Origin of the sequence: Streptantibioticus ferralitis, assembly GCF_029223525.1 — a bacterium.
Classification (GTDB): Bacteria; Actinomycetota; Actinomycetes; order Streptomycetales; family Streptomycetaceae; genus Streptantibioticus_A; species Streptantibioticus_A ferralitis.
The window spans coordinates 1-56109 of sequence record NZ_JARHTQ010000022.1; the positions used below are offsets into that span (position 1 = coordinate 1).

The following is a 56109-nucleotide window of genomic DNA, read 5'->3' on the forward strand; positions in this document are numbered from 1 at the left end:
CATAGTGTTTCGGTGGTCATAGCGTTAGGGAAACGCCCGGTTACATTCCGAACCCGGAAGCTAAGCCTTTCAGCGCCGATGGTACTGCAGGGGGGACCCTGTGGGAGAGTAGGACACCGCCGAACAAATTGTGAACAGCCGTTCTCCCGGGCCCTGTTGAGGGCCCCGGGAGAACGGCTTTTTTGCGTTGTCCCGTTCCGCCACCCGGTGCGATGATCCCCGAATGGGATATGGCATCCGGACAGCGGGACCTGATGAGTGGCAGCGGATCAGAGAGCTTCGCCTTGAGGCGCTGAGCGACCCGATCGCGCACCTCGCCTTCGGCTCGACCTACCAGCGAGAGGCGGCGCTGACCGACGAGGAGTGGCAGCTCCGCGCCCAGCGCGGCACCGGATTCGTGGCCGAGGACACCAACGGCGTCTGGGTCGGTTCAGCGACCGTGCTGATGGAGACCGGCACTGAGTATCCGATCCCGCAGGCCCATGTCGTCGGGATGTACGTACGGCCTGAGGTGCGGGGCGGCGGTACTGCTGAGCGGTTGCTGCGGGCGGCCGTTGAGTGGTCGTGGCGGCAACAGGAAGTCGAGCGGGTGCGGTTGTGGGTGACCGATGCGAATCCGCGGGCGTTCGCCTTCTACACCCGGCTCGGGTTCGGCAAGACCGGTGTGTCGGCGCCGCATCCGCCGGATCGCTCCCTCACCGGGTACGAGATGGAGCTTGCGCGTCCGCGCTGACCGTTGCGCTAACGTCCCTCGGCCAGCCGGGAGGTGGCCGACCGCCAGATGGACTCGGCCTCCTGCCGCGGCCAGCGGTGCCTTGCCTGCTCCTCGGAGCGCAGCACGGCGAGCACCGGGATACCGGCTGCGGGGCCTTCGGCCATCAGCGCGGGCAGCTCGGGGATCGGTGCCAGCGTTGCGATGTCGTCGAAGACACAGGTCATTGGTGGGTCGAGCCGACCGGGGGATGACCTTGCGGCCATGCGCCGGCCGTGCTCGACCACGCTTGAAACGAGTGCGGTGAGCAGGGGCATCGCACCCGGGTGGGCGCGCGGGTCCTCGCGCGGCTCACCCACTACATACAGCGTTCCCCGCTCGTTCACAAACGATTCCAGATCCAGCCCATCGGCCCGCCCCGGGTTGCAAGCGTCCCTGATGTGAATGGAGTTGAGGCCGGACAGGGCCTGCTGGATGAGGGCCTGTGCGGTGTCGCGGCGTTCGGGGTGGGCGTGCAGGGTGGCTTCCAGTTCGCCGCTCCAGCCGGACGCCGCGTCACGGGCGGTGCGCAGGATGCGTACCGGATCGGCTGCGCCGGACCCGGATGCCCAGCGGTGCAGCTGCCGGAACGGCTGGCCGTCAATGGCGGCCGCGTGCAACCAGCAGCGCAGCAGGGTCACCGCGGCGTCGTTGGTGGTCACATCGTGGGTACGCAGTGGTGCGAGCAGCGCACGGGCGCGGGAGGCGGCGGTGGCGGGGTCCTGGCAGCCATTGTGCGGAGCCCAGCGCAACCGGCCCGGGGCGTCGACCAGGTGTTCCGGGTCGAAGAGATGGACCGGCCCGAGTTTGCCGCGGGTGCCGACGGTCTGCTGCCACGTCTGCTCGTCGGGGCAGGTGATGAGTACCGGGCCCTCGGCGTCGAGGACGGTGGGCTGGATGATCCGTTTGCCCTTGTCGCTGCCGCGCGGGCTGGCGAACAGCACGTGAGTGCCGACGAGTTGACCGTCGGGGAGCCGGTCGGGGGGTGGCGCGGCGGCTGTCGCTGCTGTTGGCGCCTCAGCCGGTACCGGCAGCGGCACTTCCGGTTCGCTGCCGGCCCGTTCGGCCACCTGTGCCGTTTCGGCCGCCGGTCCGGGTTCGTCCGGCATGGCTTCTACCGCGGTCCGCGGCACCGGCTCTCCGCGTTTCTGCCGGGGCAGCGGGGTGGGCCGACCGGCCGGGTGCGCGGTCTTCGCCTGCCGCGCTGCCGCGCGTACGGCGCGGTAGCGGGTCACCGTACCGATGCCGAACCCCGCCAGCACGAGCAAAACCAGTACTTCGCCGATGAAGACGCCCCAGAACAGCCCGGGGCGGGGCAGGTCGTCGGCCGGGACCTGCTGCCATGCGGCAGTCAGGTCGGCCGGGTGGCTGATCAGCTCGCGCATGGCCACCGGCGTCCGCGTGAAGTGCAGGTTGTGCGGCCAGTGCCCGTGGGTGACGAGCCCGGCGAGTCCGGTGCCGGTCCACACCAGCACCGTCACGCCCAGCAGGAGGCCGATGACGGCGACCAGAAGGCCGTCCGGGATGCCGCGTTCGCGGCGCTGTTCCGTCATGCCTTCACCCGTTCATGCCCTTACTCGTCACGCCACCGCGTCGTCGGCGAGTTGTTTCTCCAAGGCCACCTCTGCCTCTGTGCGCTCCATGGTGTTGGAGGCCTCGGTCATCGCCCGGTCGGTGTAGACCAGTGGGCGTTCGGCTTCGGTGATGAGGTGTTTGACGACCTGGACGTTCCCGTTGACGTCCCATACCGCGATGCCGGGCGTCAGGGTCGGGATGATCTCGACGGCCCAGCGTGGCAGGCCCAGGACGCGTCCCGTCGCGCGGGCCTCGTCCGCCTTCTGGGCGTAGACCGTGCGCGTGGACGCCATCTTGAGGATCGCCGCGGCCTCCTTGGCCGCCGCCCCGTCGACCACGTCGGACAGATGGTGGACGACGGCGACGAACGACAGGCCGAGTCGGCGGCCGAACTTCAGCAGCCGCTGGAAGAGTTGGGCGACGAACGGGCTGTTGATGATGTGCCAGGCCTCTTCCACCAGGAAGATGCGCTTGACCCGGTCAGGCCTGATCCAGGTGTGTTCCAGCCAGACGCCGACGATCGCCATCAGGATGGGCATGGCGATCGAGTTGCGGTCGATGTGCGACAGGTCGAAGACGATCAGCGGGGCGTCAAGGTCGATGCCGGCCGTGGTCGGACCGTCGAACATGCCGCGCAGGTCGCCGTCGACCAGGCGGTCGAGTACCAGCGCCACGTCCAGGCCCCAGGCCCGTACATCGTCTATGTCGACGTTCATCGACTCCGCCGACACCTCGGCCGGGTGGCGCAGTCGCTCCACGATGTCGGTCAGGATGGGCTGGCGTTCGGTGACGGACCCCACCGCGTGGGCGTGCGCGACCTTGAGCGCGAAGCCCGATCGTTCGTCCAGGCCGCGGCCCATCGCGACCTCGATGATCGTACGCAGCAGCGCCAACTGGCCCGTCGTGGTGATCGACGGGTCCAGCGGGTTGAGCTTGATGCCGCCGTCCAGGGCGGACATGGGGTCGAGCCGGATGGGGGTTATCCCCAACTGCTGGGCGATGAGGTTCCATTCGCCGACCCCGTCTTCGCCCTGCGCGTCCAGGACCACGACCTGGCGGTCACGGAACCGCAGTTGCCGTAGGACGTAGGTCTTCTCCAGGGCCGACTTGCCGTTGCCGGACTCGCCGAGGACGAGCCAGTGCGGGGCGGGGAGTTGCTGCCCGTAGAGCTGGAACGGGTCGTAGATGTAGCCCTTGCCGGAGTACACCTCGCGGCCGATGATCACGCCGGAGTCGCCGAGGCCGGGAGCCGCGGTCGGCAGGTAGACGGCCTGTGCCTGGCCGGTCGAGGTCCGGACCGGCAGGCGGGTGGTCTCCACCTTGCCGAAGAGGAGACTGGTGAAGGCGTCGGTGAGGGCGGAGATCGGATCCAGCATGGCCATGGCGCGCTCTCCTTACCGACTACCAGCGGGGCGGCTGGTGCTGTGCATGATGGCCATCCCCTCAGCGGCGGATTCCGGTCGCGAACGGCAGGGTGTTGACGAACGCCCGGTGGTGCTCGCGGTCGCACCATTCCAGTTTCAGATAGCTCTTGCCCGCGGAGGCGCGAATGGTGCGTTTGTCACGCGCCAGTGCCTCGGGCGAGCGGGCCGAGACGGTGATGTAGCCGACCAGGTTCACTCCGGCGGCGCCGGAGGCGAGGTCCTCGCCGCGCTGGTCGACGCGGGTGTGGTGGGCGACGTCGCGCGGGTCGACGACCCGGTTCATCTTGGCGGCCCGGCTGGCCTCGGCGTCGTCGTTGGTCTTCTCGGTCAGCATCCGCTCGATCGCCACATCGGTCGGCTCCAGGTCCATGGTCACCGCGACCGTACGGATCACGTCCGGAGTGTGGACGAGCAGCGGGGCCAGGAAGTTGACGCCGACCGGGGTCAGCGGCCACTCCTTGACCCAGGCGGTGGCGTGGCACCAGGGCGCCCTGGTGGCCGACTCACGGGTCTTGGCCTGCAGGTAGGTGGGCTGGGTGGCGTCGAGTTCGGCGGGCCAGGCGTTGCGGCGGGTCATCGCCTGGATGTGGTCGATGGGGTGGTCCGGGTCGTACATCGAGTGCAGCAGCGAGGCGAGGCGGGCCTGGCCGAGCGGCTGACGGACCCGGATGTCGGCCTCCGTGAGGCGCGCACAGATGTCGTTGAGCTCTCGGGCCATGACGATGGCCAGGCCTTCGTCACGGCTGTGGCCGGTGGCCTTGGCCATGGCGTGCGCCTCGGCGGCCAGATCGCGGGTGTAGTGCATACAGGCGACGAGGTAGGCGCGGTGCTGCTCTGACGAGGTGGAGACCATCGACTGGAGCTGGTCGTACGAGGTCTGGAGCCAGGCCGGGGCGTTGTTGTCACCGCGCTGGGCAACGTCCTTGGCGTGGGCGTCGGGGTCGGCGGGCAGGGTGCGGGCCAGCATCTGCAGCCGGGTCACGAAGCCGTCTCCGTTGGCGACATGCTTCAGCAGTGTGCCGAAGCGTTCCACCAGCGCCTCCTGGTCCTCGCTGTCGCGTAGGCCGACGCCGGGGCCCTCGATCTCGATGGCGGCGGTGACGGTGCGCCGGTCGAGGTGGAGCAGGACGGCGATCTCGTCCGGCCCGAAGGGCGCGGCCAGCCAGCTGATCTGGCCGATGCCGGGTGGCGGGCCGATCTCCACTTCCCGCCCGTCGAGGCTGATGCCCGCCTCGGAGGCGGCCGACCGGTAGACGGCGCTGCTGCGCAGGGTGCGGCGGTAGGTGCGGTTGATCTCGAACCAGCGGTAGAAGGTGCGGCCCCGGTACGGCATGAAGACCGCGGCGAAGGCCAGTACGGGGAAGCCGACCAACCCGGCGATGCGCAGCGGCAGGATGGTGATCGCCAGCCCCCACACCATGCCGATGAACGCGCCGATGACCAGCAGCGCGATCTCGCCGGTCTGACGGTTCTTGCCGACGATGGCGTTCGGGCGCGCCTTGCCGATGAGATAGGTGCGGCGCTGGGCGATCGGCTGGGTTGTCACGGCCTGCCCCCTCCGTTCTTACGGTCTGACGTGCGTGGTGCGGGTGGCGAGGGGGCGCGGCCGGACGCCTGGGCCGGAGGGGTGGCCGGGGCGTTGCTGCCGCCGCGGGTGCCGTGGGCGGCGATGCCGCCGGAGACGGCACCGGCGGGCTGCGTACCGCCGCCGCTCGCGGCTTGCTCCTGGGAGCCGTCGCGGGTGCTGTGGGTCTTGATGCCCTGCTTCACCAGGGCGGCGGGTGAGGAGATCAGGGCGGCCGCCGGGTTTCCGGCGGCCTTGTGGTCGCCGCGCAGCTTGACCACGTCGTCGCCGAATCCCGGTACGAAGCGGTAGATCATCGCGCTGGCGAAGATGGCCAGGAAGATGATGGCCAGGCCGGAGACCACGGCGGAGAACGACGTGGGGCCGCCGGAACCGGACAGCGCACCGGCGAGGCCGAGGACGATCACAATGACCGGCTTCACCAGGATCACCGCGATCATGACCCCGGCCCAACGCCGCACGTGGTGCCACATGTTCTTGTCGACCAGGCCCGCGTAGACGGCGGTGCCGAGGAGCGCGCCGACGTAGAGGAGGGCGGCGCGGATGACGAGTTCCATCCACAGGACGCCGGCGGCGAGCACCGAAACGAGTGAGACGACGATCAGCATGATCGGGCCGCCGCCGATGCTGTTGCCCTTCTTGAGCGCGTCGGAGAACGCGCCGAAGAACACATCCGTGTGGGCGCCGGTTCCGGATCCGATCACCTGGGTGACGGCGTCGACGGCCGAGACGACGGTGTAGAGGACGAGCGGGGTGAAGGCGGATGCCAGCACGGTGAGCCAGAGGAACCCGACGGCTTCGGTCAGCGCCTCGGTGAGCGGCACGCCGCGCACCGCCCGCTTGGCGACGGCGAGCAGCCACAGCACGAGGGTGAGGATCGTGGAGGCGGCGAAGACGACGGCGTACTGGCGCAGGAAGGTGGGGTTGGTGAAGTCCACCTGGGAGGTGGAGTTGATCTGGTGACTCAGCTTCCCGATGATCCATGAGGCGGCGTCGGCGCAGCCCTTGGCCAGGGAGGAGAGGGGGTCGAGGGTGGAGGTGAGACCGTCGGAGGGCTGGGTGGAGCCGCCGCCAGTACCGCCCTGGCAGTACTGGCGTGCCACACCGGAGATTGCCGAGCAAGGATCGCTGGACGGGCTGGTGCTGGGGCTCGAGCTTGGAGTTGGTTTGGGGGACGGGGCGGCTGCGGCGCGGCTGGCCACGAGCACCAGGGCGGTTTGAACCGCCATCAGAGCGCTGATGAGTCCACGGGCCCGTGGACGGTTAACGGGCATACGTGAACCCTCCGTACCCTTGGACGGCGCCAGCGATCTCGTTGGCGGTGGAGACCGGATTGTCACCGCTGATCGGTGTCGGGCCCTTTGTCTGGTCGGTCGCCAGGACCTTCCAGTCGGAGCCGTCCCACTTCAGCTTGAAGGTGACGGTGAACCAACTCTGGGTGACGGGTTTTGTGGACGCCTCTCCTGCCAGTCCGAAGATGCCGGTGCACCAGACGGAGGCGTCGGCGGTGTCGCCGGTGAAGTTCGTGAGCTTGACGCCGATCGGGATCGTGCGGTTGACGAACGTCTCACCGCTTGGGGCGGCACCGTCCTGGTTCAAGCCGATCGAGTGTAGGAAAGCCGCTGAGTATGCCGCCTCGTAACCCCCCTGCAGCTTGTCGAGTGTCGAGGGATCGGCGACGGCGCTGACGATCTCATGGCGTCTAGCCGCCTTGAACATCCCGTCACCGCCCAGCGCGACAGCGTAGTTCGCTGCCGCCGACTGTGCCCCTTCCTCCGTCTTCGGGAATCCGCTTGCGATGCCCGCCGTCTTTCCGGCCACCGGGCGGTCGCCGGTCGGTGTGGTGGGCGCCGCCTGGCCGCCCTTGGCACCGTCGTTGCCGGAGCCGCCGCCCGATCCCCGCGTGGCGAAGGCGAGCGCCGCGATGAGGAGCACGACCACGCCGACGACGGTCACCAGTGTCCGCGAGGAGCGGACGGGGCGGCGACCGGCCGCCGGACCGGTGGACTCGCCTTCGGGTAGCCGGGTCCTGGTCGTGGTGGCGGCGAGGTCGTCAGGGTCATGGTGGCTCGGGTGAGTGGGCATCAGCACGCAGCCTAGATGGGGGAGTGGGGGCCGGGGACGGGCCCTTTGGGGGCGTACGTAGGCGTTGGGGGCGCGGGTGCGGCTAGACCGCCATCCCGTACACGATCGTGAACAGGGTGCCGAGCGAGCCGATGATGAACACGCCGGTCAGCCCGGCGATGATCAGACCCTTACCCTGCTCGGCACTGAACGTATCGCGCAGCGCGGTAGCGCCGATCCGTTGTTTGGCCGCGCCCCAGATCGCGATGGCCAGACAGAGCAGGATGGCTACCGCCATCACCACCTCGACCATCACCCGTGCCTCGTTCCCGAGGTTGCCGAAGGGACCCCAGTTTGGCGCGATACCGCCAATGATGGTGTTGATGTCGCCTTTGCCGGCTGCCAGGAACATGGATAACTCACCGCCCCGCATGATCAGTTGGGATCCTTGCGGAGGCGCAGGGATCCAGACTCTATATTGGCTGACAATGCCGCCGCTGGATGTCGACTGAGCGACTTTCTCGGTGGATTCCCCGTGTGATTCGCGACTTGACGGTCACACTGGGGCCCAGGCCGGTGTCTGAACGGGGCCCCGGGGCGACTGTGAACCCTACGGTAGTCATTACTGTGTGTATCACGGTCGGTAGCGCAGAGCAACGAACCGGCAGTGGGGTGAGGGAGGGACGCCGTCTTGGGCGGGACTGTGCGGAAGGCCTGGCTCATCGTCATCATCGTGGCCGGGGTGTGCTTTTCGTTCCTCGCGCTGCTGGTCATCGGTACCTACTCGGCGGCCGCCTCGCTGTTCGGAGGGGGTGGCGCGGTCGGTCTCGCGCCGGGTGCGGTGCCCGCTGCCTACCAGTCGCTGGTGGAGCGGTACGGCACCATGTGTCCCGCCATCAGCCCCCCTTTGCTGGCGGCACAGTTGTATCAGGAGAGCGGCTGGGATCCGAACGCCCGCAGCGGTGTCGGGGCGGAGGGTATCGCCCAGTTCATGCCCGACACCTGGGCGGCGCACGGGATCGACGCCAAGGGTGACGGCAAGCCCAACGTGTGGGATCCGGCCGACGCGATCCCGTCCGCCGCCGCGTACGACTGCCAACTGGCCCAGGACGTCAAGAGCGTGCCGGGCGACAACACCGACAACATGCTGGCCGCCTACAACGCGGGCGCGTACGCGGTCATCCAGGCCCAGGGTGTGCCGCCGTACAGCGAGACGCAGGGCTATGTGAAGTCGATCCGCACCCTCGCGCAGAGCTTCTCGGCGCCGGTCGGCCGGGTTCCGCCCACGCAGCAGGCAGCCGGTGCAATCGAGTTCGCGCAGTCGAGGCTCGGCACGCCGTATCTGTGGGGCGGTACCGGAACGGCCGCGGACAACGGGCGGTTCGACTGTTCGGGGTTGACGCAGGCCGCGTACCAGTCGGTGGGCATCGAGCTGCCGCGGGTGGCCAACGACCAGTGGAACGCAGGGCCGCATCCCGGCCGTAATGAACTGCTTCCGGGCGACCTGGTGTTCTTCGCCACCGATCTGAAGGATCCGCGCAGCATCCATCACGTGGGGATCTACGTCGGCGGCGGCTATATGATCGACGCCCCGCACACGGGCGCGAGCATCCGGTTCGACCCGATCGACATTCCGGACTACATCGGTGCGACACGGGTGACGCAGGCCGGGGCGCAGGCGCTACCGACACCGTCGCCGTCGCACTGACGGGCAGCAGTGACCGACGGTCAAGCCGTGGCCGTTGGTATGCCCGTCGGAGTCTCCCTTGTATAACTTCCTGGTGATCTTCCGGTAAGGGCGGAACGCTTCCCACCGTGTTGCCCGTTCAATGGAACGACGAACGAACAGTGCCGACAGCGGGGGTTGGTGCGCGACCGACGATCGGCTACTAGGCAAAGGGGTGGCTCACTATGAACGAGCTCGCGTTCGACGGCCAGAACCCCGACGTCGGTCTGCTCTACAACATCAACGACCTGGCCCGCAACTCACCCGGTTGGCTGGACCACACCGTCGAGTTCCTCGGAGAGTACGGGCTGATCGCGGCGATGGCGCTGCTGGCGCTGTGGAGTTGGTGGCGCGTCGCCCGGCGGCAGGGGGATGACGCCCCGTCAGCGGTCGCGGGCGTGCTGTGGTCCGGGCTCGCCGCCGCGATCGCGGTGCTGCTGAACATCCCGGTCCGTGGCCTGGTGCAGCGCTCCCGGCCGTACGTCGACCATCCGCGCCTCGATCTGCTGATCCACGGCGGTTCCGACTTCTCGTTCGTCAGTGATCGTTCGGCGCTGACGATGGCGGTCGGTGTCGGCCTGTTCATGGTCAACCGCAGGGCGGGGCTGACCGGTATCGCCCTCGCGATGCTCGAAGGGTTCACCCGGGTCTTCGTGGGCGTGCACTATCCGACCGATGTGATCGGCGGCTTCGCGCTGGGCACCGCGACCGCCCTGCTGCTCGCCCCGCTGGCCATGCTGCTGCTCGGGCCGCTGATGACGGCGCTCGGCCGGACCCGGGCGGGCGCCCTGGTGCGCTCCGCCAAGCCGGTGCGCAAGCCGGCGGTACGGGGTGAGCCGTACCCGGAGCCGACCACGTGCGACAAGGACCTCGCCGCCTGACACCGCGGCGGCGAGGCCCGCTGGGCCCTAGATCGCCTGCGGGAAGTCGAAGAGGCGGTTCGGGTCGTACTGCCGCTTGACCGTGGCCAGGCGATCGGCGGCCGAGCCGTAGTAGGCGCGGCGCCAGTCGGTCAACGTCGGGTCGATGTAGTTCTGGTAGGCCGCGCCGGAGGCGTACGGGCGCATCGCCTGGTGCATGCCGTCCAGCCAGCCGGTGCCGCTGAGCGGCCCCGAGGCGATGTACTGCGCGAGGAACCGCGAACCGCGGTGGACGAACGCGGTCGCCCCCGGCGCCACCCGGTTCACCGCACCGCCGAGCGCGGTCAGCGCGGCACTGCCCGCGCCGCCGCCGGACGTCGACCGCAACCGCTCCACCTGCGCCACCAGGGCGGCGGCGCCCGCGGCGGACAGCGAACGGTCGTAGAAGTCGGAGCGCGCGGTGTAGGTCTCGCGGTCCAGCTGACCGGTCGGCGTGCGCCCCGGGGTGCGCCCCGGCAGATGGCACTGGGTGGGCGTACGGTCGGTGCACCCCGCGTAGGAGTTCATCGCGTCCAGGTATGCGTGGCGGCGCAGCGAGACGCTCTTCGCCTGGCCGCCGATCCGGGAGGCCAGCCGGTCCACCGCGTTCTGCAGGTCGGAGTACGAGCCGAGGGAGAAGGCGGCGAGTGAGAGCGTGGGCGAGCCACCGGCCGCGCAGTCCAGATGCAGCGACGACCAGATCTCGTCCGGCAGGTCAGGACCCCACTCCTGCCAGGCGCTGATCGCCGCGGCCGCCTTCGACCAGGGCCAGGTCAGGTAGGCGGTGACGCAGGCGGGCGCCGGGTGGGTGCGGAAGCGCAGTTCGGTGACCACGCCGAAGTTGCCGTTGCCCGCGCCGCGCAGCGCCCAGAACAGGTCCGGGTTGTTGCGCGCGTCCGCCGTGATGGTCCTGCCGTCGGCTGTGACGAGGGTCGCGCCCGTGAGGCTGTCGCAGGTCAGCCCATACGCCCGGGCGGTGACCCCGTGCCCGCCGCCGAGGGTGAGCCCGGAGACACCGACCGTCGGACAGGAACCGGCGGGTATGGTCACGCCGCGCCCGCCGAGGGTGTTGTAGACGTCGATCAGTTTGGCGCCCGCGCCGATCGTCGCGTCACCGCCGGAGACGGAGATCGACGACAGCTTGGAGACGTCGATCACCAGTCGGCCGTTGCCGGAGGACCAACCGGCGTATGAATGGCCTCCGTTGCGGATGGACACCGGGACGTGGGTGCGGCGCGCGAAGGACAGGCAGTGCGCTATGTCGGCGGTGTTCGCTATGTAGGCGAGGGCGGCCGGGCGCTGTCCGTCGAACCGGGTGTTGTACAGCTTGCGGCCGGTGTCGTAGTCCGCGTCGCCCGGCCGTATCAACTTGCCGTGCAGCCCGCGGGCGAGCGCCGACCAGTCGGCGGCCGCCGGGCTCGTGCCGCTCGAGTTGCGGGCGCTGGCCGAGGTGGCATGCGCCGCCCCGGTGCTGGCGCAGGAGGGCAGTGCGACGGCCGCCAGGCCGAGGCCAGCGCTACCGCGCAGCAGTGATCGCCGGTCGGCCATCCGCAGCATCCTTTGACTAGGGGTTTTACGGATGGGGACTTCAACCGGCGGGCCAACGGTTCCGCCCTCGGGCGCAACCGTGCGCCCGCAGTGGGGATAACTGATGGAAGAGGGACAATTGCCCCGAAACATCAGTCCAGATGAACTCGCGCCATCACGACGCGCCGGAGTGCAGGGCGGCGTCCCGTCGTGCGCTGTCGCGGGCTCGCCGCGCGGGACCGGTCCAGCCGCAGCTGCAGCGGCCCATCGCGAACGCGCCGCGCTCGATGGTGGTTGTTCGATGGGGGTGGGCAGGGGACTCGATGTGCTGGTCCTCATGCTGGTTGAGCACACAACAACGCTACCTGGTTGCGCTGAGGCTCGGAACCCGGCGTTCGAGAGCGGGGCGAAATGGTCCTTACGTGCCATGCGCCGCCTGCGCGCCGGTCCCTAGTCTGGACTTCTGGAACCCCGGCGTTCTTGGACGAGGAGGTGGTGCACATGGTGTCGTCGCGCGGATCCCAGGCGACGGATCATCAAGACCGCGTGGCCCTCGCCGAGATCGAGTTGTGCGGCGAGTTGATGATCGCGGCATCGGCGGTCGGCGAGGAACGGTTGAGTACGGCGCGGATAGACGAGGTGCTCGAGGTGGACCGGGCCGGCGGTGGTGCGGTTCGGGTGCCGCTGCGCGGCTAGCGCCTGCGCTGCCCTCGATGTGCGGTGATCTCCACGTTCCGGGTTGAGCCCCGAACCCCCTAGGACCTCAGCAGCCGTGCGATCGCGGCGGTCGCCTCGGCCACCTTGGCGTCCGCTTCCGGGCCGCCCTGAATCGCGGCGTCGGCCACGCAGTGCCGTAGATGCTCCTCCAGCAGCTGCAGTGCGAAGGACTGCAGCGCCTTCGTGCCGGCGGAGACCTGGGTGAGGATGTCGATGCAGTAGACGTCCTCTTCGACCATCCGCTGCAGCCCGCGGACCTGGCCTTCGATCCGGCGCAGCCGCTTGAGGTGCTGGTCCTTCTGCTTGGCGTAGCCGTGCGGCCCCTGGGGGGCGGACGGAGTCCCGGGAGTGGCGGCTTCCGCCGCAGGGCTCGCCGCGTCGTCAACCGTCATGCCCTTGTCCTCCGGTCCTGGCGCGTGCCCGTTATACCCCCTGCGGGTATATGGTACCGAATCGGTCCCGGTTGGGACCCACCTGTATGGAGCACTCTGCCCTATGGGCGACACTGGAGGACGCCGCTTAGCAGTGGCCGGATGATGCACCTAGCATCGACGAGACCGAACCGAGAGCACCCAGAGGACTCCCAGTGCGCCTTCGTCTGACCCCCAGGGAGACGAGCTTCTATGACATGTTCGCCGCGTCAGCGGACAACATCGTCACAGGTTCGAAGCTTCTAATGGAACTGCTCGGGGCGGACACCCCCGCACGCGCCGAGATCGCCGACCGGATGCGGGCCGCGGAACACGCTGGCGACGACGCGACGCACGCGATCTTCCATCAGCTGAACTCGTCCTTCATCACGCCGTTCGACCGTGAGGACATCTACAGCCTCGCGGGCTCGCTCGACGACATCATGGACTACATGGAAGAGGCCGTTGACCTGGTCGTTCTCTACCAGATCGAGGAGCTTCCGAAGGGCGTCGAGCAGCAGATCGAGGTACTCGCGCGGGCTGCGGAGCTGACCGCCGAGGCGATGCCCAACCTGCGGACGATGCAGAACCTGACCGAGTACTGGATCGAGGTCAACCGTCTGGAGAACCAGGCGGACCAGATCCACCGCAAGCTGCTCGCGCACCTGTTCAACGGCAAGTACGAGGCCATGGACGTGCTCAAGCTCAAGCAGATCGTCGATGTGCTGGAAGAGGCCGCCGACGCGTTCGAGCACGTGGCGAACACGGTGGAGACCATCGCGGTCAAGGAGTCCTGACCCCGGTGGACACCTTCGCACTCGTCGTCGTTATCGGCGTCGCGCTCTTCTTCACCTACACCAACGGCTTCCACGACTCCGCGAACGCGATCGCGACCTCCATCTCCACCCGGGCGCTGACGCCCAAGGCGGCGCTGGCGATGGCCGCGGTGATGAACCTGGCGGGCGCCTTCCTGGGCAGCGGGGTCGCCCAGACGGTCAGCAAGGGCCTGATCGAGGCGCCGAGCGGCCGACATGGGATGGCGATCCTGTTCGCCGCACTGCTCGGGGCAATTGTCTGGAATCTCGCAACCTGGTACTTCGGGCTGCCGTCGTCTTCCAGCCACGCCCTGTTCGGCGGTCTGGTCGGCGCCGCGCTCGCGGGGGCCAGCACCGTGCACTGGTCGGGCGTGATCGACAAGATCATCATCCCGATGGTGCTGTCACCGGTCGTCGGCCTGATCGTCGGTTATCTGGTGATGCTGCTGATCCTCTGGCTCTTCCGCCGCGCCAATCCGCACAAGGCCAAGCGCGGCTTCCGCGTCGCGCAGACCGTCTCGGCGGCGGGCATGGCGCTCGGCCACGGTCTGCAGGACGCGCAGAAGACCATGGGTGTCGTGGTGATGGCGCTCACCATCTCCGGTACCCAGAGCGGCGGCGGCATCCCGATCTGGGTGAAGATCGTCACAGCGCTGATGCTCTCGCTGGGCACGTACGCCGGCGGCTGGCGGATCATGCGGACCCTCGGCCGCAAGATCATCGAGCTGGATCCGCCGCAGGGCTTCGCGTCCGAGACCACGTCGGCGGTGATCCTCTACATCACGTCGTACATCTTCAAGGCGCCGATCTCGACCACGCATGTGATCACCTCGTCGATCATGGGCGTGGGCGCGACGAAGCGGGTGAAGGCGGTCCGCTGGGGCGTCGCCAAGAACATCATCCTCGGCTGGTTCATCACCATGCCGGCCGCTGCGGGCGTCGCCGCCCTCGCATATCTGGTCGTGAAGCTGGTCTTTGCCTGAGCGCGGTTGGCTTTTCCCTTGGGGGCCGTGCCCCGAACCCCCTTCGGGGGCTGGGGCGGAGCCCCGGGAAGACCAGCACCCCAACCGCGCGAAAAAGGGCCCGCCCCCGAAGAGGGGGCGGGCCCTGTGCCTTGCGGTGGCACCGCCATGCAGCACCGCAAGGCAGTTCCGGGGCTCAGCCGGAGCGCCATCGGCCTAGCCGAAGCGACCGGAGATGTAGTCCTCGGTGGCCTGGACGGACGGGTTGGAGAAGATCCGCTGCGTCTCGTCGATCTCGATGAGCTTGCCGGGCTGGCCGACGCCCGCCAGGTTGAAGAAGGCGGTACGGTCCGAAACCCGGGCCGCCTGCTGCATGTTGTGCGTCACGATGACGATCGTGAACTGCTCCTTCAGCTCGCCGATCAGGTCCTCGATGGCCAGCGTCGAGATCGGGTCGAGAGCCGAGCAGGGCTCGTCCATCAGCAGCACCTGCGGTTCCACGGCGATCGCCCGAGCGATGCACAGCCGCTGCTGCTGACCGCCGGACAGGCCGGCGCCCGGCTTGTTCAGCCGGTCCTTGACCTCGTTCCAGAGGTTGGCGCCCTTCAGCGACTTCTCGACGATGCCGTCGATTTCCGACTTCCTGCGTGCCGAGCCGTTCAGGCGCAGGCCCGCCGCCACGTTGTCGTAGATCGACATGGTCGGGAACGGGTTGGGGCGCTGGAAGACCATGCCCACGGTGCGCCGCACCGCGACCGGGTCGACCCCGGCGCCGTACAGGTTCTCGTCGTCCAGCATCACCTTGCCCTCGACGCGGCCGCCGGGGGTGACCTCGTGCATGCGGTTCAAGGTGCGCAGGAAGGTGGACTTGCCGCAGCCGGACGGGCCGATGAAGGCGGTCACGGAACGCGGCTCCACGGTCATCGAGATGTCCTCGATGGCGCGGTGGTTGCCGTAGTAGGCGGAAAGGCCGCTGACGTCGATGCGCTTGGCCATGTGAATCACTTCTCTTCTGGGTAAGGCTCAGCGGCCGGTCTTCGGGGCCTTCCAGCGGGCGATGCCCCTGGCGACCAGGTTCAGGATCATGACGAAGGCGATCAGCACCAGGGCGGCAGCCCAGGCCCGGTCGAACGAGGCGTCGTTGCCGTTGGTGTACTGCTCGTACACGTAGTACGGCAGCGAGGACTGGGCGCCGTTGAACGGGTCGTTGTTGATCAACTGGTTGCCGAAGACCAACAGCAGCACCGGTGCGGTCTCGCCCGCGATGCGGGCCACGGCCAGCATGACACCGGTCAGGATGCCGCCGATCGACGTGGGCAGTACGACCTTGACTATCGTGCGCCACTTCGGCACACCCAGTGCCAGCGACGCCTCGCGCAGCTCGTTCGGCACGAGCTTGAGCATTTCCTCCGTCGAGCGGACGACCACCGGCATCATCAGGATCGACAGCGCGAGCGCACCGGCGAAGCCCGAGTATCCGAAGCCCAGGATGATGATCCAGAAGGCGAGGATGAACAGGCCCGCCACGATCGACGGGACACCCGTCATCACGTCCACGAAGAAGGTGACGACCTTCGCCAGCTTGCCGCGCCCGTACTCCACCAGGTAGATCGCGGTCAGCAGCCCGACCGGCACCGCTATCAGCGAGGCCAGGGCGACCTGCTCCAGGGTGCCGATGATCGCGTGGTAGACGCCGCCGCCCGGCTGGGTGGTGATGACACCGCCCATCGAGTGGCCCAGGAAGTTGCCGTCGAGTACCTTCACGCCCTTGCTGATGGTGGTCTGCAGCAGCGAGTACAGCGGTACCACGGCGACCACGAAGCACGCCCAGACCAAGCTGGTGGCGACCCGGTCCTTGGCCTGGCGACGGCCCTCGACACGGGCGGTGATCAGGTACGTCAGGGCGACGAACAGCACGAGGGCGATCAGGCACCACTGCAGCTTGCTGGCCAGTCCGGCGACCGCGCCGATACCGGAGCCGAGGGCGATCGCCGCGACGGCGATTCCGGCCGGGGCCCAGCGCGGCATGCGGCGGTGGGAGAGCAGCGAGTTCAGCGGCGCGGCGGGGGGCGCGTCCTGGGTCATGGCGTGGCTCATGCGTTGGCCCCCGAGTACTCCTTGCGGCGGGCGATGATCAGCCGGGCCGCGCCGTTGACGAGCAGGGTGATCACGAACAGGACCAGACCGGAGGCGATCAGCGCGTCACGGCCGAAGTTGTCCGCCTCGGCGAACTTGGCGGCGATGTTCTGCGCGAACGTTCCGCCGACCGGGTCCAGCAGCCGGGCGCTGAGCACCGGCGAGGCGGACAGCACGGTGGCCACCGCCATGGTCTCGCCGAGCGCGCGGCCGAGGCCCAGCATCGAGGCGGAGATGATGCCGGAGCGGGCGAACGGCAGTACCGACATCCGCACGACCTCCCAGCGGGTCGCGCCCAGCGCGAGCGCCGCCTCCTCGTGCGCCTTCGGCACCTGCCGGAAGACCTCGCGGCTGACGTTGGTGATGATCGGCACGATCATGATCGCCAGCAGGATCCCGACGGTGAACAGCGAACGGGCCGCGCTGCTCGGGTCGGACTTGTGGAAGATGCCGGTCCAGCTCAGGTACTCGTTCAGCCACAGGTTGAGGCCCTGCAGATGCGGTACGAGGTAAAGACCGCCCCACAGGCCGTAGACGATGCTGGGGACGGCGGCGAGCAGGTCGACCAGGTACGCCAGCGGCGTGGCCAGCTTGCGCGGCGCGTAGTGCGAGATGAACAACGCGATGCCGACCGAGACCGGTACGGCGATGATCATCGCGATCAGCGAGCTGACCACCGTGCCGTAGGCGAGCACGGCGATGCCGAAGGACGGCGGCTGGAGGTTGGCGTTCCACTCGAACGTGGTGAAGAAGTCGGAGTGGTCCAGCGAGATCGCGTGGATCGCCCGCACGGTGAGGAAGACCGCGATGGCGGCCATGATCACCAGCAGCAGGATGCCGGATCCGCGCGACATGCCAAGAAAGACCCGGTCACCCAGCCGGGTGACTGCGGGCTGCCGGGAGTTCGGGGGGTGTTCCCCGGGTGAATTCACTATGTCCATGGGGTTTGGCTCCGGTCTGGCGGGGCTTGTGGCCCCTGGCGGCGGTGCACCGGATGGGGCCGGCCCCGCGCGTCGGGCGCGGGACCGGCCATGCGGTCTCGGTGGGTCAGGACAGGGACGAGATCGTGCTGCGGACCTTGGTGGCGATCTCGGTGGGCAGCGGGGCGTAGCCCTGGCCGCTCAGGCCCTTCTGGCCGTCGTCGCTCGCGACGTAGTTCAGGAACGCCTTGGTGGCGTCCAGCGTCTCGGGCTTGTTGCCCTTGTCGCAGGCGATCTCGTACGTGACCAGGGTGAGCGGGTAGGCACCGTCGGCCTTGGTCGCGTAGTTGAGCTTCAGCGCCATGTCGTTGCCGGTACCGACGACCTTGGCGTCCGCGATCATCTTGGAGGCGGCGTCAGAGCTGGCCGCGACCGGGGCGGAGGCGCCGGTGTCGATCTTGACCGTCGGGATGTTGCTGGCGGTCGCGTAGGACAGCTCGAAGTAGCCGATCGCGCCCGCGGTCTGCTTCACCTGCGCGGCGACACCCGAGGACTGCGGAGCGGACTGGCCGTTCTTGGCCTGCCAGGCCTTGCCACCGCTGTACGACCAGTCGCTGGCCGCCGCGCCCTTGAGGTACTTGGTGAAGTTGTCCGTGGTGCCGGACTCGTCCGAGCGGTGGAACGCCTGGATCGAGGAGGACGGCAGCTTGGCGCTCGGGTTGAGCTTCTTGATCGCCGGGTCGTCCCACTTGGCGATCTTCGAGTCGAAGATCTTCGCCAGCGTCGGGGCGTCCAGGACCAGGTTGTCCACGCCGGGCAGGTTGTAGCCCACCGCGATCGGACCGCCGACCATCGGCAGGTCTATGCCCTGGCCGCCGTTCTTGCAGACCGACTTGGACTTGGTGACCTCGTCCGGCTTCAGCGCCGAGTCGGAGCCGGCGAAGGCGGTGCTGCCCTGCAGGAACTCGGTGACGCCCGCGCCGGAACCGGTGGGCTTGTAGTTGATCTGCGAACCGGAGCAGGCCTGCATGTAGTTCTTGACCCAGACGTCCATGGCGTTCTTCTGGGCGGTGGAACCAGAGGCGAGCAGGTTGGCCTTGCTGCCGCACTTGATGGAAGCGGCGGCGTTGGACGAGCCGCCCGACGGGCTGCTGGAGCCGCTGTTGTTGTCCGAGCCGCAGGCCGTCAGGACCAACGCGCTGGAGACCGCGATCGCGCCGACGGCCAGGGAGCGCAGTCCGGTCTTGCGAGTGAGCTTCACCTTCGAGTGTTCCTTCCTGGAGCACGGTGACGGAGGTTCACCGGTACGGCTGAAAGTAAGCAGATCAGATGAAGCAGCTGACGGGTGTTAGTGAACACACGGTGAACCTCGCCCATCGGGGTGGCATACGACCCCGGGGCCTGGTACGCCCCGATTACGTGATGTTGCCCAGCGTACGAATCAGCGCGTCGATCAGCGGTCGGTCCCGTTCGTGCGTCAGACGGTTCCGTGCCGCGGCGGGCGGCAGCCAGACCAGCCGGTCCACCTCGCGGTTCTCTATGAAGGTGCCGCCGATCACCTCGGCGGCCCAGTAACGGACCTCCTTGGGCCGTCCGTTCACCAGGTAGTGCGAAGCGGGCAGCTGGGGACCGAGCAGGCAGTCCATCCCGGTCTCCTCCTTCACTTCGCGCAGCGCGGCCTGGGCGACGGCCTCACCGCTCTTCAGCTTCCCCTTCGGATGCGACCAGTCGTCGTAGCGCGGCCGGTGGATCAGTGCGATCTCAACCCGGTTGAGGGGTTCGCGGTGCCCCAGGGCGCAGGCGGGCGATCGACGCCACAGCACCGCGCCGGCGGCACGGATCGGCGTCTGCGTGGCGGGCTGTCCCATTGACTTCCTTCACGGCTGCTTGCGACTGATGACGAACGCGGGGTCCTACACGGTGCGGGGTCCTACGACGCCGGGGCCGTGGCCGGGGCGATGCCCAGCCAGATCCGGCTGAACGCGTAGCGGGCCGCCTCGACCTCGGCGCGCTGGTCGGCGTGCAGCACACCGAGCGCGTACCCGGTGGCCGGGGTGATCCGCGGCGTACGGGCAGCCGACGCGGCGGCCGCGGCGGCATCGGCGGCATCCCGGTGCCGGTCGAGCGTCCGCCCGGCACCGTACAGCCGGGCCGGATCAGGGACGCCGGCGGGCGGCTCGGCCAGCGGTTCCAGTGCGTACCGGCACACCCGCAGCAGCCCGCGGACCTGGTGCCAGGGCACGTCCTGCAGCTCGTCGGCGGGCGCGTCGGCCAGCGTCGCCCGCAGGGCATGGGCGTTGTACGGGTAGCCGGCGAGCGCCAGCGGCAGCGCGTCGACCGCGTCGGCCAGCCGCCGGTAGGCGTGCTCGGCGAGCGGCAACAGCAGTTGGCCGGCGGGCGCCGCCGCGGCGCCGGTGAGCGGCGGATCGGAGGCGAGCAGCGCGACGGCGTCGGCGACCGCGTGGAACCGCGCGGAACCGAACGCCTGCAGGGTGGCCGAGTGGGCCCGGGTCCGGGCCAGCGTCAGCTGTCGTTCCAGCAGCGCCCCGGCGCGCGCCGCCCCGGCGGCCAGCGGTCCGCGGCCCGACGGATCGGCGGCCGGTTCCGGCGACGAGGTCGCGGGCGAGGGCAGCACACGGCCGCGCCGGGCGCCGACCCGTCCGGAGGCACGGGGACCCGGCCCCTCGCCGTGGTCGGCGGCCGCGCCGCCGCGCCGCCGCGGCCCGTCTCCCGCCGCTACCGGCTCGCCCTCCCCGCCGACCGCGCCGTCGCCGGGCAGTGTTCCGCCATCGTGGTCGGAGACCGCCGCACCGGAGGCGAGCCGGTGCAACGCGGTGCGCAGTCGGGTCAGATCGGCGCCGTAGCGCTGTTCACGGGCCAACGTGGCGCACAGCCAGCGCAGTTCCGTGCGCAGCGACTCCGCCCATACGGGGTCGACCAGCGGCTCGTAGGTCAGCAGGACCGCGCTGATCCGGCGCGAGGCGCGGCGCAGCGACCGCGCCCCGGCCGCCTCGTCCTCGGTGCGCAGTCGCAGCGCTCGGAGGAACTCGGCCGCGTGCTCGCCGAGGTATCCGGCAAGTACCTCGCCCGCCGTGCGATCGGCGGCCGGGGCGACGAGAGCCGGAGCGCTGTCAGGATGTCGCTGGGCCACGCCGGCGCCTCCGCGCGTCGATGAGCATTTCCTGTACGTTCCGCAGCGGACGGCCCTCGGCGTCCGTGCTGTGCCGGGTCCAGTTGCCGTCCGGACCGAGGTGCCAGGACGCGGTGTCGTCCGAAACCCCGGTTTCCAGCAGGCGGTTGAGGGCCGCTCGGTGTGCCGGGTCGGAGACCTTGACCAGCGCCTCGATCCTGCGGTCGAGGTTACGGTGCATCATGTCCGCACTGCCAAGCCACACTTCGGGCTCGCCGCCGTTGCCGAAGACGAACACCCTTGAGTGTTCCAGGAATCGGCCCAGGATGCTGCGTACCCGGATGTTCTCCGACAGGCCCGGCACTCCGGGGCGGATGGCGCAGATGCCGCGCACCCAGATGTCGATCGGTACGCCCGCCATCGACGCGCGGTACAGCGCGTCGACCACGGCCTCGTCGACCATGGAGTTGACCTTGATCCGGACGAACGCGGGGCGTCCGGCACGTTGGTGCTCGATCTCCTTCTCGATGCGCGAGATCAGCCCGTCGCGCAGCGAGCGCGGCGCCACCAGCAGACGGCGGAAGGAGTTGCGGCGCGAGTAGCCGGACAGCCGGTTGAACAGGTCGGACAGATCCGCGCCGACCTGTGGGTCAGCGGTCAGCAACCCCAGGTCCTCGTACAGCCGGGCCGTCTTGGGGTGGTAGTTCCCGGTGCCGACATGGCTGTAGCGGCGCAGCACGTCGCCTTCCTGACGGACCACCAGCGACAGCTTGCAGTGCGTCTTCAGCCCCACCAGGCCGTAGACGACATGGCAGCCCGCCTCCTCCAGCTTGCGAGCCCACTTGATGTTGGCCTGCTCGTCGAAGCGGGCCTTGATCTCCACCAGCACCAGCACCTGCTTGCCCGACTCGGCGGCGTCTATCAGCGCGTCGACGATCGGCGAGGTCTCCGAGGTGCGGTACAGCGTCTGCTTGATCGCCAGCACGTCCGGGTCGGCGGCGGCCTGCTCCAGGAACGACTGCACGGAGGTGGAGAACGAGTCGTACGGGTGGTGCAGCAGGACGTCGCGCTCGCGCAGCGCCGAGAAGATGTCCGGCGGCGAGGAGGACTCGACCTCGGACAGGTCGCGGTGGGTGCCCGCGACGAACTTCGGGTACTTCAGCTCCGGCCGGTCCAGCGACGCGATGCCGAACAGGCCGGTCAGGTCCAGCGGCCCGGGCAGCGGGTACACCTCGGCGTCGGAGATCTTCAACTCCCGTACCAGCAGGTCGAGTACGTACGGGTCGATGGACTCCTCGACCTCGAGCCGCACCGGTGGACCGAAGCGACGTCGCATCAGTTCCTTCTCCAGCGCCTGGAGCAGGTTCTCCGCGTCGTCCTCCTCGACCTCCAGGTCCTCGTTGCGGGTCACCCGGAACATGTGGTGCGCGAGCACCTCCATACCCGGGAAGAGCTCTTCCAGATGGGCCGCGATCACGTCCTCCAGCGGGACGTACCGCTGCGGCCCGGCCTCCAGGAAGCGCGGCAGCAGCGGTGGCACCTTCACCCGGGCGAAGTGCTGGTGCCCGCTGACCGGGTTCCGCACCACCACGGCCAGGTTCAGCGAGAGTCCCGAGATGTACGGGAAGGGGTGTGCGGGATCCACTGCCAGCGGGGTGAGCACCGGGAAGATCTGCTGACGGAACAGGGTGAACAGCCGCGCCTGCTCCTTCTCGGTCAGCTCGTGCCAGCGGATGACATGGATGCCGTGTGCGGACAGTTCGGGCGCGATGTCGGTCTGGAAGCAGGCGGCGTGCCGGGCCATGAGCTCACGCGACCGGCTCCAGATCTGCTCCAGCACCTCGCGGGGCTGCAGCCCGGACGCGGACCGGGTGGCCACGCCGGTGGCGATCCGCCGCTTGAGACCGGCGACGCGCACCATGAAGAACTCATCGAGGTTCCCGGCGAAGATCGCCAGGAAGTTCGCGCGCTCCAGCAGGGGCGTCGCGGGGTCTTCCGCGAGCTCCAGGACGCGCTCGTTGAACGCCAGCCAGCTGCGCTCGCGGTCCAGGAAACGACCGGGCGGAAGATCTGCTTCCGCCGCGGCCTCCGCGGTGCTTGTGCCGCCGGTGGTGTCCGTGGCGGTGATACGGGAAGCGCTCACCTGGCTGAGATCGGGTACGTCGTCCGGGTCGCCGTCCAGATCGGGTACACCGAGGGTTCGACGGGCCCCGATCGAGCCCAGTGAGGGCGTGTCCGCCGAGTGGGACGGGTTACGAGCAGGCATCAGGGGGCCGGCCTCCTCCACTTCCGGTAGGTGCTCCCTATTCTCCCGCGTCGGGAGTGAAACCGGCAGGTCGGAGGTGCCGCGGACAGGACCTCGCGTCCGGTGGGGGTGTCCGTCGCGGTGATCGCGAGGGATCGGCACAGCGGGCTGCATTCACTGATGCTCGCAAGGGAGTTTGAATCGTTGGTAACGATTACGTGGCGGGCGGGGAAGCGCAATGCATCCCGCGAGGGGGCCTTTCAGGCCCTCGCGGCCGTTCGCGGTCCACCGCCGGGTGCGCCGCGGCGGGGCCCGTACCGCCGCTGGGGGGCTATTCTGCGCCGCGATGGCGGGTCACCACCATGGCACACATCAATGGTTATGAGACCGTCTCAATCCATGGTCGCCGTGGGGGATCCTCGGTGGGTTGCGGCCGGTTCGACACCGCCGGACTCCGCCGCCGGACGTCTCGCCGCTGCGGCGGGAAGATTCTTTGCCGTTCCGGCGAACACCGTTCTCCGCCGCGACGGTGAGTGACCACGGCGGCGGAGTCCGGCGGTGCCGAGCTGAGCGCAACCCCGAAGCCCCGGGTCGGGCGCAGCCCCGAATAACCGGGTCGGGCGCAGCCCCGAATACCCGGGCCGAGCGCAGCCCCGAAACCCCGGCCGGGGGCGACCCCGGAAATCAATCCGGGCCCGCCGCCGGGGCGGGGCGGGGAGGTCTGTCGGACCGGCGGTCAGGTCTCCGTGCGGTACATCAGGTCCACCTCGTGGACCGTGAAGCCCAGCCGTTCGTAGACCGTGACGGCCGGAACGTTGTCGGCGTCGACGTACAGCATCGCGGTCGGCATCTTCCGCTCGTACGCCAGATGGCGCAGTCCGGCCGCGGTGAGTGCCTTGCCGAGGCCGGTGCCCTGCTCGCCGGGCGCCACGCCGAGCACATAGACCTCGCCGAGCTCCTCGGCGGCGTGCACCTTCGTCCAGTGGAAGCCCACGACCTGCTCGCCGCGTACCGCCAGGAAGAACCCGGCAGGGTCGAACCACGTCTCGGCCTTGCGGTCGTCCAGGTCACGCTGAGTGAGCGAACCCTGCTCGGGGTGATGGGCGAAGGCGGCGGCGTTCACCGCCAGCCACGCGGCGTCGTCCTCCCCGGGCCGGAACGTACGCAGCGTGACACCGGGCGGCAGTACGGGCTCCGGCAGCGGCGTCTCACCGGGCAGCGGGCGGCGCATCTGCCGCAGCTCGCGGAACAGGGCCAGTCCGAGCTGCGCGGCGAGGTGCCGGGCGGCGGCGTGACCGCCGTGCGCCCAGACCCGCAGCCGCTTGCCGGACAGTTCGAGCAGTGCGTGCCCGAGCGCCCGGCCGTGGCCGCGCCCGCGCGCACCGGGTTCGATGACCAGCTCGGCGGCGGGCGCCTCGACGGGGTCGCTCTCCTCCAACTGCGCGTACCCGGTGAGCTGTTCACCCACGTACAGCAGCAGATGCCGGATGCCCGGCCGCTGTCCGCCGCGCAGGTTCAGCCGTCCCTGCTCGGACACGGCGGGCTGGCCGTCTTCGGCGGCCGCCCGCTCGATGAGCTCCAGCACGTCGTGGGCCGTCTGTGGCGGCAACGCGTCCAGGGTCTCGATCCGGCGCGGGGCGAGAGGGGGCTTTGCGGGGTCCGTCATGGTTCAGAGTTTATGGCGGGTCGATCGCCCGCCGGGACTCTCCTGGTGGGCATCGATCGAGTGGCGAGTCCGCGAAACGCCGGTCAGCCGTTGTCCGACCGCCGCAGGTGCCGCATGAGCCGTTCCAGGTCCGCCCACCCCGAGGCCGAAGTGCCGTCGCCCAGTTCGTAGTAGAAGCCCGGGGCCGACGCCGTCCCCAGGGTGTGCGGTGGATTGCCGAAGGGCGGGCGGCGGGCGTGGTCCGCGCCGATCTCCTCGACGTCCGCGGGGCCGACGGCGAAGGCGAGCGGAACGGGAAGGGACTCCAGCCGGGCCGGGACGGTGAGGTCGCGGCGTGCCGAACGGCGTTGCACCAGCAGGGACCGGAGCCCGTACCGCGCGCCCAAGTCGACGGCGACCGACCGGAGTTGGTCGGCCGACGGCAGGCTCCCGTCGGCGAGGCCGAGGGCGAGGCTGATGTCCTCCTCGACACCGTCAGGGGTACGCGCGATCCGCATCGTGGCGATGGCCGGACGGTCGGGTGCGCCGACGATGACCAGCCAGGTGCCGTCGGGCGCGCGGTCCCGGGCCAGATCGGTGACCTCCTGCCGTGACCAGCGCGAGCTCGCGGGCTCCGCGGTGCCCCAGCCCGACGGAGGCGCTCCGGCCAGCGTCTGCCAGACGGTTTCCAGCGCGCCGCCGAGCACCAGCTGTTCCTCGGCGGGGTGGCAGGTGCGGAAGGAGAGCAGGAGCTGACTGTCCTCGGCGGTGGCGGTCCGGATGAAGGCCTCCGCCGGCCGGGCGCCCTCGACCGGCCGGAACGCGCCCTCGTGCCAGTGGAGTTGGGCGCCGGACAGACCGTCGTAGTAGCCGCCCGCGTCGTCGCGGATGACCCAGCGGTGCGGTGGGCCGGACAGGGCGAGCCGGGTGGGCAGGCTGAGCCGGGCGCTCGCCGGGGAGACGATCTGCAGGGCGCGGTTGCTGGCGATGCAGGCGCGCAGCACCTCGGACAGCCAGGTGGTCATGGCGATGACCGGGCGTTCCTGGATGACGACGGCCACCCGTTCGGTGAGCACGTCGACCGCGGGTTGGGCCGCGGCCGGGGCTGGGGCGACCGTGGCGGTGGTGTCCAGCGGGGTGTCCGGTACGTCGGCGGCGTCCGGTGGCCAGGTGGTGCCGTCGAGATGGCGGGCCAGGTGCCCGGCGAAGGTGGCGGCGAGCCGCTCGCCCCCGGGGACGGCGGTCGAGGCCCGCGCCTCGGTCCACCAGGCGGGCGTGCCCGGATCCGCCTCGGGGCCGAGCAGCCGCCGCATCTCACCCGGCACCTCCAGCAGTACCGGCGCCTCGACGGACAGCAGCGGACGGCCCTCGTCGTCGCAGAGTTGCACGACGGCACCGTCCGCGAGGGACCGCAGGCGCAGATCGGGGCCCGCCGCGAGCAGCGCACCCGCGATCGCGCGGACGTCCGGCATCCGCGGGGTCAGGGCGATGGCGTCCTTGGTCACGTGGCGGGATCCTCCGTGATCAGCGCGGTCTGGATCAGGCGCGGGGCCTCGCCGCGGCGCACCAGGGTGCCGCGTCCGGCGGGTTGGGCCGTGGCGTACAGGTTGGAGAACAGCTGGCCCTCGGAGCGGTCCCCCGACAGCAGCAGCCCGCTCGTGCCGCTCTCCCGCAGCGCCAGCAGGAACGGGTCGTACAGCCCGCGCGCGGCGCCGGAGACCCGGCGGGTGACGACGAAGTGCAGCCCGATGTCGGGTGCGGACGGCACGTACGGCAGGAAGGGCGCGAGCGGCTGCTGACCCGCCGTGGTGAGGACGTCGTAGTCGTCGATGAGGATCACGATGCGCGGACCGCGATACGAACCGCCGTCCGCCATGGCGTCGGTGAGCTCGTGCGGGATCCGCTTTTCCAGTTCGGCGGCGATGCCGTTCGCCAACCCGCCGCAGACCCGGGTGTTGTGGGCGTAGCCGCCCCGGTACGGCTCGGGCACCAGGTCGCGCAGGCCCCTGCGCGGGTCCATGACCGCGAAGACCAACTCCTCGTCGGAGTACCGGTCCAGCAGTCCCCGGGCGATCAGCCGCAGCAGATTGGTCTTGCCGCATTCGTCGTCGCCGAGGACCAGCAGGTGCTGGTCGCGGTCGAACAGGTCGAGCAGCACCGGCGCGAGCGCCGTCTGGTCCACGCCGATCGGCACTCTGCGGGTCTCGCGGGCCGAGGACGGCAGCGCGGCGGCGGGCAGCCGGGTGGGCAGCACCTTGACCGGCTGGGCGGGCTCACCGGGCCAGGCGTCGCCGATGGCGCGGGCGGTCTGCTCCACCACCGCGCCCAGGGCGTCCGCCGTCGCCAGCGCGTCGATCCGCGGCAGGGCCACCTGCGCGGTGAGCTTGCCGTCGGTCAGCACCCGGCCGGGCCGGTCGGGGGAGAGGGCCTCGGCCAGCTTGCGGTCGATGCTGGAGTCGCCGGGGTCGTTGAGCCGCAGTTCCATGCGGGTGCCGAAGGTCGACTGGGTGGCGATGCGCACGTCGTTCCAGCGCAGCATCGCCGCGACCACGTGGATGCCGTAGCCGCCGCCGCGTTGCAGCAGATCGGTGATGAGGCCGTCGATGTCGTCGAAGTCGTCCCGCAGCGCCCCGAAGCCGTCGATGACCAACACGATGTCGGTGGACGGCAGTTCTTCGAGCCGGCCCGCGGCGCGCGCCGCGCGCAGCTGCTCGACGGAGTCCACGCCGTACTCCCGGAAGATCTCCTCCCGGGCGGCCAGCATGCCGCGCACCTCCTCCGCTGTACGGCGCACCCGCTCCCGGTCCGAGCGGCCCGCGACGCCGCCGACGTGCGGCAGTTCGGACAGCGCCTGCAGACCGCCGCCGACCAGGTCCAGGCCGTAGATCCCGACCTCCCGCGGGGTGTGCGTCAGGGCGAGGGACAGCACCAGCGAGCGCAGCAGGGCCGTCTTGCCGGACTGCGGCCCGCCGATGACCGCGGCATGGCCGCCCGCCCTGGTCAGGTCCAGGTTCCACGGGCCCTGCCACTGCCGGGTCGGATCGTCCAGCAGGCCCATCGGCGCCCGCATCGGCCCCGGTCGGCGCGTCAGATGCAGACCGCGCGCGGTGAGGTCCACCGGACCGGCCACCGCGTCCAGGGTGAGCGCCTCGGGCAGCGGCGGCAGCCAGATGCGCCGCACCGGCTCGGCGGCGTCCCGCAACTGGTCGACCATGACCGACAGTTCGGTGGCGCCGACGGTGCGCCGCGGCATCACCGGCTCGGCGTCGGCCGCACCCGGTTCGGGGGCGGCGAGGGTGTTGTACGCCGGGTAGGGCAGGGCGCTCGGGCCCGCGGGAGCCTCCTCCTGCCGGGTCGGGCCGCGGTACGGGCCGGAGACGTACCCCGCCTTGAACCGCTCGTACGCGCTGGTGTCCACCTTCAGATAGCCGAAGCCCGGCAGCGGCGGCAGATGGAAGGCGTCGGGGGTGTCCAGCACCGTGCGGGACTCCTCGGGCGAGAAGGTCCGCAGGCCCAGCCGGTACGACAGATAGGTGTCCAGGCCCTTGAGCTTGCCGCCCTCGATGCGCTGGCTGGACAGCAGCAGATGGACGCCGATGCTGCGCCCGATCCGGCCGATGGACAGGAACAACTCGATGAAGTCCGGTTTGGCGGTGAGCAGTTCACCGAACTCGTCGATCACCACCAGTAGATGCGGCAGCGGGGGCAGTTGCGGGCGCACGGCGCGTTCGGCCGCGTACTGCGAGATGTCCGCGACGTTGCCCGCGTCCTTGAGCACCTGCTGGCGCCGCTGGATCTCGCCCGCCAGACTGGCGTGGGCGCGCTCGATCAGCCCGGCGTCGTTCTCCAGGTTGGTGATCAGCCCGGCGACATGCGGCAGTTCGGCGAACGGGGCGAAGGTCGCACCGCCCTTGTAGTCGACCAGCATCATCGACAGCGCGTCCGGCGGATGGGTGGCGGCCAGCGCGAGGACCAGGGTGCGCAGCAGCTCGCTCTTGCCCGAGCCGGTCGCTCCGACGCACAGCCCGTGCGGGCCCATGCCCAGTTCCGCGGACTCCTTCAGATCCAGCAGCACCGGCTGCCGGTCGTCCGCGACACCGATCGGCACCCGTAGGAAGGCCCGTTCCCCGCGCGGCGCCCACAGCCGTTCCAGGTCCAGTTCGGCCGGATCGTCGATGCCCAGCAGCCCGGCGAAGTCCAGCGGACCGGTCAACGGCCCGTCCTCGGTCACCGAGTCGGCCGACAGCCGCAGCGGGGCGAGCATCCGGGCCAGCCCCTCCACCCCGGGCGCCGTGACCTCGTCCACCAGGCCCTGGGCGAGCACCGGCCGCTCCCCGCGCAGATCCTCGATCGCGGCCTGGCCGCCGTCGGTGGTGATCCGCACGGCCACCTGACCCGGCTCGGCCACCCGCTCGGCGACCAGGTGCACCACGGTGACCCCCATCGCCTCCAGCGGCACCGCCTCGTCCGCGCGCGGGAGTTCGTCCGCCACCTCGCCGTAACCGTCGCTGATCACCAGCAGCCGGGACGTCTGCGCGAGGGCGCTCTTGTCGGACAGCCCGCGGCGTACCTCGGCGGCGTACGCGGCACGCTGCCGCAGGTCGTCGCGGAGCAGCACGCCGAGCTTGCCGAGGTCCGATGCGATCCGGCGGGCCGGTACCGGGCCGTCCCGCTGGTCGGGGTCGACCGCGTGCGGCAGCCACTTCAGCCACTCCCAGTCGGCGAGCCGTTCGGCCGGGCAGGCCAGCGCGATCGCCATGTCATCGGGTGCGTGGCACACCGACGCGTGCGCCAGCAGCGTACGGACCGCGCGCAGCACGTCCGCACGGGAGCCGACCACGCTGACGTTCCCCACCCGGTCCAGCGGTACGGGCAGCGGCAGATCGGTTCCGGTCCGATAGCGGTGCAGCAGCGCGTTGGCCTCGTTGAGCATGAACGGGTCCGGCGGGGTCAGCACGCTGCTGCCCGGCTTGGCCAGCGTCAGCTCCCGCACCGCCAGCTCGCCCGTCCCGATCCGCACCTGGAGGAAGTCCCGGTCGAGCCGGCGCCGCTCCCACAGCCGGGCCGGATCGCGCGCCACGTCGTACAGCGCCTCCGGCGGTGGGTTGAGTATCCGCGACGCCTCACGGTGCGCCCGCTCCTCGGCCGCCAACTCCTCGCGCAGCTGATCCAGATACTCCAGATACCGTTCGCGCTGGGCGCGCCGGGTGCGCTGCGCCTTGCCGCGCTGGGACAGCAGCAGGCCCATGCTGCCGAACACGGTCACCACCAGCACGACGGCGCCGACGGCAGCGTATTGCCCGCTGCGCAGCACGGTCATCATCACGACCGAACTCATCACCCCGGCGATCGGCATCAGCGTGTGCGCGGCGCCGCCGGTCTTGCCCTCCGGCAGGTTCGGCGGCGCCTCGACGGTGCGCGGCTCGCTGCCGACCAGATGGCGGGTGGTCCGTGCCGGACGGTGCACCAGCCGGATCGTCATGACCGCCTCCGGGATGTGGCGTTTCGGCCAGTCGGGGACGTCACCTGCGAACGGCCCGGTCCAACAGCTCGGCCCCGAGCCGCGCTGCCGCGTCACGCGTCCGCTGCCCCAGCAGCGCCAGCCGCACCGCTCCGCCCGCGGCAAGGTGCCGGTCGTACGGTACGTGCACCACGCGGACGTCCCCGACACGCAAGTACCGCTCGGCCGCCGGGAGATCGATCGCGGTGTGCGGCGAGGTGGCGTTGAGCGCGACCACGGTGCCCGGCAGCATCGGCCGCGGCACGCTGCCCATCCACTCCAGCACGGTACGCGCGGATGCCACGCCCTCCACCGTCGCCGGTGCCACCAGGACGCGCGCCTGCGCACCCGCCATCGCGCTACGGGCCAACTCGCCCGGCAGCGACTCGCAGTCCACCATCGTGATCGCGAAGTAGCGGCGCAGCGCCATCGCCACCGTCTGGTACTCGTCAAGGCTGACCCGTGCGCCGATCTGGCCCTTGCTGCCCGGCAGCAGCCAGCCGCCCTCCGGCAGCGCCACCAGGTATCCGATGACCTGGTCGAACCGCATCGACGGCGCCACCACCCGGGCCACATCGCTCATCGTCCAGCGCAGCGACGGGGCGTCCAGCCGCACCGGCAGGGTGCCCAGCGTCGGGTTCGCCTCCATCACCAGCACCGGATCGGAGCGGTAGTGCGCGTACGCGGAGCCGAGCAGCGTCGTGATCGCGGTCTTGCCCGCGCCACCGTGCACGCTGGTGACCACGATCTGCCGACCGGTGGTGATCGGCTGCTGCAACTGCCGTGCCACACCGGTGACTTCGGCTGTCTCCCGGGCCGCCGACGAGGCGACCAGCCTGCGCAGCGACCGCCCCACCCGGCGGGCCGCCGATTCGCCCCTGCGCGGCTTACCGGTGAGCAGCGCGGCGGCCTCCGGGGTCAACACGGGTGCGGGCGCGGGCGGTTCGGGGGACGGCGGCGCCACGTCCGCCGCGGCGGGCGGGAGGGGCACGACGGCGGGGGCCGCGATCGCCGGTACCGGGTCTGCGGGGCCCGGGTCCATGGCGGCCGCGGCGGACCGCGCGGTGACGTCGTTGAGTACGGCGCGCTGCCAGTCGTCTTCGGGCACCTTCGCTCCCTCCCCTCGGCTCACCTGAACGTCACTTGAAAGCGCCGAGCAATTGCCCGTACACCCCGAACACCCCGAGCAGCAGCGGGAACAGCGCGACCACCCCGAGCGTCTCGCCCAGGTCCATGGCCCGGCGCAGCCGTACCCGTACATGCTCCGGCGGATCCACCGCCAGCACCACCAGCGGCAGCAGCGCGGCGGCGCACAGCACCAGGACCGGCCAGGGGCCCGCGGTCGCCGAGCGATCGAGCCACACCGCGACCAGCCGCGCGAGCAACACCACCGCCGCCGCCTGCAGCGCGACGACCTCGGCGATCAGCGGGAACGCGCGGGCGCGGGAGACCAGGGCCACCGCCAGCAGCACGCTCATCACCACGGTCCACGCGTTCGGCGCGGCCAGCAGCAGCCAGCCCGCCGCCGCAGCGGAGGCGGCGACGGTCACCGTCGCCACCGACAACCCCTGGTGCGCGGCGGCCAACGCGGTGCCCACCTCGTACCGGCTCACCGACGCACCACCCGCCCGCCGGTCGTCCAGCCGGGTCAACCCGGCCGCGACCAGCGCGCAGCGCGGCAGGACGCCCAGCGCGACCACCGAGGCCACTGCGAGTACGCCGCCCAGCCGTGACTGGTCCACGGCACCGTGCGCGGCATGCGTCAGCGCGGCGACCGCCTCCCACCCCGCACCGGTGAACGCGAGCGCACCCGCCCCGACCAGGCCGCCCCGCCCGACCGGCGAGAACAACCCGAGTACGGCGAGGGTCAGCACGAGGACGCCGACCAGCCCGCCCCAGTGCGCCATGACCGCCCAGCGGTGCGCGTCGGACAACGCCCAGGTGCCGCAGGCGCCGAGCGCACCGCCGGTGACCATGAGCGCGGTGCCCAGACCGCGGTTGCCCATCCGGGCCGTGACGGCCCCGCCCGCCAGCGCGGCGACGGCGATGGCCAGCAGCCAACCGGCGACGGTGGAGGCGCCGACGGCACTCCAGGCCAACAGGGCTGCGGTCAGGCTCAGTACGAGGGCCATCGCCCCGGACGTCCAGCGCCGGGACGCCGGTCCCCAGCGCCAGGCCCGCAGATCCAGATCGTCCGCCACCTCGTCGGTGACGTCATGTACGACAGGCGCCGCAGGCGCGTACTGTGCGCGCACCAGCCGCAGCACCGCACCGTCCGCCACCCCGGCGGAGGCAAGCGAACCGTCCTGCGGCAGCACGGTTCCGTTCCCGGTGACCAGGTGCCGGGGCACCGGCGGTGAACTCACCGCGTCGTCGAGCAGCACCAGCACCTCGGGGAGCAGCCGCCCGATCGGCTCGTCGGACGGCAGCACGAGATCCACACGTCGCCGCTCACCCACCAGGGTGACCCGGCTCAACCGCGCAGCGCGCTTCGCCCCCGCTCTCACCATTTCGCCGAACCTATCATCGCGGTGAGCCCGTGACCGGGGCCGCGGACGAAGTAGCCCGGGGCGAAGCACCGGGGGACGACGTAACAGGTGATGAGGTAGCGGGGGATGAGGTAGCGGGCGCCAGTCCCGGCTGCGTCTGGTGCGCCAGCCGATGCGAGACGAACGACCATCCCACGCATCCGGCACACATCACCGCGGCCAACGCGATCCCGGCGAACGCCTTGCGCAGGTTCTCGTCGGTGGTACGCCGGGTGCGCATCGCCCCGTGCAGCAGGGCGTCACGCAGCCGACGCCGACGCACGGCCACGGATTCAAGGAGCTGGCTGTCGAAGTCGCGTGCCATCGCTTTCCCGCTCGCGCTTGGTGGGGGGTGACGAGGGTAGCCCTCCGCGGCACGCGGAGGGCACTACGGCCGGTCGAGGTCACCCGCCTTGACCTTTTGCAGGAGGTCGGCCAGGCGGGCAGGGGTGGTGGTGACGATCGCCTCCGGGCAGTCGCTTTCGCGGAGGTAGATTTGTGGGGTTCTTTCGGGGGATATGGCGACGTTGAGGCAGTTGGCGCCGTGCTGGCTGTAGGAGGACTTCTGCCAGTTGAGCGAGGTCATGTTCCTCATCCCTCAATTCTCGTGCGCGATGCGGTTGATCAAGTCCCGTGAGTCCTGTGGCTTGAGGGTGCGATTTGTCAGCTGGTCCAGAACGGACCGGTACCTGGTCAACTGTGCTTCCGCGTCGAGGAATTCACAACCGTGTTCGGTGTCGAGTTCAACGGTGTCGAGCCCTGGCACAGGCCCCTCCGCGTAGGTGATCGACTGGCCGGACGAGGCGAAGGGCGCTTCGCCGAAGGGAATCACCAACAGCGTGATGTTCTCCTGCTCACTCATCTCCAGGAGGTACATGAGTTGTTGGCGCGCCACGGCCGCTCCACCGAACCCCATTCGAAGGGCTGCCTCGTGCACGATGGCGGTGTACGGGGTTGGCTTGTCCCCGTAAAGCACCGCCTGCCGCTTCATGCGATACGACAGCCGATGTTCCAACTCGTACTGCCGCAAGGGTGGAACGGTCTCCCTCAGGCTGGCACGAGCATGATCGGTGGTCTGGAGAAGTCCCGGGATGTGGATCACGACCGCGACGCGCAGCGCCGTCGCATAGTGCTCAAGTTCGGCCAAGTCGAGGAGGTCGGTGGGAAGCAGTTCGCGGTACTCCTCCCACCAGCCGCGTGCGCGCGGCCCTGTCATCCCGACGAGAGCGTCGATCAGCTTCTCGTCAGAACAGGTGTAGTTGCGCGCGAGGGCGCGGACCCGGGCCGCGCTCACCGGGATACGACTGGCCTCGATGTTGCTGATCTGCGCCTGGTTGGTGCCCAGTAGGTGGCCCGCTTTGGTGGAGGACAGCCCGGCACGCTCGCGGAGCTTACGCAGTTCGGCGCCGAGCCGGAGTTGGCGTCCCGTCGGCCTGCTCCTCATCGGCATCTGTCGGCTCCTCCAGTTGGTTCCCGTCACTCACATGAGTGGAAGGTTCAGCGATTTCTCCGCTCGAGGTGAAGTTATTCATCCCCGCGTCCTACGGTGTGACGCAAGCCACTGCCCATCGCCTCGCAAGGAGCGGCCATGGACTCCCTCTGGACGTACTCCCTCCAACTCCCGCACGACGCAGGCGCGGTACGCGTCGCGCGCATCACACTCCGTACCGTACTGACCACTCACGGCATGGGCGAACTCCTCGATCCAACCGAGTTGCTGACCAGCGAACTGCTCACCAACGCCTACCGTCACTCCGACGGCCCGTCCGCGCTTCGCGTCCGCAACATGGCGAACCGGCTGCGCGTCGGAGTCTGGGACACCAACCCCACCATCCCGCCGCCGTTCGCGAACGGCACGCTCCGCGCGCCGGAACCAGAGAGCGAGCAGGGCCGCGGCCTGACGCTCGTACGGCACTGGGCGGACAACTACGGCGGATACGAGATCGGCGAGGAACTCGGCGGCAGGCCGGGCAAGTTGCTGTGGTTCGAGATCCTGCGCCGCGACGCGTTTGAGATGGCGGCGTGACCGCCGCGGAGGAGGGTGGGCGTAACGAACTCCGCACCTTCTACCGCGCGGCGGCGCGGGCCGGGGCGCGGTCTGCAAGTCACGGGGATGAGCGCGCCTGCTTGAATGGCGCGCGATGAGCAGCCCATACAATGCCCAACCGTCCGGCTACCCAACTCCGCCCTATCCGGGCCAGATTCCGTACCCGCCGGTCGGCGGAACCCCGTACGGGGCGTATCCGCCCCCAGCCGTGGGCTATCTGCCGCCGGAGGCGTGGCCCGCCGCGCAGCATGATCCGCGTAACTCACCGGTGCTGGCCAACCCCGGCCAGCGGCTGGGCGGCCACGCCCTCGACGTCCTGTTCGTCTTCCTGGGCGCCGTGCTCGTGGGCATCGTGTTCTTGCTGATCGGCCGGGCGACGGGCCGCCCGGGGAGCGCCCCGGAGAGCGGCGTGCTGCTGGTGTGCCACCTCGTGGTGATGCTCGCAGTGGTCGTGCTGTACGACCCGGTGCAGACCGTGCTGTGGGGCCGCACGCTGGGCAAGCGCTGTGCAGGCACCCGCGCGGTCCCACTGACCAGGCCCACCGAACGCCTCGGCTTCGGCCAGGCGTTGAGCCGCTGGCTCCTCCACCTGGTGATGACGTTCGTCCCGTTCCTGGGCCTACTCAACGGGTTGTGGCTCCTCTGGGATCGGCCGTACTGCCAGTGCCTGCACGACAAGGTCGCCCAGACGGCCGTCATCCGGCAGCAGGGCTAGGAGCCAGGGCAGGGCTTTCGGCAGGAGAGGGAGGCCAGGGCCTCAGCCGAACTCCGCAGCCTCCGGATCGGTCGCGCAGTACGACTTGGTTACCGTAAGCGAGCTGCTCAGAGCCCGGGAACGGGAGATCTCCGAATCATCGAGCTGATTGAGCATCCTGCCGAGGCTCTCGCGGCGCGTGCCATCACCCTCTGCCGCGGCACTGCCCGTGGGGAAGCAGTGACGGGGCACACTCGTGGGCACCGTCTGTCAGGTGTCGAACTCGCCCAGCCAACTCCGCCGTAGCAGATGCTTGGGCAGGTATTCAGACTCGACCTCGATGGGAAATCCGGCGTCGTAGGCAAGGCTCGCAATGGCAAGCGGTCCCAGAGCGACCAAGCCCTCGGTGCTGGTTGCCCGTTCTTCGTCCTTGGTCCAGTACTCCTTGTGCCACTGCAAGGCCTTGGCCAGCTCGGCGTTGAACTGCTCGTGGTCCTGGCGCAGGAAGCGGTAGAAGAGGTTGATCGGCGGATACAGGATCTTCAGCACCAGTTCACGGTCGGCGACCTGTAGCGCCTCAGGGTCGGTTCCCTCCATGGCGGCGACCAACTTGTCGCCCAGGCCCGGCCGTTCGAGCCAGTACGTCTGGAGTGCGTCCACCCATGAGTAGATGTACTCGTCGAACACCGCATCAGACTCGCGCAACAGGCTGATCGGCACGTTGCACAGCTGGGTCATACGAGCTTGCTCGCGGCAGATGATTGCCAGCCAGAATGAGGTGATCCAGTTCCCGGCGTCCGTGTAGTATCGGACGCCGGTGGCCGGGATCGTCCTCATCTCGTGCGCGACCCGGCACTGCACCCTGTCCTCGGTCGCGGTCGCCGACGCGAACATCGCGGAGCCGATCTGCATCGCCACGACATAGGCTTCCCACGTCTCAAGCTCGTTCGCCGTGGGGTCGAGGACACAGCGGGCCTGGGCCTCGGTGAGGGCGGCGTCCAGCGCGCTGTCGAAGTCGGGCGACTCTTCCAAGTCGGCGATTTCTTCCTTCGCGCCCTCGCTGAGCACCTCTACGCCCCGAGCCGCATTGACGGTTGGGAATTCGTGGCGTGGCACGATAGCAGCCACTTGCATTGCTCCTCTAGCCGATGTCGAAGCGCTTCATCAAGTAGCCAGCATACTCGCTTCCGTTGGGCATCGCCTTGACCAGTACGTAATCCAGCTTTCCTTGTTTGAGGGCCTTGCTTAGCTGTCGCGCAAGTGCTGCTTCCTGCGGATCAGTCGCGGCGCGCTTACGCATTTCCTTAAGGATGGTCTCGAAGTATTCCCGCGTCCCTTGCTTGACGCCACGGCCGGTGAGGCCTTGGCGATGCCCAAGTTCGGCTTTAGGTGAACCCTTAGCCTCGACGACCACGTAGTGCCCGTCGTGCCGCTGCCATATCTGGTCGAAGCGATTATTTCCCGTTGCCCGGTTGTCGACTCGCACAGCATCCGGATAGTGGTCCGGGACTGCGTGGTATTCGGCCGAGTTATCCCCGAGTTCCTCGCTCGCCTTGTTCATGGCGGAATGCAGCGGGCTGTGAGTTGCCTTCGCCTGCTCCAGGTGGTTGTGCGCTGCCTCTATGGCGTTGGTGTCATGCGTGTGTTTGGCGGCATCGTGTGCTTGCTTGGCCGCGTCCAGGTGCTTCTCCGCAGTCTGATCGGCCGCGACTGCGTGATCTCGTCGGGCAGCTTGTTCATCGAGCTTGCCGAGATGATCAGGGCTTACCGTCGCCCTGTCTCCCACTATGGGATTGACGTGCTTGTACTTCGGTGGGATCGGCGGCGGGGCATCCTCGGCTGCGATCCACCCCTTGGGATGCTGTGCGTCGGGTGTGACTTTCTTCAGCTTCGCCAGCGGGTAGCCGTTCTCGTCGGTGTTCTCAATCCTGTGACGATGGCCGTCGACGTTGTAGTGCTTCTTGAACCATTCGGGATCGTGGTTGGCCTTGTCGACCTGCTGCCGGACGACCTCGCGCTGCTCTTCTTGCGTGAGTTGGTCGTACGGGCGATGCCCGTTGTGGCTACCGGAACCACCGTTGCCGTGCTCGCCCGGCATCGTGTGGTCTCCCGGAACGTGGGTGTCGTGGCTTGCCCCTGGGGGCACGTGGTGACCCTCAGCATCCGATGAAACGTTGCTGCCGGAGTGACCGGGAGTGTGTTCAGCGGTGGTTGTGCCGTGGCCTCCGCTGGCCGAGTTGTGCACGTCGTGGTTTGTTTGAGTGAAACCATTCTGCGGTTCATGGCCCCCACCAGTGCTGTTATGCACCTGGTGGTCAGTGCGGGCCATCGCGTTGGGCGGCTCGTGGGTGCCGCCGCCGTGGCTCAAGTCGGACGGAACGTTTCCGCCATCGTGGCCGAGTGTGGGTGCCAGGTCGTGGTTGCCGCCACCCACCGTGACCAGTTGCCGTTCCGCGGGGACTTCGGCGAGGTGGGTTGGGGTGTCGACGTTGACGTGGGCGGTCGTGGTCGCGGCGCGGTCTGCCGCGGAGGGCTCGTGTACCGGCTCGTGAACGGTCCCATCCGGTGCGTGGTAGTTGAGGTTGGCGTCGATGTGGCCGCCGTCGGGCAATGGGACGGTGCCGTCCGGGAGGCTACCGAAACGGGCCTTCAGCGTGTCGAGGTTGACCAGGCCCTTGACGTTGAAGACGGCCTGGTCCTTGAGGTTCTTCAACGCGTCCAAGGCGGCAGCCACCTTGGGCATTTCGCTGATGCCCTTGAAGGCGAAACCGGCGCCCTTGGCGATGTACGTCATCGGGTCGATGAACTTGCCCGCCTTGCCCAGAACGCTGGCGACCTTGCCGACCGTGCCAGCCTTGGCGGCCACGCCTTCGCCACCTGCCAGGCAGGTCAGGGCGTTGAAGACCACCCCGCCCGCGGCGCGGGCGGGGTCCTTGCCCCATTCGTCCCAGGCGACCAGGCTCTTGCCGAACGCGCGGGTGGTCTTGCGGCTCTCCTGCACCCAGCCGGGCAGCCAGGAGTCCGGGATGGCGTAGCCGAGGGGGACGGAGTAGCTGGCCAGGCCGATGGCCAGTTCGCCCAGGCCCTTCCAGGAGTTGACGAAGGTGTCCCAGCCTTCCAGGCCCACCAGGCCGCCGAGGCCCTTGAGCGTGCCCCAGATGCCGTCGACGATCAGGCCGTCCCAGACGAAGGACTTGACCCAGTGGTCGATCCGGTACCAGTGGTACTTCAGCTCGACCGCGTCCCCCCACGGCAGCCCCTTGGCACCGTCGAGCTGGTCGGCGGTGTAGCCGTACATGTTCGACTTGTTGCTGCCGTCGTTGTGCACGTACTGGGTGCCGCCGAAGATGGCGTCGATGGCGTTGGCGCACCGGATCTCGGCGTCCCAGAACGCGGCCACCTGCGCATCGACCTGGTTGCGCAGGTCGTTGTTGCGGTCGACCTTGTGGCTGTCGTACTGCCAGTCGTGGTCCTTCTTGGCCTCCGCGACGAACGCGCTGGCATCGGCCTGCAACTGCTTGAGCTTGGCCGCGATGGGCCGGACATCACCGGCATACGTCGACAGCGCGCCCGCGACCTTCGTCAGATCGTTCCCGAAGGACTTGGCGGTGTCGGCGACCGGCTTCGTCGTCGCGAACAACTGCTCCGCTTCGGGTGCCTCGTAGAACGCGGACAGGCCCTGAAACGTGGAGTGGGTGTCCTGGCCGGTCGAGGTGATGTTCCCGGCGTCGCTGCGCAGGTCGGTGACGTCGGTCTCCAGCTGATCCAGGTGCCCGGTGAACTGGGGGATCTCCTCGGGCTTGATCAGTTCGCCGTCGCTCACTTCTTGGCCTCCGGCGGGAGAGCGACCGGCGGAGGAGTGGTGTCCTTGAGCGCATCGCTCTGCGCCTGGGCGGCCATCTCCAGATCGCCGTTGCAGTAGTCCTTCGTGGCGTCCACGGCGCCGTTCAGGGACTTGCCACTGCGCTCGGCGATGAAGGTCAGCTGTCCCTTCGTGGCCTCGGCGAAGTTGCTGAGCGCCAAAGCGACCAGGCTCATGCCGTCCTTGCCGCCGTAGTCGCCCTGGCCGCCCTTGCTGATCGTGCCCGCGTCCTTCGCCGCGTTCTGCAAGTGCGTACCGTACGACGTCACCTGGTCCTGAAGACCCTTGGCGATATCACCGGCCTTGCCGACGACGCTGCCCACACCGGCAGGGTCGATGTTCCACTTCCCAGCTGGATGCGACATACCGCTGCCGGCCCCTCCCCGTAACCCTGAAACCCCGTAGCCCTGTGCCGCCTGGGGCGGGCCGTCAGCCGATACCGTCCACCGCGGACTTCGCCTGCGACAACGTCTGCTGCGCGGTGCCGTCGTTCTTCTCCAGCGTCGACCGCACGAGGTGGATGATCTGCCGCACCTCATGAGCCGCGCGATTCCAGTGCTGCTCCTTGGCGTGGTACTCATCCGAGACGCCATCGGCCTGGAAGTCGGCCATCGCCGCCTTCACCTGGCCGTCCCGCGCGTTGATCACCGTCTCCAACTGCGAGATCACACCCGCCAGATTGGTCTGCGCCTCACCCGACGCGGCGCTGTCGTAGCTACGACGGTCAGCGTTACCCATGATCAATCCCCCACGTCTCAGCGGCCGGAGAACCGGGCGGCGTCGAAGTTCGCCGAACCCATCGTCGACCGGGCGTCATCCTGCATCTGCGTGTCACCCGTGGTGAACGACTTGTGCATACCGCCCTGACCACCCAGGATCGAACCCAACGCACTGTTCAGATCCGCGGTGATCCGATCGGACTGCGCCTTGAACGCGTCGAACGCCGCCTTGCCCGCACCGTTGAACTTCCCCTCCAACGGCTGCGCCGCCGCGATCAACTGCTTGATCAGCGTCCCCAGGTCCTCGTTCGACCCCTGGGTGTGCTTGATCAACGTCGACAGCGTGGTGCTTCCCATGTCGAACTTCACGACAACCCCCGGTGCTCTCCCGGCCCGACGTTTTCGGCCTGATCCATCTTCCTGTTTCACGTCCATAACACCGAGTTGGTTCCCACCCGGTCAACCCGTTTGTCCCACCTGGTGCTTGGTGCGCAGTGACGGGGCCGGGCGTACGTCGGCGAGCATCGTGTCCGTCGAGCGGACGCGGCGCAGTAGCCCGGGATCGAGGTCGGCCACCACCAACTCCCGCTTGTCCTTGCCGGCTTCGACCAGCAGGCGGCCGTCCGGGGCCCAGACGGCGCTACCGCCGCAGGTGGTCCAGTCGATGACGGCGGCGTCCGGCCGGCTCGCGCGGTCGCGCGCACCCCACGGTGGCCGGGCGCGCCACTTACTCCAGCGGTGCGATCGCCGCTCCCGGCAGCCGTACGACGGCGACCGTGCCGCCGCCCGGCGCGGGCTGCAGCGCCACCGCGCCACCCGCCTGCTGGATGGTGCGGGCGACGATGGACAGGCCCAACCCCGAACCGGGGAGCGCGCGGGCGGACGGGGAGCGCCAGAAGCGCTCGAAGACATGCGGGAGGTCCTCGGGCGGAATGCCCGGGCCCTGGTCCCGGACGCTCAACTCACCGTTGACCAGGATGACCTCGATGGTGCCGCCGGACGGGCTGAACTTCACCGCGTTGTCGAGCAGGTTCACGATCGCGCGCTCCAGAGAGGCGGGTTCGGCCCGTACGTACCAGGGCGCGAGATGCGCGTTGATGGCGAGGTCGGGGCCGCGTAGCCGGGCGCGCTGCACCGCGTGCGCGGTGACCTCGTGCAGGCCGACCGCCTCGGCCAGGCCGCTGCCGGGGATGGCGTCCGGCCGGGACAGTTCCTGCAAGTCACCTATGAGGAGGGCGAGTTCGGTCATCTGTGCCTTGACGGATGCGAGCAGGGCCTTGCGGTCCTCGGCTGGGAGCGGGCGGCCGGTCTCCTCGCTCCGGGTCAGCAACTCGATGTTGGTGCGCAGTGAGGTGAGTGGCGTACGCAGTTCGTGGCCCGCGTCGGCGATGAGCTGCTGCTGGCGCTCGCGGGACGAGGCCAGTTGGGCGGTCATCGAGTTGAAGGAGGCGGAGAGCCGGGCGATCTCGTCCTCGCCGTCCACCGGGATCCGGACGGCCAGGTCCTCGGTGCGGGCGATGTGTTCCACCGCGTCGGTCAGGCGGTCCACGGGGCGCAGGCCTGCGCGGGCGATGCCGAATCCGGCGGAGGCCGCGCCGATCACTCCTATTCCGGCCACGAAGACCAGGATGAAGGCGAGGCTGTCGAGGGGGGTGACGACCTCGTCGAGCGAGCGCGAAGTGGAGACGGCGACGGGCTCCTTGAGGCCGAACCCGCCGGGCTGCGGGACGAACATGATGCGGGTGTAGACAAGCACCTTTTGGTTGTCACTCGTGGTCTTGCTGGTGTGCAGGGGGGCGGCCTTGACCGCACCGCTGGCCACCGCGGCATCCCATTTCTCCACCTTGATCGCTTTTGAGCCCGGCAGGACGCAGGCCCTGCCGTCGGGGAGCACGACCTGGGAGCTGTACTGCGGCGGCCCCGGAGAGCCGGGTCCGCCGATCTGGTCGTTGGAACTGCATTCGAGCCGCGCGTTGAGGACGTCCTTGGCGGAAAGGTGCGGGGAGCGCACCAGCGAAAGTTCGAACTGGTGCATGAGCTGGCCTCTGGTGATGAACCACGCCGCCACCGCCACCGCGGCCACCGCCACCGCAACCGCGGCCGCGACCAGCAGGGCCAACCGGGAGCGCAGCGACAGGGCCTTGAACCGCCAGCGTCTCAGCAGCCGCAGGCGCTTCACGGCTTGCCCTCGGCGGAGCGCAGCACGTAGCCGACACCGCGCACCGTGTGGACGAGGCGCGGCTGACCTCCCGCCTCGGTCTTGCGGCGCAGGTACATCACGTACACATCAAGCGAGTTGGAGCTGGGCTCGAAGTCGAAGCCCCACACGGCCTTGAGGATCTGTTCCCGGGTGAGGACCTGGCGGGGGTGGGTCATGAACAGTTCGAGCAGTGTGTACTCGGTGCGGGTCAGTTCGACCGGGCGGCCCGCGCGGGTGACCTCGCGGGTGGCCGGGTCCATGCGCAGGTCGGCGAAGGTGAGCGCGGCGTCCTGTGGGACCTCCGCGGCGCTGGCCGCCGCCACGGCGTACGAGGTGCGGCGCAGCAGGGCGCGCAGCCGGGCCAGCAGCTCGTCGAGTTCGAAGGGCTTGACGAGGTAGTCGTCCGCACCGGCGTCCAGCCCGGTGACCCGGTCGCCGACGGTGTCCCGGGCGGTGAGCATCAGGATGGGCGTGGTGACGCCGTTGTGGCGCAGGCGGCGGGCGGTGGTGAGGCCGTCCATACGTGGCATGAGCACGTCGAGGATGATGGCGTCGGGGCGGTAGGCCTCGACCTGTTCGAGCGCGGCGAAGCCGTCGGCGGCCAGTTCCGTGTCGTATCCCTCGAACGCGAGGCTGCGACGGATCGCCTCGCGTACCGCGGGCTCGTCGTCCACGACCAGGATCCGGGACGGCTGTTCGCCGCTCTCGGCGGGGCTCATCGTGTGCGTACCTCGCTGTCGCTCGAAATGTGTCGATCGGGGTGTTCGTTCAGCCTCGCACGGATGCGGAGGCGGTGCGGCGGCGCGGGTGGACGCGTTTGACCGTACGGCCGCGTCCCGGCACGGCGGCAGCGACCTCGGCGGGGCGAGTGGCGGGCGGGGAGCCCGCCAGGGCGATCGCCAGGCCGAGATCGGCCGCGCACCCCGCGCTGAGCCCGGGGTGCGCGGCGCGATGGACCGGTACGGTCCCGCGGCCACCGCCCGAGCACCAGGTTACGGCGCTGGCGAGGGCATGGCGGGCACGGTAGGCACCGACGGTGATACGGGCCATGAACGGCTCCTCAGCTGTTGTAGCTGATGTGGTTGCTGTCGAGGAACGACTTGACGGTGTTGATCGGGATGGCGAAGCCCAGGCCGATGCTGCCCGAGCCGCCGGACGAGCTGCCGCTGCTCGAACTCGGCGTGTACATCGCGGAGTTGATGCCGATGATCTGGCCGCTCAGACTGATCAACGCACCGCCGGAGTTGCCGGGGTTGAGCGAGGCGTCGGTCTGTATCGCCTTGTAGGTGGTGGTGTTCCCGCCGACCTGGCCGTTGTACTGGCCGCCGCCGAACTCGAACGGCCACTGGTTGCCACCACCGCCGCCCCGGCCACCGAAGCCGCCGCCGTTGCCGCTGTCGCCGGAGTTGCCGCCGTCGGTGGGCACGGTCACGTCGCGGTTGAGTGCGGAGACGACACCGCTGGTGACGGTGTTGGACAGCCCCTCGGGGGAGCCGATGGCGACGACCGGGTCACCGACGGCGAGCGCGTTGGAGTTGCCCAGCGTGGCGGCCGGGAGTCCGCTGACCCCTTGCGCCCTGAGCACCGCGAGGTCCTTGGCAGCGTCGGTCGCGATGACCTTCGCGTTCGCGCTCTTGCCGTTGGTGAACTTCACCTTCACGGTGTCCGCGCCCGCGATCACATGGTTGTTGGTGAGGATCGTGCCGTCCGGGCGGAGGACCACCCCGGAGCCGATCGACTGCCCGCCGCTGGTGTTCGCGGTGATCTCCGCGATGCTCGGGCTGGCCGCGGACGCCACCGCGCTCACGCTGCCCAGGGACTTGGCGGAGGCCGGTGATCCGACGACGGACGACGAAACGGTGTCGCCGCGGGTCGAGTCGGCTATGAGGGCCGCGGTGCCGCCGCCGACCAGCCCGGAGGCCAGGGCGACCGCGGCGACGAGCGCCACGGAGCGGCGCGAGCGCCGGGGGGCGGGCCCGCCGGGCTCGGCCACCGGCTGTGACGGGTGGTACGGGGGCGGGGGCGGGTACGCGCCGTCGAAGGCGCTCCCGGCACTGTGCTGCGAGCCGCTGCTGAAGTGGGTGCTGTCCGTCATGGCGATGACTTTCGGCGCCGATCATGAGAGCCGTCTGAGCGCTAGCTGAGAAGCCCGACAGAAGTAGGTATGCCCGAAATAAAGGTCAGGGCCGTCACGTGCTACGCCGCGCAGCCGCAGGACCGGCGGATGACCAGTCGCGACGGGAACTGCTTCAGGCGCTCCCGGCGCGATCCGGCGAACCGCAGACCGTCGTCCAGCACGAGGTCCACGGCCGCCCGGGCCATCGCCTCGCGGTCCGAGGCGACCGTGGTCAGCGAGGGGTCGGTCAGGGCCGCTTCCTTGACGTCGTCGAAGCCCGCGACGGCCAGCTCGCGGGGCACGTCGATGCGCAGCTCCCGGGCCGCACGCAGCAGGCCGATCGCCTGGTCGTCGGTCGAGCAGAACACGGCGGTTGGCCGGTCCGGGCGGGACAGCAGCTCCAGGCCGATCCGATAGGCGTCGTAACGGTTGTACGGGGCCTTGAAAAGGCGGCCCTCCGTGGACCGCCCGGCCTCCTGCATGGCGCGTCGCCAGCCCTCGACGTGGTCGGTGACCGGGTCACCCACCGTCGGGGTGCCCTCCAGGCCGCCGAGGCAGGCCACGTACTCGTGCCCGTGCTCCAGCAGGTGCCGGGTGGCCAGCTGCGCGCCGCCGATGTCGTCGGTCACCACGGCGACGTCATCGATCGCCGCGGGACGTTCGTGGAGCAGCACGACCCGGGCGTCCCACGCCTCGATCTCCGCCGCCGCGTTCTCGCTCGGGCCCTGGCTGATCAGGATCACGCCCGCGACCCGCATGCCCAGGAAGGCACGCAGATAGTGCACCTCGCGCTCGTCGAGGTAGTCGGAGTTTCCGGCCAGGACCATCTTTCCGCGCTCGGCGGCGGCCCGCTCGACCGCGTGTGCCATCTCCGCGAAGAACGGCTGGCGGGCGTCCGGGACGATCAGCCCTATCAGGTCGGTGCGGCGGCTGGCCATCGCCTGGGCCACGCGGTCCGGGCGATAGCCGAGCTGCTTGATGGCCGCGAGCACGCGTTCGCGGGTGGCCGGCGCGACCGGCCTCGGTCCGTTGTTGATGACGTAGCTGACGACCGCGGTCGAGGTCCCCGCGAGCCTGGCCACGTCGTCACGCGTCACCTTGGGCACGGGCGTAGTCTACGCGGGTGAACCGGTGCCCTTACCGGCCGTCTTCACCGGTCGTGCGGCCGGTGGGCACGGTGCCCGCGGCGGCCTCCTCCCGAGCCGCCTCGTCGCGATTCGGCGCGGACCGATCGGCCTGCTTGGTCTGGGCGGCCTTCGCCCCCTCCGCGGCGCGCTCGACCTTCTCCGGCGCCACGAAGCGGTAGCCGACGTTTCGTACCGTGCCGATCAGCGCCTCGTGCTCGGGACCGAGCTTCGCGCGCAGTCGTCGTACGTGCACGTCGACCGTTCGGGTACCGCCGAAGTAGTCGTAACCCCAGACCTCCTGGAGCAGCTGGGCGCGGGTGAAGACCCGGCCCGGATGCTGGGCGAGGTACTTCAGCAGCTCGAACTCCTTGAACGTCAGGTCCAGGACCCGGCCCTTGAGCTTGGCGCTGTACGTGGCCTCGTCCACCGACAGATCGCCGGTACGGATCTCCAGCGGGCTGTCGTCCGCGGTGATCTGCTGGCGGCCGGTCGCCAGCCGCAGCCGCGCCTCGACCTCGGCCGGACCGGCGGTGTCCAGCAGTACGTCGTCCACACCCCAGTCGGCGGTGACGGCGGCCAGGCCGCCCTCGGTGACAACGAGGATCAGCGGGCAACCGGGGCCGGTCGAGCGCAGCAACTGGCACAGGCTGCGGATCTGCGGCAGATCGCGGCGGCCGTCGATGAGGATCACATCGGCGCCGGGAGTGTCCACGAGCGCCGGGCCCTCGGCGGGGGCGACGCGCACGCTGTGCAGCAGCAGCCCGAGCGCGGGCAGCACCTCGGTGGACGGCTGCAGGGCGTTGGTCAGCAGGAGCAGTGAACTCACCGGAGGCTCCCGTCCGTCGTCCGGTCATGGCGCGGATGCGGCACGCGGGGCGCACCGTGCCCACTTGGCCAGCATGGCCCACCCGGGCCATCGGCTGTATACGGCCTCGGATACGGTCCGTCCGAAGTACGTGAACTACCCGGTTTGCTCATTTGCGAACCCTCCTCGGTCCCTGCGAGGACGTCGTGCCCTGCGGCTTTTGGAGTGCCCGAAAGCACGAAAGGACCCGGGGGCGGCGCTGCCCGGATCCTCTTGCCTCAGGAGAATAGCCGACATGGACGCCACGGGTGAGGACGAGTCTGCGCGATCGGGTGTTTCCTCGATCACTTCACGTGGTCGGCAATACACCCGAACGAGATCATCACGTCATGTTCTGTTGACGGAGGACGGGGTCCGGATCGAGGCGGTGCACCAGCCCGCGCTGGACGGCTCGGACGGGTTCGCGGTGGTGCTGGCGCACGGCTTCACCGGCGCGCTGGAGCGGCCCGCGGTACGGCGGGCCGCTGGGACTTTCCGGCGTTTCGGCGGCGTGATCACGTTCTCCTTCCGGGGGCACGGTGGTTCCGGCGGCCGCTCCACGGTCGGGGACCGCGAGGTCCTGGACGTGGACGCGGCGGTCCGCTGGGCGCGTCGGCTCGGATACCGGCGGGTGGCGACCGTCGGCTTCTCGATGGGCGGGTCGGTGGTGCTGCGGCAGGCGGCGCGGGGTGCGGAGGATGCGCTGGTCGACGCGGTGGTGTCGGTCAGCGGGCCCGCGCGCTGGTACTACCGGGGTACGGCGCCGATGCGGCGGCTGCACTGGATCGTCACCCGGCCGGTCGGCCGTACGGTGTCGCGATACGGCCTGAAGACCCGCATCCACCCCGAGGACTGGAATCCGGTTCCGATGTCGCCCGTCGAGGCGGTGCCGCTGGTCGCTCCGACGCCGCTGCTGATCGTCCATGGTGATCGGGACGCGTACTTTCCGCTGGATCATCCCCGGGCCCTGGCGGCTGCCGCCGCCAGGGACACGACGGAGTTGTGGATAGAACCGGGCTTCGGACACGCGGAGAACGCGGCGTCGCCGCCGCTGCTGCTCCGCATCGGCAAGTGGGTGTCTCACCGGTGCGCCGAGAAGACCCCCACCCACTGACCCGCAGCGCGGCAGCCGGGGTGGGCGGGTGGGTGAAAACCCCAATCGCACAGCGCGAGCGCCCCGCCAATTACCCTGAACGCCGACACCACAACGCACCGCTGAAACGCACCGCGAAGGAGCCGCCATGGGCGCCACCGACACGTCGGCCGCGGCCCCGCCCCCGCCCGCGACGGGGACCATCCGCTACTGGGCGGCGGCAAAGGCGGCCGCCGGCACCCCGGAGGAGCCGTACGCGGCGGTGACCCTCGCCGAGGCGCTGCGCGCCGCAGGCGAACGGCATGCCGGGCAGCCCGAGTTCGCCCGGGTCCTGGCCAGGTCCTCGTTCCTCGTCGACGGACAGCCCGTCGGCACCCGTGACCACGCCACGATCAAACTGGCCGACGGCGGCACCGTCGAGGTCCTTCCGCCGTTCGCGGGAGGATGAGCGACGCGATGACGACACCAGAGTGGAACAACAGCGGTCACGGCGGCTACGGCGGCCAGTACGACCCCGCGTACGGCTACCCCGGCTATGCGCCGGACCAGCATCTCGACCAGCACTACCCGCCCGAGCAGACGGCGGCGGCCTACCCGCCGCCCTCGTACGGCTACGAGACCTACCAGGCCCAACCCGCCCCCGCGGAACAGCCGTATCCGCTTCCCCAGCCCGCACCGGAACCGGAACCGGCGCCCGCACCCGCGCCGACCCTCCGGACCGGCTCGCCGATCATCCCTCCGGGCATCCAGCCCGCGCTGCTGACCGCCGTGCTCGCCGCGCTCACCGCGGCGGGCGCCGCGCTGGGCAGCCCGGCGCTGGCCGTGGCCGCCGTCCTGCTGCAGGCCGTCACGGCCGCCGGATGGTTCCGGCTGAACGGCATGTGGCCCGCCCGCCAGGGCATCGCGCTGGCCTTCCTCGCCGGACTGGCGGCGGACGTCGGCCTGCTCGCGGCCCCGGCCGACCAGGCGCCGTCCGTCATCCTCGGCGCGCTCGGGGTGTGGATCCTGCTGATCCTGGTGCAGCAGATGCGGCACCAGGGCAGCGCCGACGAGCGGCTGTCGAGCCTGACGGCGACGGCCGCCTCGACCGCGCTGACCGTACTGGCCGCCGGATATCTGGCGATCGACGGCAAGGCGGGCAGCCACCCCGTGGTGGTGGGCGCGGTCGCGGTCGCGGTGGCGACAGTGGCGCGGGCGCTGCCGCTGCCGTCGGCGGTCTCCGTGGTCGTCGCCCTGCTGGCGGCGGCGGGCAGCGGTGTCGCCACCGACCGGCTGACCGGCATGGGCACCACGTCCGCCGTCTTGATCGCGGTGGCCGCCGGGGTCTGCGCGCTGATCGGGCTGCGGGTGGCCAGCTATGACTTCCCGTCCCGCTTCGTGCACTTCACGGCGGGGGTGGCGCTGCCGCTGACGGCAGCGGCTCCGGTCGTCTACGTGCTCGGGCGTGCACTGGGTTCGTAGCGGCCGCTGACGAGCGTCTACCGGCGTGGTCCGCGGGGAACCGCCCGCCCCCTTCGGACGTAGTGATCTATGACGCCAGCCCTCGGTGGTATCCCCGGCAAGGCGGACAGGTACGCCAGGTAGGGTCGCGGCGCCGAAGAACCACGCCTGGAGACGCCGGGGAGTGGGGGAAGAGGAGAGATGCGCGGGCGCGGGATACGCATACTGCTGATACTCGTCGTGCTGCTCGGTGGCCTGTTCGTCGCCGCCGACCGGCTCGCGGTCTCCTATGCGGAGTCCAAGGCGGCGGAGAAGATACAGCGGTCACAGGGGCTGGCGGACAAACCCGATGTGTCGATCAAGGGCTTTCCGTTCCTGACCCAGGTCGCGAGCAAGAAGCTGGACGAGGTCTCGGTGACCTTCACCGGCCTGCAGACCACCTCCGACTCCGGCACGCTGCGGGTCGCCAGGCTGACCGCTGACGGACACGGGGTCCAGCTCAATGGCGACCTGATGAGCGGCAACATCAGCAGCGCGGTCGCCGACAACGCCACCGGCACCGCGCTCATCTCGTACGCCGATCTGTCGAAGAGCGCGTCGAACGGGATCACCGTCGCGTACGGGGGCAAGGGCGCGAACGGCAAGGGGCAGTTGAAGGTCACCGGCAGTGTGCAGCTGCCGCTGGTGGGTACCCAGCAGGTCAGCGTGATGAGCCATGTGGAGATCAAGAACGGCGACGCGGTGCAGTTGCACGCTGACGGTATGCCGTCGATCATGGGAATCTCGCTGCCGGTCAGCGCGGAGCAGCTGGTGCGCCAGCAGACGGACTTCGGCGGTCAGCTGTCCGGACTGCCCAGCGGAATCAAGCTGACCAGCGCCGAGGCCACCCCTGACGGCCTCCAGGTGTCGCTGTCCGGGACGAACGTCAAGCTGGGCTGACGCCCAACCGCGCGGCCCCGGCCAATGGTCCGGTGGGTGAGACAAAGCGTCCGCCCCTCAGCCGTATGGCGGTGGCCCGCCCGCCCCAGCCCCTCGCGGCAGGCCGCGAGGGGCTGAAACGTACCGCCATTCGGACGATCTCGTCTCGGATGATGACACGCCGGTGACACCCGCCCCGTGCTTCCCTACGATCGGGGCCATGAAGCGACAGGCGGATCTCACGAAGCGGCGGGCAGTCGACCTGTGCCGCGTCGCCGCCATGCTCTGTCGCGTTCCCTGAAGGGTCCACCGCCCTGAGGGCCTCCCCGCCCGGGCTCGCATTCCCACCCTTCATCCGCAGCCGCACCCCGTCGCGCCCTCGCGCGCCCGCGTACGGGGGCACCCGCACAGTCAACGCCCCGCCGCAACTGCCCCGGAGGAGAACAGCATGAGCCGCAGCGACGTCCTCGTCGACGCCGAGTGGGTCGAGAGTCATCTCGACGACCCCAAGGTCGTCATCGTCGAGGTGGACGAGGACACCTCGGCGTACGAGAAGAACCACATCAAGAACGCCATCCGGATCGACTGGAAGCAGGACCTCCAGGACCCGGTGCGCCGTGACTTCGTCGACCAGGGGGGCTTCGAGAAGCTCCTGTCGGAGCGGGGCATCGCCAACGACGACACCGTCGTCCTGTACGGCGGCAACAACAACTGGTTCGCGGCGTACGCCTACTGGTACTTCAAGCTCTACGGCCACCAGGACGTCCGCCTGCTGGACGGCGGCCGCAAGAAGTGGGAGCTGGACTCCCGCGACCTGGTCGTCGAGGTGCGGACCCGTCCGCAGACCGACTACAAGGCCAAGGAGCAGGATCTGTCGATCCGCGCCTTCCGCGACGACGCCGTCAAGGCGATCGGTCAGCTGAACCTGGTCGACGTGCGTTCCCCCGACGAGTTCAGCGGAAAGCTGCTCGCCCCGGCGCACCTCCCGCAGGAGCAGTCGCAGCGCCCGGGCCACATCCCCACCGCCCGCAACATCCCGTGGTCGAAGTCGGCCAACGACGACGGCACCTTCAAGTCGGACGACGAGCTGAAGGAGCTGTACGAAGCCGCGGGTGTGGACCTGGCCAAGGACACCATCGCGTACTGCCGGATCGGCGAGCGCTCCGCGCACACCTGGTTCGTGCTGCACGAACTGCTCGGCCAGCACAACGTCAGGAACTACGACGGCTCCTGGACCGAGTACGGCTCGCTGGTGGGCGTGCCGATCGAGCTCGGATCCAACTGACCCCCTAGGTAAGGAAGTTCACTCATGTGTGGAGCCAAGGCCGGCGGCCCGGACGCTTCGACCGTAAAGGCCGGTGAGACGACGATCCAGGGCTCGGTGACCCGCGGCGGCCAGCCCGTCACCGGTTACGTGCGCCTGCTGGACAGCACCGGTGAGTTCACCGCCGAGGTGCCGACCTCGGCGACCGGGCAGTTCCGCTTCTACGCCGCGGAGGGCACCTGGACCGTGCGCGCCCTGGTGCCGGGCGCGCAGGCGGACCGCACCGTCGTCGCCCAGCAGGGCGGCCTGGCGGAGGTCGCCATTGCCCTTTGAGGCACTCGTACGGCCGGAGGGCCGCATCCCAGGGTTGGACGCCTTGCGGGGTGCGGTCCTCCGCGCTGTCTGCCGGCGCCTTCCGGACGTACCGTGGAAGTATGTACGCGCGGCGTAGGCACTGGTACTTCGCCATGATGGGCACGTGTATCGGGATGTTCGTCCTGGCCTGGGGCGTCGTGCGTCTGTGGTCGGTCCCGGCGGCCGTCGCGATGTGCGTGGTGGCGATGGTCATCCCGCCGGTCGCGGCGGTGGTGGCGAACCGGCGCGGCCCGGACGACACCTGGTGGGACGTGCCCGATGACAGCTGGCTCAAGGACGAGCCGAAGGACGACACCTGGCGGGAGAGCGAGAAGGCCGCCAAGGAGCGCCTGGACCGGCTGGACCGGGGCGACTCCGGTCAGTAGACCAGCGGCGCCGCACGGTCAGTAGACGAGCGCCTGCACGCCGTCCGCCATGGCCTCCTGGACGAAGACCTGCGCCCCGGCGATCCGTACGCCCTTCATGACGTCGGCCTCGGTGATGTCCCGGCGGGCCGCGCACTGGGTGCACAGGGTGATCCGGCCGCCCGCCAGAATGCCGTCGATCAGGTCCGGCAGCGGTGCCGCGTGCGGCAGCTCGAACTCCGCCGCCCGGCCGGGCAGCGCGAACCACGCGGACTCACCGGTCAGCCACAGCGAGACCTCGACGCCGCTGGCCGCGGCCACCGCCGCCACCGTGAACGCCTGCGAGCACCGCTCGGGCGCGTCCGCGCCCGCCGTCACCTTGATCACCAGCTGCTTGGTCACGCAGCTCACCCTACGCCGCCGCGCGGCCCGCCCACCCCGCCGACTAGACTCGGACCCGGTCCGTAAGTCAGCAGCCTGCCCGAGGAGCACCAACGTGCTTGAGGTCTTTTTCGAAGCCCTTCTCGCCCTGGTCGTTGTGGCCGTCATCGCCTTCACCGGCCTGTCCGTGAAGAAGCTCTTCCAGGGCCAGCGCTGACCCGACGTCCCTGACCAACCCCTCACAGATCGTCTGAGCCCCACCCCATGATCGAGATTCCGTCCGACCTCCACCCGGACCTCGTCCCGCTCGCGTTCCTCCTCGGCAACTGGCAGGGCGCGGGCGTGTCCGACTTCCCCGGTTCCGAGAAGTGCAACTTCGGGCAGGAGGTCACGTTCTCCCACGACGGCCGCCCGTTCCTGGAGTACACCTCGCGCACCTGGGTGCTGGACGCCGAGGGCAACAAGGTGCGTCCGCTGGAGAACGAGAGCGGCTACTGGCGCGTCGACGCCGACCGCAAGGTCGAGATCGCGATGGCGCGCGACGCCGGTGTCATCGAGATCTGGTACGGCGAGCTGGCCGACAAGAAGCCGCAGATCGACCTGGTGACCGACGCGGTGGCCCGGCTGGGCTCCGCCGAGCCGTACTCGGGCGGCAAGCGGCTGTACGGCTACGTCAAGGGCGACCTGATGTGGGTGGGGGAGAAGACGACGCCCGAGGTGCCGCTGCGCCCGTACATGTCGGCGCAGCTGAAGAAGGTCGTGGACCCGTCGGAGTGGGCCAAGGACCTGAAGGACCTGCCGGACGACGGCATCGCGTTCTTCAAGTAATCCTTCCCCGGCTTCTTCCCTAGAATCGGTGGCGTGGTGAGCACCGACTGGAAGAAGGACCTGCGCGAGCGCGGATACCGGCTGACGCCGCAGCGTCAGCTGGTGCTCGAGGCTGTCGACCACCTGGAGCACGCCACTCCGGACGACATCCTGTCGGAGGTCCGGCGGACCGCCAGCGGCGTCAACATCTCCACCGTCTACCGGACGCTGGAGCTGCTGGAGGAGCTGGGCCTGGTCAGCCACGCCCACCTGGGGCACGGTTCGCCCACGTACCACCTCGCCGACCGGCACCACCACATGCATCTGGTCTGCCGGGACTGCGAGAAGGTCATCGAGGCGGACGTCTCGGTGGCCGCACCGCTCATCACGGAGCTGCGGCGTACGTTCGGCTTCGACACCGATATGAAGCACTTCGCGATCTTCGGGCGTTGTGCGAACTGCTCCCGCACCGTCGCGGACCCCAAGGCCGTGTCCGGCGGGTCGTAGGCTGGTGCGCATGACGAAGAGTCCCCTGCTCTCGCTGCCCGGTGCCGTCCCCGCCGAAGCACCGGACGAGGGCGTCGCCGCCCACTACGGAGACCTGTTCCGCGAGCAGCGCGCACTCGCCGCCGGGACGGGTTTCGTCGACCTGTCGCACCGTGGTGTCATCACCGTCAGCGGCGCCGACCGGCTGAGCTGGCTGCATCTGCTGATCACCCAGCACGTCAGCGAACTGCCGCCGCAGCAGGCCACGGAGGCGCTGATCCTGTCCGCCCACGGGCATGTCGAGCACGCGCTGTACCTGGTGGACGACGGCACGACGACGTGGATCCACGTCGAGCCCGGTACGCAGGGCGAGTTGCTCGCGTACCTGGAGAGCATGAAGTTCTTCTACCAGGTGGAGACAGCGGATGTGACGGACGCCTACGCCGTCGTCCATCTGCCCGCCGGTTCCATCGCCGAGGTGCCGGACGGCTGGGCGGTTCGGGAGGTCGCGTACGGTCGCGATGTCTTCGTGCCGCGCGGCGAGTTGGAGTCAGTCGCCGAGCAGGCCGGTCCGGCGATCGGCGTGTTGGCACTTGAGGCGCTGCGGATCGAGGCGCACCGCCCGCGGCTCGGTCTGGAGACCGACCACCGGACGATCCCGCACGAGGTGGGCTGGCTGGAGACCGCGGTCCACCTCAACAAGGGCTGCTACCGCGGCCAGGAGACGGTGGCCCGGGTGCACAACCTCGGCCGCCCGCCGCGCCGTCTGGTCTTCCTGCACCTCGATGGCAGCGAGGTCAAGCTGCCGGGGCACGGCGCGCCGGTGCGACTGGCCGAGGACGGGATGGAGGGCCGCCAGCTCGGCTTCGTCACGTCCTCCGCGCGGCACTACGAACTCGGCCCGATCGCCCTGGCGCTGGTCAAGCGGAACGTCCCCGCGGACGCGGTCCTGCTCGCGGACACGGTCCCGGCCAACCAGGAAGTGGTGGTCGAGCCCTGATCAGGGGTGGGCGGGCGGGAAGAACCCACGCCCGTCCTCGACTACCGGGGTTCAGACCTCCAACAGCACCGTAAACGGCCCGTCGTTGGTCAACGACACCTTCATGGCGGCCCCGAAGCGCCCCGTCTCCACATGGGCGCCCAACGCCCGGAGTTGCGCGACCACCTCATCGACCAGCGGCTCCGCCACCGGCCCCGGCGCCGCCGCGTTCCACGTCGGCCGACGCCCCTTGCGGGCGTCGCCGTAGAGCGTGAACTGGCTGACCACCAGAAGCGGCGCGCCGATGTCGGAGCAGGAGTGCTCATCGGGCAGGATGCGCAGTGTCCACAGCTTGCGGGCGAGTTGGGCGGCCTTCTCGGGGGTGTCCTCGTGGGTCACCCCGACCAGGACGCACAGTCCCGGGCCGGTGATCTTGCCGATGGTCTCACCATCGACCGTGACGGCTGCTTCGGTCACTCGCTGGGCTACGGCACGCATGGCCCCCATTGTGGCGCGCCCCGTCGGGTGCCACTCTCAGGGGTGAATTCGTCATCTCAACGCCGGGGGGCGTACGCCCGCCAGGACCCGCCTCAGCCAAGAGCGCAGGGGCTGTTCGGGTGCACAGGCGCTGCGAGTTGTCAGTGCGCAGTGGCACGATCTGATCCGAGGCGATGCCGGGGGCCCGTTCGCACCGCCCAATGGAGGGGACGTACCCGACGGAGGGGACGTATGCGCATAACTATCGCCGACACCGGACAGACATCCGATACTGCAACCACAGCCGCCACATCCGACACCGACAGCCGCACCGAGACCCGCACCCACGCCCGTACCGCCCTAACCGTCCGTACCGCCCGTAACAAGGAAGCCCGCATGCTGCAGGCCGACGCACTCGATCCCCGCACCCCGCGGCCGGACACACCCCGCTCGCGGGCGGCTGCCGAGAACCCCTCGGAGGCCGTCATGCCCCCACTGGGCACCTTCCGTCTAGCCGAGCTGCGGACGCTGCGCCGTGACGCCCAGCAGGAGGAAGCCGACCTGTCGTATCTGCGGCGGCTGCTGCAGGGCCGGATCGACATCCTGCGGGCGGAGCTGGGGCGGCGTACGGCGCCTGGGGACGCCAAGGACCAGAAGCACCCGAAGGACTCCAGGCCGGGGCGCACGCTCCTGGTGCGCCCGCTGCTCGACCGGCTGCCGGAGATCCTGGCCGACGGCCCCTCGCGAGGGGTGCGGTCCGCGCGGCACGTGACGTTGGGCACCCCGCACAGCGAGGAGTACCGGCAGCTGGCCGAGGAGATGCTCGCCGACGTGGAGCTGTCCGACCTTGCCGCCCGCACCGATCAGGAGCTGGACGCCGCGATGGCCAAGCTGGTCGGGCGCGAGCAGCAGGTCTCCCAACGCCGCAGGCAGCTGCAGACGACCGTGGACGGTTGCAGCGCGGAGATTGCCCGAAGGTACCGTGAGGGCGAAGCACGAGTCGACGACCTGCTCTCTGGCGGCTAGGCCGCCGGTCCGGGAGATCCCCGACCGGCCCGCTGAGGGGAGCGGTCGTCCATCCCCTCCTCGGAAGGCCGACGATGACGTCCCGTACCCGCACTGAGCTGCCCGTTCTCGCAGAGGTCATACGCTCCGGCTTCGTCGAGGGCCGTCATCGCGGGTCGCTGGTGCTGCTGGACGCGGACGGCGGCGTGGATCTCGCGCTGGGCGAGGTGGCCGCGCCCGTCTTCCCCCGCTCGGCGAACAAGCCGATGCAGGCGGAGGCGCTGCTGTGGGCGGGGTGTGAGCTGGAAGGGGAACTGCTGGCGCTGGCAGCCGCCAGCCACTCCGGAGAAACGTTCCACCTCGAAGGCGTCC

Annotated in this window: 58 protein-coding genes and 1 rRNA gene (1 of these 59 only partly in view); 21 read left to right on the forward strand and 38 right to left on the reverse strand. The window is 69.7% G+C overall.

The annotated features are described in order from the left end of the window. Positions 1-8 precede the first annotated feature (8 nt). Positions 9-125: ribosomal RNA gene (rrf, locus tag P2L57_RS27380) — 5S ribosomal RNA — on the forward strand. A 98-nt stretch (positions 126-223) separates the two neighbouring features. Then, complete coding sequence (locus tag P2L57_RS27385; RefSeq protein ID WP_275818762.1) at positions 224-733, forward strand: GNAT family N-acetyltransferase; 510 nt, start codon at positions 224-226, stop codon at positions 731-733. 8 nt (positions 734-741) lie between these two features. Here P2L57_RS27385 and P2L57_RS27390 read toward each other — a convergent pair whose 3' ends face one another. The 6 genes from P2L57_RS27390 to P2L57_RS27415 all read right to left on the reverse strand — a co-directional run bounded on the left by P2L57_RS27390 (position 742) and on the right by P2L57_RS27415 (position 7811). Further along, the gene (locus tag P2L57_RS27390) at positions 742-2304 is read right to left on the reverse strand and encodes a type IV secretory system conjugative DNA transfer family protein (RefSeq protein ID WP_275818763.1); all 1563 of its coding nucleotides are present in this window, start codon (positions 2302-2304) and stop codon (positions 742-744) included. 27 nt (positions 2305-2331) lie between these two features. Continuing rightward, complete coding sequence (locus P2L57_RS27395; RefSeq protein ID WP_275818980.1) at positions 2332-3702, reverse strand: ATP-binding protein; 1371 nt, start codon at positions 3700-3702, stop codon at positions 2332-2334. 67 nt (positions 3703-3769) lie between these two features. Further along, a complete protein-coding gene (locus P2L57_RS27400) occupies positions 3770-5296 on the reverse strand; it encodes an SCO6880 family protein (RefSeq protein ID WP_275818764.1) in 1527 nt (508 codons plus the stop codon). Further along, positions 5293-6609, reverse strand: coding sequence for a hypothetical protein (locus tag P2L57_RS27405; RefSeq protein ID WP_275818765.1), 1317 nt, complete (start codon positions 6607-6609; stop codon positions 5293-5295). The genes P2L57_RS27400 and P2L57_RS27405 overlap by 4 nt, the downstream gene beginning before the upstream one ends. Further along, on the reverse strand, positions 6599-7420 hold the full coding sequence (locus tag P2L57_RS27410) for a hypothetical protein (RefSeq protein ID WP_275818766.1): 822 nt from the start codon (positions 7418-7420) through the stop codon (positions 6599-6601). Before P2L57_RS27410 ends, P2L57_RS27405 begins: the two co-directional genes overlap by 11 nt. A gap of 82 nt (positions 7421-7502) precedes the next feature. Next, positions 7503-7811: a DUF8827 family protein gene (locus P2L57_RS27415; RefSeq protein WP_255932164.1), complete on the reverse strand. Its 309-nt coding sequence runs from the start codon at positions 7809-7811 to the stop codon at positions 7503-7505. A 291-nt stretch (positions 7812-8102) separates the two neighbouring features. Between P2L57_RS27415 and P2L57_RS27420 the strand changes: the two genes are divergently transcribed. Both P2L57_RS27420 and P2L57_RS27425 read left to right on the forward strand, forming a co-directional pair. Then, positions 8103-9107 (forward strand): C40 family peptidase, encoded by a 1005-nt coding sequence (locus P2L57_RS27420; protein WP_275818982.1) that lies wholly within the window; start codon positions 8103-8105, stop codon positions 9105-9107. 203 nt (positions 9108-9310) lie between these two features. Beyond that, a complete protein-coding gene (locus tag P2L57_RS27425; protein ID WP_275818767.1) occupies positions 9311-10006 on the forward strand; it encodes a phosphatase PAP2 family protein in 696 nt (231 codons plus the stop codon). A gap of 27 nt (positions 10007-10033) precedes the next feature. Here the strand turns inward: P2L57_RS27425 and P2L57_RS27430 are convergent, their stop codons facing one another. Together P2L57_RS27430 and P2L57_RS27435 are read right to left on the reverse strand one after the other, a co-directional pair. After that, entirely contained in the window at positions 10034-11572 is a 1539-nt protein-coding gene (locus P2L57_RS27430) for an FAD-binding oxidoreductase (RefSeq protein WP_275818768.1), read from the reverse strand. A gap of 154 nt (positions 11573-11726) precedes the next feature. Beyond that, positions 11727-11903 (reverse strand): hypothetical protein, encoded by a 177-nt coding sequence (locus P2L57_RS27435; RefSeq protein WP_275818769.1) that lies wholly within the window; start codon positions 11901-11903, stop codon positions 11727-11729. Positions 11904-12052: 149 nt separating this feature from the next. Here P2L57_RS27435 and P2L57_RS27440 point away from each other — a divergent pair, with 149 nt between their 5' ends. Beyond that, entirely contained in the window at positions 12053-12247 is a 195-nt protein-coding gene (locus P2L57_RS27440; protein ID WP_275818984.1) for a hypothetical protein, read from the forward strand. Positions 12248-12306: 59 nt separating this feature from the next. On the opposite strand, the gene P2L57_RS27445 is transcribed toward P2L57_RS27440, so the two are convergent. Then, positions 12307-12660, reverse strand: coding sequence for a metal-sensitive transcriptional regulator (locus P2L57_RS27445; RefSeq protein WP_275818770.1), 354 nt, complete (start codon positions 12658-12660; stop codon positions 12307-12309). A gap of 194 nt (positions 12661-12854) precedes the next feature. On the opposite strand from P2L57_RS27445, the gene P2L57_RS27450 reads away from it, so the two are divergent. Together P2L57_RS27450 and P2L57_RS27455 are read left to right on the forward strand one after the other, a co-directional pair. Beyond that, positions 12855-13475, forward strand: a complete 621-nt coding sequence (locus tag P2L57_RS27450; protein ID WP_275818771.1) for a DUF47 domain-containing protein — start codon at positions 12855-12857, stop codon at positions 13473-13475. A 5-nt stretch (positions 13476-13480) separates the two neighbouring features. Then, positions 13481-14476, forward strand: coding sequence for an inorganic phosphate transporter (locus P2L57_RS27455; RefSeq protein WP_275818772.1), 996 nt, complete (start codon positions 13481-13483; stop codon positions 14474-14476). 195 nt (positions 14477-14671) lie between these two features. Here P2L57_RS27455 and pstB read toward each other — a convergent pair whose 3' ends face one another. The 15 genes from pstB to P2L57_RS27530 all read right to left on the reverse strand — a co-directional run bounded on the left by pstB (position 14672) and on the right by P2L57_RS27530 (position 34009). Next, a complete protein-coding gene (gene pstB / locus P2L57_RS27460; RefSeq protein WP_275818773.1) occupies positions 14672-15451 on the reverse strand; it encodes a phosphate ABC transporter ATP-binding protein PstB in 780 nt (259 codons plus the stop codon). 27 nt (positions 15452-15478) lie between these two features. Continuing rightward, entirely contained in the window at positions 15479-16552 is a 1074-nt protein-coding gene (gene pstA, locus P2L57_RS27465) for a phosphate ABC transporter permease PstA (protein WP_275818774.1), read from the reverse strand. Beyond that, on the reverse strand, positions 16549-17532 hold the full coding sequence (gene pstC, locus P2L57_RS27470; protein ID WP_275818775.1) for a phosphate ABC transporter permease subunit PstC: 984 nt from the start codon (positions 17530-17532) through the stop codon (positions 16549-16551). Before pstC ends, pstA begins: the two co-directional genes overlap by 4 nt. Before the next feature lie 106 nt (positions 17533-17638). Next, positions 17639-18772 carry a phosphate ABC transporter substrate-binding protein PstS gene (gene pstS, locus P2L57_RS27475; RefSeq protein ID WP_275818776.1) on the reverse strand — a complete coding sequence of 378 codons (1134 nt, stop codon included), beginning with the start codon at positions 18770-18772 and terminating at the stop codon, positions 17639-17641. Positions 18773-18926: 154 nt separating this feature from the next. Continuing rightward, complete coding sequence (locus tag P2L57_RS27480) at positions 18927-19379, reverse strand: NUDIX hydrolase (RefSeq protein WP_275818777.1); 453 nt, start codon at positions 19377-19379, stop codon at positions 18927-18929. Between the two features lie 62 nt (positions 19380-19441). Next, positions 19442-20662, reverse strand: a complete 1221-nt coding sequence (locus P2L57_RS27485; protein ID WP_275818778.1) for a CHAD domain-containing protein — start codon at positions 20660-20662, stop codon at positions 19442-19444. Continuing rightward, positions 20643-22907 carry an RNA degradosome polyphosphate kinase gene (locus P2L57_RS27490; RefSeq protein WP_275818779.1) on the reverse strand — a complete coding sequence of 755 codons (2265 nt, stop codon included), beginning with the start codon at positions 22905-22907 and terminating at the stop codon, positions 20643-20645. Before P2L57_RS27490 ends, P2L57_RS27485 begins: the two co-directional genes overlap by 20 nt. A gap of 715 nt (positions 22908-23622) precedes the next feature. Next, the gene (mshD, locus tag P2L57_RS27495; protein ID WP_275818780.1) at positions 23623-24552 is read right to left on the reverse strand and encodes a mycothiol synthase; all 930 of its coding nucleotides are present in this window, start codon (positions 24550-24552) and stop codon (positions 23623-23625) included. Between the two features lie 83 nt (positions 24553-24635). Beyond that, on the reverse strand, positions 24636-26036 hold the full coding sequence (locus P2L57_RS27500; protein ID WP_275818781.1) for a DUF6177 family protein: 1401 nt from the start codon (positions 26034-26036) through the stop codon (positions 24636-24638). Next, entirely contained in the window at positions 26033-30013 is a 3981-nt protein-coding gene (gene eccCa, locus P2L57_RS27505) for a type VII secretion protein EccCa (RefSeq protein ID WP_275818782.1), read from the reverse strand. The genes P2L57_RS27500 and eccCa overlap by 4 nt, the downstream gene beginning before the upstream one ends. Before the next feature lie 40 nt (positions 30014-30053). After that, positions 30054-31139 (reverse strand): MinD/ParA family ATP-binding protein, encoded by a 1086-nt coding sequence (locus tag P2L57_RS27510; protein WP_275818784.1) that lies wholly within the window; start codon positions 31137-31139, stop codon positions 30054-30056. A 31-nt stretch (positions 31140-31170) separates the two neighbouring features. Next, complete coding sequence (locus P2L57_RS27515; protein ID WP_275818786.1) at positions 31171-32541, reverse strand: EsaB/YukD family protein; 1371 nt, start codon at positions 32539-32541, stop codon at positions 31171-31173. Between the two features lie 13 nt (positions 32542-32554). Beyond that, a complete protein-coding gene (locus P2L57_RS27520; RefSeq protein WP_275818788.1) occupies positions 32555-32884 on the reverse strand; it encodes a hypothetical protein in 330 nt (109 codons plus the stop codon). A 63-nt stretch (positions 32885-32947) separates the two neighbouring features. After that, complete coding sequence (locus P2L57_RS27525) at positions 32948-33154, reverse strand: DUF397 domain-containing protein (protein ID WP_308292520.1); 207 nt, start codon at positions 33152-33154, stop codon at positions 32948-32950. A 3-nt stretch (positions 33155-33157) separates the two neighbouring features. Beyond that, positions 33158-34009: a helix-turn-helix domain-containing protein gene (locus tag P2L57_RS27530; RefSeq protein WP_275818790.1), complete on the reverse strand. Its 852-nt coding sequence runs from the start codon at positions 34007-34009 to the stop codon at positions 33158-33160. A 138-nt stretch (positions 34010-34147) separates the two neighbouring features. Here P2L57_RS27530 and P2L57_RS27535 point away from each other — a divergent pair, with 138 nt between their 5' ends. Further along, positions 34148-34585, forward strand: coding sequence for an ATP-binding protein (locus P2L57_RS27535; RefSeq protein ID WP_275818792.1), 438 nt, complete (start codon positions 34148-34150; stop codon positions 34583-34585). A 115-nt stretch (positions 34586-34700) separates the two neighbouring features. Further along, positions 34701-35321, forward strand: a complete 621-nt coding sequence (locus P2L57_RS27540) for an RDD family protein (protein WP_275818794.1) — start codon at positions 34701-34703, stop codon at positions 35319-35321. 249 nt (positions 35322-35570) lie between these two features. Here the strand turns inward: P2L57_RS27540 and P2L57_RS27545 are convergent, their stop codons facing one another. The 12 genes from P2L57_RS27545 to P2L57_RS27600 all read right to left on the reverse strand — a co-directional run bounded on the left by P2L57_RS27545 (position 35571) and on the right by P2L57_RS27600 (position 46150). Further along, positions 35571-36428 (reverse strand): immunity 49 family protein, encoded by an 858-nt coding sequence (locus tag P2L57_RS27545; protein ID WP_275818796.1) that lies wholly within the window; start codon positions 36426-36428, stop codon positions 35571-35573. Positions 36429-36441: 13 nt separating this feature from the next. Beyond that, positions 36442-38940, reverse strand: coding sequence for a hypothetical protein (locus P2L57_RS27550; RefSeq protein WP_275818798.1), 2499 nt, complete (start codon positions 38938-38940; stop codon positions 36442-36444). A gap of 179 nt (positions 38941-39119) precedes the next feature. Continuing rightward, entirely contained in the window at positions 39120-39527 is a 408-nt protein-coding gene (locus tag P2L57_RS27555; protein ID WP_275818800.1) for a DUF6507 family protein, read from the reverse strand. Between the two features lie 64 nt (positions 39528-39591). Beyond that, the gene (locus P2L57_RS27560) at positions 39592-39900 is read right to left on the reverse strand and encodes a pore-forming ESAT-6 family protein (RefSeq protein ID WP_275818802.1); all 309 of its coding nucleotides are present in this window, start codon (positions 39898-39900) and stop codon (positions 39592-39594) included. A gap of 17 nt (positions 39901-39917) precedes the next feature. Continuing rightward, a complete protein-coding gene (locus tag P2L57_RS27565; protein ID WP_275818804.1) occupies positions 39918-40250 on the reverse strand; it encodes a hypothetical protein in 333 nt (110 codons plus the stop codon). 90 nt (positions 40251-40340) lie between these two features. Then, positions 40341-40697, reverse strand: a complete 357-nt coding sequence (locus tag P2L57_RS40350) for a nitrilase-related carbon-nitrogen hydrolase (RefSeq protein ID WP_275818806.1) — start codon at positions 40695-40697, stop codon at positions 40341-40343. Then, positions 40609-42060 (reverse strand): sensor histidine kinase, encoded by a 1452-nt coding sequence (locus P2L57_RS27575; protein ID WP_372515956.1) that lies wholly within the window; start codon positions 42058-42060, stop codon positions 40609-40611. Before P2L57_RS27575 ends, P2L57_RS40350 begins: the two co-directional genes overlap by 89 nt. Further along, complete coding sequence (locus P2L57_RS27580) at positions 42057-42800, reverse strand: response regulator transcription factor (RefSeq protein WP_275818808.1); 744 nt, start codon at positions 42798-42800, stop codon at positions 42057-42059. The genes P2L57_RS27575 and P2L57_RS27580 overlap by 4 nt, the downstream gene beginning before the upstream one ends. 49 nt (positions 42801-42849) lie before the next feature. After that, positions 42850-43131, reverse strand: a complete 282-nt coding sequence (locus P2L57_RS27585) for a hypothetical protein (protein WP_275818810.1) — start codon at positions 43129-43131, stop codon at positions 42850-42852. A gap of 10 nt (positions 43132-43141) precedes the next feature. Beyond that, positions 43142-44176 (reverse strand): S1C family serine protease, encoded by a 1035-nt coding sequence (locus P2L57_RS27590; protein ID WP_275818812.1) that lies wholly within the window; start codon positions 44174-44176, stop codon positions 43142-43144. A 101-nt stretch (positions 44177-44277) separates the two neighbouring features. Beyond that, positions 44278-45303: a LacI family DNA-binding transcriptional regulator gene (locus P2L57_RS27595; protein WP_275818814.1), complete on the reverse strand. Its 1026-nt coding sequence runs from the start codon at positions 45301-45303 to the stop codon at positions 44278-44280. A 31-nt stretch (positions 45304-45334) separates the two neighbouring features. Further along, positions 45335-46150: a response regulator transcription factor gene (locus P2L57_RS27600; protein WP_275818816.1), complete on the reverse strand. Its 816-nt coding sequence runs from the start codon at positions 46148-46150 to the stop codon at positions 45335-45337. Positions 46151-46424: 274 nt separating this feature from the next. Between P2L57_RS27600 and P2L57_RS27605 the strand changes: the two genes are divergently transcribed. The 7 genes from P2L57_RS27605 to P2L57_RS27635 all read left to right on the forward strand — a co-directional run bounded on the left by P2L57_RS27605 (position 46425) and on the right by P2L57_RS27635 (position 51623). Further along, positions 46425-47282, forward strand: a complete 858-nt coding sequence (locus P2L57_RS27605) for an alpha/beta hydrolase family protein (RefSeq protein ID WP_275818818.1) — start codon at positions 46425-46427, stop codon at positions 47280-47282. Between the two features lie 127 nt (positions 47283-47409). Beyond that, positions 47410-47709 (forward strand): MoaD/ThiS family protein, encoded by a 300-nt coding sequence (locus tag P2L57_RS27610; protein ID WP_275818820.1) that lies wholly within the window; start codon positions 47410-47412, stop codon positions 47707-47709. 8 nt (positions 47710-47717) lie between these two features. Continuing rightward, complete coding sequence (locus tag P2L57_RS27615; protein WP_275818822.1) at positions 47718-48722, forward strand: hypothetical protein; 1005 nt, start codon at positions 47718-47720, stop codon at positions 48720-48722. 180 nt (positions 48723-48902) lie between these two features. Continuing rightward, on the forward strand, positions 48903-49640 hold the full coding sequence (locus P2L57_RS27620; protein WP_275818824.1) for an LmeA family phospholipid-binding protein: 738 nt from the start codon (positions 48903-48905) through the stop codon (positions 49638-49640). A 427-nt stretch (positions 49641-50067) separates the two neighbouring features. Further along, positions 50068-50904, forward strand: a complete 837-nt coding sequence (locus P2L57_RS27625; RefSeq protein WP_275818826.1) for a sulfurtransferase — start codon at positions 50068-50070, stop codon at positions 50902-50904. 24 nt (positions 50905-50928) lie between these two features. After that, positions 50929-51216: a DUF1416 domain-containing protein gene (locus P2L57_RS27630; protein WP_275818828.1), complete on the forward strand. Its 288-nt coding sequence runs from the start codon at positions 50929-50931 to the stop codon at positions 51214-51216. Between the two features lie 101 nt (positions 51217-51317). Further along, the gene (locus P2L57_RS27635; protein WP_275818830.1) at positions 51318-51623 is read left to right on the forward strand and encodes a DUF3099 domain-containing protein; all 306 of its coding nucleotides are present in this window, start codon (positions 51318-51320) and stop codon (positions 51621-51623) included. An 18-nt stretch (positions 51624-51641) separates the two neighbouring features. Here the strand turns inward: P2L57_RS27635 and P2L57_RS27640 are convergent, their stop codons facing one another. Continuing rightward, positions 51642-52004 carry a DsrE family protein gene (locus P2L57_RS27640; protein ID WP_275818832.1) on the reverse strand — a complete coding sequence of 121 codons (363 nt, stop codon included), beginning with the start codon at positions 52002-52004 and terminating at the stop codon, positions 51642-51644. Positions 52005-52247: 243 nt separating this feature from the next. Between P2L57_RS27640 and P2L57_RS27645 the strand changes: the two genes are divergently transcribed. From P2L57_RS27645 to ygfZ, 3 genes are read left to right on the forward strand one after another with little or no spacing between them, the layout of a single operon-like run. Further along, positions 52248-52811: a heme-binding beta-barrel domain-containing protein gene (locus P2L57_RS27645; RefSeq protein WP_275818835.1), complete on the forward strand. Its 564-nt coding sequence runs from the start codon at positions 52248-52250 to the stop codon at positions 52809-52811. 33 nt (positions 52812-52844) lie between these two features. Continuing rightward, entirely contained in the window at positions 52845-53297 is a 453-nt protein-coding gene (locus tag P2L57_RS27650) for a Fur family transcriptional regulator (RefSeq protein ID WP_275818837.1), read from the forward strand. A gap of 10 nt (positions 53298-53307) precedes the next feature. Beyond that, positions 53308-54276, forward strand: a complete 969-nt coding sequence (gene ygfZ / locus P2L57_RS27655; RefSeq protein ID WP_275818839.1) for a CAF17-like 4Fe-4S cluster assembly/insertion protein YgfZ — start codon at positions 53308-53310, stop codon at positions 54274-54276. 51 nt (positions 54277-54327) lie between these two features. Here the strand turns inward: ygfZ and dtd are convergent, their stop codons facing one another. Then, positions 54328-54753 (reverse strand): D-aminoacyl-tRNA deacylase, encoded by a 426-nt coding sequence (dtd, locus tag P2L57_RS27660; protein WP_275818841.1) that lies wholly within the window; start codon positions 54751-54753, stop codon positions 54328-54330. A gap of 465 nt (positions 54754-55218) precedes the next feature. Here dtd and P2L57_RS27665 point away from each other — a divergent pair, with 465 nt between their 5' ends. Beyond that, on the forward strand, positions 55219-55758 hold the full coding sequence (locus P2L57_RS27665) for an RsiG family protein (RefSeq protein ID WP_372515962.1): 540 nt from the start codon (positions 55219-55221) through the stop codon (positions 55756-55758). A gap of 74 nt (positions 55759-55832) precedes the next feature. Then, positions 55833-56109 carry the 5' portion of an asparaginase gene (locus tag P2L57_RS27670; protein ID WP_275818845.1) on the forward strand. It continues 683 nt past the right edge of the window, so 277 of the gene's 960 nt are visible here — the first part of the coding sequence; it begins with the start codon at positions 55833-55835; the stop codon falls past the right edge of the window.

Excerpts from the sequence above, each read along its gene's own strand:
- pstC (WP_275818775.1), bottom strand. The coding sequence starts at position 17,532 with ATGGACATAGTGAATTCACCCGGGGAACACCCCCCGAACTCCCGGCAG.
- P2L57_RS27645 (WP_275818835.1), top strand. The coding sequence starts at position 52,248 with ATGATCGAGATTCCGTCCGACCTCCACCCGGACCTCGTCCCGCTCGCG.
- P2L57_RS27440 (WP_275818984.1), top strand. The coding sequence starts at position 12,053 with ATGGTGTCGTCGCGCGGATCCCAGGCGACGGATCATCAAGACCGCGTG.
- P2L57_RS27515 (WP_275818786.1), bottom strand. The coding sequence starts at position 32,541 with ATGGTGAGAGCGGGGGCGAAGCGCGCTGCGCGGTTGAGCCGGGTCACC.
- P2L57_RS27610 (WP_275818820.1), top strand. The coding sequence starts at position 47,410 with ATGGGCGCCACCGACACGTCGGCCGCGGCCCCGCCCCCGCCCGCGACG.
- P2L57_RS27560 (WP_275818802.1), bottom strand. The coding sequence starts at position 39,900 with ATGGGTAACGCTGACCGTCGTAGCTACGACAGCGCCGCGTCGGGTGAG.
- P2L57_RS27430 (WP_275818768.1), bottom strand. The coding sequence starts at position 11,572 with ATGGCCGACCGGCGATCACTGCTGCGCGGTAGCGCTGGCCTCGGCCTG.
- mshD (WP_275818780.1), bottom strand. The coding sequence starts at position 24,552 with ATGACGGACCCCGCAAAGCCCCCTCTCGCCCCGCGCCGGATCGAGACC.
- pstA (WP_275818774.1), bottom strand. The coding sequence starts at position 16,552 with ATGAGCCACGCCATGACCCAGGACGCGCCCCCCGCCGCGCCGCTGAAC.
- eccCa (WP_275818782.1), bottom strand. The coding sequence starts at position 30,013 with ATGACGATCCGGCTGGTGCACCGTCCGGCACGGACCACCCGCCATCTG.
- P2L57_RS27590 (WP_275818812.1), bottom strand. The coding sequence starts at position 44,176 with ATGACGGACAGCACCCACTTCAGCAGCGGCTCGCAGCACAGTGCCGGG.
- P2L57_RS27540 (WP_275818794.1), top strand. The coding sequence starts at position 34,701 with ATGAGCAGCCCATACAATGCCCAACCGTCCGGCTACCCAACTCCGCCC.
- P2L57_RS27530 (WP_275818790.1), bottom strand. The coding sequence starts at position 34,009 with ATGCCGATGAGGAGCAGGCCGACGGGACGCCAACTCCGGCTCGGCGCC.
- P2L57_RS27415 (WP_255932164.1), bottom strand. The coding sequence starts at position 7,811 with ATGTTCCTGGCAGCCGGCAAAGGCGACATCAACACCATCATTGGCGGT.
- P2L57_RS27390 (WP_275818763.1), bottom strand. The coding sequence starts at position 2,304 with ATGACGGAACAGCGCCGCGAACGCGGCATCCCGGACGGCCTTCTGGTC.
- P2L57_RS27385 (WP_275818762.1), top strand. The coding sequence starts at position 224 with ATGGGATATGGCATCCGGACAGCGGGACCTGATGAGTGGCAGCGGATC.
- P2L57_RS27405 (WP_275818765.1), bottom strand. The coding sequence starts at position 6,609 with ATGCCCGTTAACCGTCCACGGGCCCGTGGACTCATCAGCGCTCTGATG.
- ygfZ (WP_275818839.1), top strand. The coding sequence starts at position 53,308 with ATGACGAAGAGTCCCCTGCTCTCGCTGCCCGGTGCCGTCCCCGCCGAA.
- pstB (WP_275818773.1), bottom strand. The coding sequence starts at position 15,451 with ATGGCCAAGCGCATCGACGTCAGCGGCCTTTCCGCCTACTACGGCAAC.
- P2L57_RS27535 (WP_275818792.1), top strand. The coding sequence starts at position 34,148 with ATGGACTCCCTCTGGACGTACTCCCTCCAACTCCCGCACGACGCAGGC.
- P2L57_RS27580 (WP_275818808.1), bottom strand. The coding sequence starts at position 42,800 with ATGAGCCCCGCCGAGAGCGGCGAACAGCCGTCCCGGATCCTGGTCGTG.
- P2L57_RS27555 (WP_275818800.1), bottom strand. The coding sequence starts at position 39,527 with ATGTCGCATCCAGCTGGGAAGTGGAACATCGACCCTGCCGGTGTGGGC.
- P2L57_RS27605 (WP_275818818.1), top strand. The coding sequence starts at position 46,425 with ATGGACGCCACGGGTGAGGACGAGTCTGCGCGATCGGGTGTTTCCTCG.
- P2L57_RS27615 (WP_275818822.1), top strand. The coding sequence starts at position 47,718 with ATGACGACACCAGAGTGGAACAACAGCGGTCACGGCGGCTACGGCGGC.
- P2L57_RS27395 (WP_275818980.1), bottom strand. The coding sequence starts at position 3,702 with ATGCTGGATCCGATCTCCGCCCTCACCGACGCCTTCACCAGTCTCCTC.
- P2L57_RS27620 (WP_275818824.1), top strand. The coding sequence starts at position 48,903 with ATGCGCGGGCGCGGGATACGCATACTGCTGATACTCGTCGTGCTGCTC.
- P2L57_RS27520 (WP_275818788.1), bottom strand. The coding sequence starts at position 32,884 with ATGGCACGCGACTTCGACAGCCAGCTCCTTGAATCCGTGGCCGTGCGT.
- P2L57_RS27490 (WP_275818779.1), bottom strand. The coding sequence starts at position 22,907 with ATGCCTGCTCGTAACCCGTCCCACTCGGCGGACACGCCCTCACTGGGC.
- P2L57_RS27525 (WP_308292520.1), bottom strand. The coding sequence starts at position 33,154 with ATGAGGAACATGACCTCGCTCAACTGGCAGAAGTCCTCCTACAGCCAG.
- dtd (WP_275818841.1), bottom strand. The coding sequence starts at position 54,753 with ATGCGTGCCGTAGCCCAGCGAGTGACCGAAGCAGCCGTCACGGTCGAT.
- P2L57_RS27665 (WP_372515962.1), top strand. The coding sequence starts at position 55,219 with ATGCCCCCACTGGGCACCTTCCGTCTAGCCGAGCTGCGGACGCTGCGC.
- P2L57_RS27625 (WP_275818826.1), top strand. The coding sequence starts at position 50,068 with ATGAGCCGCAGCGACGTCCTCGTCGACGCCGAGTGGGTCGAGAGTCAT.
- P2L57_RS27585 (WP_275818810.1), bottom strand. The coding sequence starts at position 43,131 with ATGGCCCGTATCACCGTCGGTGCCTACCGTGCCCGCCATGCCCTCGCC.
- P2L57_RS27630 (WP_275818828.1), top strand. The coding sequence starts at position 50,929 with ATGTGTGGAGCCAAGGCCGGCGGCCCGGACGCTTCGACCGTAAAGGCC.
- P2L57_RS27480 (WP_275818777.1), bottom strand. The coding sequence starts at position 19,379 with ATGGGACAGCCCGCCACGCAGACGCCGATCCGTGCCGCCGGCGCGGTG.
- P2L57_RS27445 (WP_275818770.1), bottom strand. The coding sequence starts at position 12,660 with ATGACGGTTGACGACGCGGCGAGCCCTGCGGCGGAAGCCGCCACTCCC.
- P2L57_RS27410 (WP_275818766.1), bottom strand. The coding sequence starts at position 7,420 with ATGCCCACTCACCCGAGCCACCATGACCCTGACGACCTCGCCGCCACC.
- P2L57_RS27425 (WP_275818767.1), top strand. The coding sequence starts at position 9,311 with ATGAACGAGCTCGCGTTCGACGGCCAGAACCCCGACGTCGGTCTGCTC.
- P2L57_RS27635 (WP_275818830.1), top strand. The coding sequence starts at position 51,318 with ATGTACGCGCGGCGTAGGCACTGGTACTTCGCCATGATGGGCACGTGT.